General features: G+C 68.1%; 54 protein-coding genes and 1 riboswitch. Of the genes, 34 read left to right on the forward strand and 20 right to left on the reverse strand.

What is annotated here, in order from left to right:
* Window positions 1-144 precede the first annotated feature (144 nt).
* Genes UK23_RS03710 through UK23_RS03720 form a run of 3 tightly spaced genes read left to right on the forward strand, consistent with a single transcriptional unit; the run spans window position 145 to window position 3,034 of the window.
* Window positions 145-1,233 (forward strand): LolA family protein, encoded by a 1,089-nt coding sequence (locus UK23_RS03710; RefSeq protein WP_045309920.1) that lies wholly within the window; start codon window positions 145-147, stop codon window positions 1,231-1,233.
* Window positions 1,230-2,234: an ABC transporter ATP-binding protein gene (locus UK23_RS03715; RefSeq protein WP_045309921.1), complete on the forward strand. Its 1,005-nt coding sequence runs from the start codon at window positions 1,230-1,232 to the stop codon at window positions 2,232-2,234. The genes UK23_RS03710 and UK23_RS03715 overlap by 4 nt, the downstream gene beginning before the upstream one ends.
* Complete coding sequence (locus UK23_RS03720) at window positions 2,231-3,034, forward strand: ABC transporter permease (protein WP_045309922.1); 804 nt, start codon at window positions 2,231-2,233, stop codon at window positions 3,032-3,034. Before UK23_RS03715 ends, UK23_RS03720 begins: the two co-directional genes overlap by 4 nt.
* Here the strand turns inward: UK23_RS03720 and UK23_RS03725 are convergent.
* The 5 genes from UK23_RS03725 to UK23_RS03745 form a co-directional block, all read right to left on the reverse strand.
* The gene (locus tag UK23_RS03725) at window positions 3,018-3,488 is read right to left on the reverse strand and encodes an HIT family protein (RefSeq protein WP_045309923.1); all 471 of its coding nucleotides are present in this window, start codon (window positions 3,486-3,488) and stop codon (window positions 3,018-3,020) included. The two genes, UK23_RS03720 and UK23_RS03725, sit on opposite strands and share 17 nt — an antisense overlap.
* On the reverse strand, window positions 3,485-4,243 hold the full coding sequence (locus UK23_RS03730; RefSeq protein WP_045309924.1) for an SDR family oxidoreductase: 759 nt from the start codon (window positions 4,241-4,243) through the stop codon (window positions 3,485-3,487). Before UK23_RS03730 ends, UK23_RS03725 begins: the two co-directional genes overlap by 4 nt.
* A gap of 11 nt (window positions 4,244-4,254) precedes the next feature.
* Window positions 4,255-5,208 carry an ABC transporter ATP-binding protein gene (locus UK23_RS03735; RefSeq protein ID WP_045309925.1) on the reverse strand — a complete coding sequence of 318 codons (954 nt, stop codon included), beginning with the start codon at window positions 5,206-5,208 and terminating at the stop codon, window positions 4,255-4,257.
* The gene (locus tag UK23_RS03740) at window positions 5,208-6,761 is read right to left on the reverse strand and encodes an ABC transporter permease (protein ID WP_045310011.1); all 1,554 of its coding nucleotides are present in this window, start codon (window positions 6,759-6,761) and stop codon (window positions 5,208-5,210) included. The genes UK23_RS03735 and UK23_RS03740 overlap by 1 nt, the downstream gene beginning before the upstream one ends.
* 29 nt (window positions 6,762-6,790) lie before the next feature.
* Window positions 6,791-7,780 (reverse strand): thiamine ABC transporter substrate-binding protein, encoded by a 990-nt coding sequence (locus UK23_RS03745; protein ID WP_045309926.1) that lies wholly within the window; start codon window positions 7,778-7,780, stop codon window positions 6,791-6,793.
* Window positions 7,768-7,882: riboswitch (TPP riboswitch) on the reverse strand. Its footprint overlaps the gene before it by 13 nt.
* A 32-nt stretch (window positions 7,883-7,914) precedes the next feature.
* Here UK23_RS03745 and UK23_RS03750 point away from each other — a divergent pair.
* Together UK23_RS03750 and UK23_RS03755 are read left to right on the forward strand one after the other, a co-directional pair.
* Complete coding sequence (locus UK23_RS03750; RefSeq protein ID WP_045309927.1) at window positions 7,915-8,208, forward strand: 4a-hydroxytetrahydrobiopterin dehydratase; 294 nt, start codon at window positions 7,915-7,917, stop codon at window positions 8,206-8,208.
* Between the two features lie 53 nt (window positions 8,209-8,261).
* Window positions 8,262-9,251 carry a glycoside hydrolase family 88 protein gene (locus UK23_RS03755; RefSeq protein ID WP_045309928.1) on the forward strand — a complete coding sequence of 330 codons (990 nt, stop codon included), beginning with the start codon at window positions 8,262-8,264 and terminating at the stop codon, window positions 9,249-9,251.
* Here UK23_RS03755 and UK23_RS03760 read toward each other — a convergent pair.
* The 4 genes from UK23_RS03760 to UK23_RS03770 all read right to left on the reverse strand — a co-directional run bounded on the left by UK23_RS03760 (window position 9,168) and on the right by UK23_RS03770 (window position 15,434).
* Window positions 9,168-10,382, reverse strand: a complete 1,215-nt coding sequence (locus UK23_RS03760; RefSeq protein WP_045309929.1) for a mannosyltransferase — start codon at window positions 10,380-10,382, stop codon at window positions 9,168-9,170. The two genes, UK23_RS03755 and UK23_RS03760, sit on opposite strands and share 84 nt — an antisense overlap.
* A gap of 278 nt (window positions 10,383-10,660) precedes the next feature.
* Window positions 10,661-10,816 carry a DUF6131 family protein gene (locus UK23_RS52495; RefSeq protein WP_086662791.1) on the reverse strand — a complete coding sequence of 52 codons (156 nt, stop codon included), beginning with the start codon at window positions 10,814-10,816 and terminating at the stop codon, window positions 10,661-10,663.
* Window positions 10,817-10,848: 32 nt separating this feature from the next.
* Window positions 10,849-13,971 carry an AfsR/SARP family transcriptional regulator gene (locus UK23_RS48210; protein ID WP_196777595.1) on the reverse strand — a complete coding sequence of 1,041 codons (3,123 nt, stop codon included), beginning with the start codon at window positions 13,969-13,971 and terminating at the stop codon, window positions 10,849-10,851.
* Window positions 13,968-15,434 carry an AfsR/SARP family transcriptional regulator gene (locus tag UK23_RS03770; protein ID WP_052684330.1) on the reverse strand — a complete coding sequence of 489 codons (1,467 nt, stop codon included), beginning with the start codon at window positions 15,432-15,434 and terminating at the stop codon, window positions 13,968-13,970. Before UK23_RS03770 ends, UK23_RS48210 begins: the two co-directional genes overlap by 4 nt.
* Window positions 15,435-15,517: 83 nt before the next feature.
* Here UK23_RS03770 and UK23_RS49965 point away from each other — a divergent pair, with 83 nt between their 5' ends.
* The gene (locus tag UK23_RS49965) at window positions 15,518-15,874 is read left to right on the forward strand and encodes an SAM-dependent methyltransferase (protein ID WP_231114362.1); all 357 of its coding nucleotides are present in this window, start codon (window positions 15,518-15,520) and stop codon (window positions 15,872-15,874) included.
* Window positions 15,875-16,224: 350 nt separating this feature from the next.
* Here UK23_RS49965 and ychF read toward each other — a convergent pair whose 3' ends face one another.
* A complete protein-coding gene (gene ychF / locus UK23_RS03785) occupies window positions 16,225-17,304 on the reverse strand; it encodes a redox-regulated ATPase YchF (protein WP_045309930.1) in 1,080 nt (359 codons plus the stop codon).
* Between the two features lie 80 nt (window positions 17,305-17,384).
* Between ychF and UK23_RS03790 the strand changes: the two genes are divergently transcribed.
* Together UK23_RS03790 and UK23_RS03795 are read left to right on the forward strand one after the other, a co-directional pair.
* Window positions 17,385-18,671: a bifunctional transcriptional activator/DNA repair enzyme AdaA gene (locus UK23_RS03790; protein WP_045309931.1), complete on the forward strand. Its 1,287-nt coding sequence runs from the start codon at window positions 17,385-17,387 to the stop codon at window positions 18,669-18,671.
* Window positions 18,668-19,168, forward strand: a complete 501-nt coding sequence (locus UK23_RS03795; protein ID WP_045309932.1) for a methylated-DNA--[protein]-cysteine S-methyltransferase — start codon at window positions 18,668-18,670, stop codon at window positions 19,166-19,168. The genes UK23_RS03790 and UK23_RS03795 overlap by 4 nt, the downstream gene beginning before the upstream one ends.
* 148 nt (window positions 19,169-19,316) lie before the next feature.
* Here UK23_RS03795 and UK23_RS03800 read toward each other — a convergent pair whose 3' ends face one another.
* From UK23_RS03800 to UK23_RS03810, 3 genes are read right to left on the reverse strand one after another with little or no spacing between them, the layout of a single operon-like run.
* On the reverse strand, window positions 19,317-19,808 hold the full coding sequence (locus tag UK23_RS03800; RefSeq protein ID WP_045309933.1) for a hypothetical protein: 492 nt from the start codon (window positions 19,806-19,808) through the stop codon (window positions 19,317-19,319).
* A gap of 9 nt (window positions 19,809-19,817) precedes the next feature.
* Window positions 19,818-22,694: an AAA family ATPase gene (locus UK23_RS03805; RefSeq protein ID WP_045309934.1), complete on the reverse strand. Its 2,877-nt coding sequence runs from the start codon at window positions 22,692-22,694 to the stop codon at window positions 19,818-19,820.
* Complete coding sequence (locus tag UK23_RS03810; RefSeq protein ID WP_045309935.1) at window positions 22,691-23,830, reverse strand: exonuclease SbcCD subunit D; 1,140 nt, start codon at window positions 23,828-23,830, stop codon at window positions 22,691-22,693. Before UK23_RS03810 ends, UK23_RS03805 begins: the two co-directional genes overlap by 4 nt.
* Window positions 23,831-23,929: 99 nt before the next feature.
* Here UK23_RS03810 and UK23_RS03815 point away from each other — a divergent pair, with 99 nt between their 5' ends.
* From UK23_RS03815 to UK23_RS48215, 4 genes are all read left to right on the forward strand, one after another.
* Window positions 23,930-24,841: a DNA recombination protein RmuC gene (locus UK23_RS03815; protein WP_045309936.1), complete on the forward strand. Its 912-nt coding sequence runs from the start codon at window positions 23,930-23,932 to the stop codon at window positions 24,839-24,841.
* Window positions 24,842-24,930: 89 nt separating this feature from the next.
* Window positions 24,931-25,644 (forward strand): DUF6542 domain-containing protein, encoded by a 714-nt coding sequence (locus UK23_RS03820; RefSeq protein ID WP_045309937.1) that lies wholly within the window; start codon window positions 24,931-24,933, stop codon window positions 25,642-25,644.
* 81 nt (window positions 25,645-25,725) lie between these two features.
* The gene (locus UK23_RS03825; RefSeq protein WP_082114385.1) at window positions 25,726-29,031 is read left to right on the forward strand and encodes a hypothetical protein; all 3,306 of its coding nucleotides are present in this window, start codon (window positions 25,726-25,728) and stop codon (window positions 29,029-29,031) included.
* Window positions 29,032-29,122: 91 nt separating this feature from the next.
* Window positions 29,123-32,533 carry a helix-turn-helix domain-containing protein gene (locus tag UK23_RS48215; RefSeq protein ID WP_196777596.1) on the forward strand — a complete coding sequence of 1,137 codons (3,411 nt, stop codon included), beginning with the start codon at window positions 29,123-29,125 and terminating at the stop codon, window positions 32,531-32,533.
* Here the strand turns inward: UK23_RS48215 and UK23_RS03835 are convergent.
* Window positions 32,530-33,474, reverse strand: coding sequence for a 4-hydroxy-3-methylbut-2-enyl diphosphate reductase (locus UK23_RS03835; protein ID WP_045309939.1), 945 nt, complete (start codon window positions 33,472-33,474; stop codon window positions 32,530-32,532). The genes UK23_RS48215 and UK23_RS03835 overlap by 4 nt on opposite strands.
* A gap of 62 nt (window positions 33,475-33,536) precedes the next feature.
* Between UK23_RS03835 and UK23_RS03840 the strand changes: the two genes are divergently transcribed.
* The 8 genes from UK23_RS03840 to UK23_RS03875 all read left to right on the forward strand — a co-directional run bounded on the left by UK23_RS03840 (window position 33,537) and on the right by UK23_RS03875 (window position 39,000).
* Complete coding sequence (locus UK23_RS03840; protein WP_045309940.1) at window positions 33,537-34,028, forward strand: lipid droplet-associated protein; 492 nt, start codon at window positions 33,537-33,539, stop codon at window positions 34,026-34,028.
* Window positions 34,025-35,263 carry an exodeoxyribonuclease VII large subunit gene (gene xseA / locus UK23_RS03845; RefSeq protein WP_082114387.1) on the forward strand — a complete coding sequence of 413 codons (1,239 nt, stop codon included), beginning with the start codon at window positions 34,025-34,027 and terminating at the stop codon, window positions 35,261-35,263. The genes UK23_RS03840 and xseA overlap by 4 nt, the downstream gene beginning before the upstream one ends.
* Window positions 35,253-35,597 (forward strand): hypothetical protein, encoded by a 345-nt coding sequence (locus UK23_RS03850; protein ID WP_045309942.1) that lies wholly within the window; start codon window positions 35,253-35,255, stop codon window positions 35,595-35,597. The genes xseA and UK23_RS03850 overlap by 11 nt, the downstream gene beginning before the upstream one ends.
* On the forward strand, window positions 35,594-35,809 hold the full coding sequence (locus UK23_RS03855; protein WP_045309943.1) for an exodeoxyribonuclease VII small subunit: 216 nt from the start codon (window positions 35,594-35,596) through the stop codon (window positions 35,807-35,809). The genes UK23_RS03850 and UK23_RS03855 overlap by 4 nt, the downstream gene beginning before the upstream one ends.
* A 67-nt stretch (window positions 35,810-35,876) precedes the next feature.
* Window positions 35,877-36,917 (forward strand): class II fructose-bisphosphatase, encoded by a 1,041-nt coding sequence (gene glpX, locus UK23_RS03860; RefSeq protein ID WP_045309944.1) that lies wholly within the window; start codon window positions 35,877-35,879, stop codon window positions 36,915-36,917.
* A 131-nt stretch (window positions 36,918-37,048) separates the two neighbouring features.
* Window positions 37,049-37,819 carry a S1 family peptidase gene (locus tag UK23_RS03865; RefSeq protein WP_045309945.1) on the forward strand — a complete coding sequence of 257 codons (771 nt, stop codon included), beginning with the start codon at window positions 37,049-37,051 and terminating at the stop codon, window positions 37,817-37,819.
* Window positions 37,820-38,169: 350 nt separating this feature from the next.
* The gene (locus UK23_RS53570) at window positions 38,170-38,526 is read left to right on the forward strand and encodes a L,D-transpeptidase (protein ID WP_052684332.1); all 357 of its coding nucleotides are present in this window, start codon (window positions 38,170-38,172) and stop codon (window positions 38,524-38,526) included.
* Window positions 38,527-38,589: 63 nt separating this feature from the next.
* Window positions 38,590-39,000 (forward strand): L,D-transpeptidase, encoded by a 411-nt coding sequence (locus UK23_RS03875; RefSeq protein WP_045309946.1) that lies wholly within the window; start codon window positions 38,590-38,592, stop codon window positions 38,998-39,000.
* 65 nt (window positions 39,001-39,065) lie between these two features.
* On the opposite strand, the gene UK23_RS03880 is transcribed toward UK23_RS03875, so the two are convergent.
* Complete coding sequence (locus UK23_RS03880) at window positions 39,066-40,001, reverse strand: Glu/Leu/Phe/Val dehydrogenase dimerization domain-containing protein (protein WP_063778037.1); 936 nt, start codon at window positions 39,999-40,001, stop codon at window positions 39,066-39,068.
* Window positions 40,002-40,111: 110 nt separating this feature from the next.
* Here UK23_RS03880 and UK23_RS03885 point away from each other — a divergent pair, with 110 nt between their 5' ends.
* The gene (locus tag UK23_RS03885; protein WP_045309947.1) at window positions 40,112-40,570 is read left to right on the forward strand and encodes an Lrp/AsnC family transcriptional regulator; all 459 of its coding nucleotides are present in this window, start codon (window positions 40,112-40,114) and stop codon (window positions 40,568-40,570) included.
* 118 nt (window positions 40,571-40,688) lie between these two features.
* Here the strand turns inward: UK23_RS03885 and UK23_RS03890 are convergent, their stop codons facing one another.
* The gene (locus tag UK23_RS03890; RefSeq protein ID WP_045309948.1) at window positions 40,689-41,657 is read right to left on the reverse strand and encodes an NAD(P)/FAD-dependent oxidoreductase; all 969 of its coding nucleotides are present in this window, start codon (window positions 41,655-41,657) and stop codon (window positions 40,689-40,691) included.
* A 62-nt stretch (window positions 41,658-41,719) separates the two neighbouring features.
* On the opposite strand from UK23_RS03890, the gene UK23_RS03895 reads away from it, so the two are divergent.
* The 4 genes from UK23_RS03895 to UK23_RS51240 all read left to right on the forward strand — a co-directional run bounded on the left by UK23_RS03895 (window position 41,720) and on the right by UK23_RS51240 (window position 45,131).
* Window positions 41,720-43,114, forward strand: coding sequence for a class II fumarate hydratase (locus tag UK23_RS03895; RefSeq protein ID WP_045309949.1), 1,395 nt, complete (start codon window positions 41,720-41,722; stop codon window positions 43,112-43,114).
* Window positions 43,115-43,915: 801 nt separating this feature from the next.
* On the forward strand, window positions 43,916-44,281 hold the full coding sequence (locus UK23_RS03900) for a hypothetical protein (protein WP_156212722.1): 366 nt from the start codon (window positions 43,916-43,918) through the stop codon (window positions 44,279-44,281).
* Window positions 44,269-44,685, forward strand: coding sequence for a hypothetical protein (locus tag UK23_RS51235; protein WP_156212724.1), 417 nt, complete (start codon window positions 44,269-44,271; stop codon window positions 44,683-44,685). Before UK23_RS03900 ends, UK23_RS51235 begins: the two co-directional genes overlap by 13 nt.
* Window positions 44,682-45,131: a hypothetical protein gene (locus tag UK23_RS51240; protein WP_156212726.1), complete on the forward strand. Its 450-nt coding sequence runs from the start codon at window positions 44,682-44,684 to the stop codon at window positions 45,129-45,131. The genes UK23_RS51235 and UK23_RS51240 overlap by 4 nt, the downstream gene beginning before the upstream one ends.
* A gap of 112 nt (window positions 45,132-45,243) precedes the next feature.
* Here UK23_RS51240 and UK23_RS49970 read toward each other — a convergent pair whose 3' ends face one another.
* A complete protein-coding gene (locus tag UK23_RS49970; RefSeq protein WP_082114397.1) occupies window positions 45,244-45,678 on the reverse strand; it encodes an NUDIX hydrolase in 435 nt (144 codons plus the stop codon).
* Window positions 45,679-45,750: 72 nt separating this feature from the next.
* Here UK23_RS49970 and UK23_RS03905 point away from each other — a divergent pair, with 72 nt between their 5' ends.
* The 7 genes from UK23_RS03905 (at window position 45,751) to UK23_RS03935 (ending at window position 52,411) form a co-directional block, all read left to right on the forward strand.
* Window positions 45,751-46,530: a GntR family transcriptional regulator gene (locus UK23_RS03905; RefSeq protein ID WP_045310018.1), complete on the forward strand. Its 780-nt coding sequence runs from the start codon at window positions 45,751-45,753 to the stop codon at window positions 46,528-46,530.
* Window positions 46,531-46,664: 134 nt separating this feature from the next.
* A complete protein-coding gene (locus tag UK23_RS03910; protein ID WP_045310019.1) occupies window positions 46,665-47,087 on the forward strand; it encodes a hypothetical protein in 423 nt (140 codons plus the stop codon).
* 14 nt (window positions 47,088-47,101) lie between these two features.
* A complete protein-coding gene (locus UK23_RS03915; RefSeq protein WP_156212728.1) occupies window positions 47,102-47,398 on the forward strand; it encodes a hypothetical protein in 297 nt (98 codons plus the stop codon).
* Window positions 47,399-47,858: 460 nt separating this feature from the next.
* On the forward strand, window positions 47,859-49,331 hold the full coding sequence (locus UK23_RS03920) for an FtsK/SpoIIIE domain-containing protein (protein WP_045309952.1): 1,473 nt from the start codon (window positions 47,859-47,861) through the stop codon (window positions 49,329-49,331).
* The gene (locus tag UK23_RS03925; protein WP_082114389.1) at window positions 49,328-50,974 is read left to right on the forward strand and encodes a replication initiator; all 1,647 of its coding nucleotides are present in this window, start codon (window positions 49,328-49,330) and stop codon (window positions 50,972-50,974) included. The genes UK23_RS03920 and UK23_RS03925 overlap by 4 nt, the downstream gene beginning before the upstream one ends.
* A 15-nt stretch (window positions 50,975-50,989) precedes the next feature.
* Complete coding sequence (locus UK23_RS03930; RefSeq protein WP_045309954.1) at window positions 50,990-51,172, forward strand: helix-turn-helix domain-containing protein; 183 nt, start codon at window positions 50,990-50,992, stop codon at window positions 51,170-51,172.
* A 12-nt stretch (window positions 51,173-51,184) separates the two neighbouring features.
* Entirely contained in the window at window positions 51,185-52,411 is a 1,227-nt protein-coding gene (locus UK23_RS03935; protein WP_045309955.1) for a tyrosine-type recombinase/integrase, read from the forward strand.
* A 28-nt stretch (window positions 52,412-52,439) separates the two neighbouring features.
* On the opposite strand, the gene trhA is transcribed toward UK23_RS03935, so the two are convergent.
* Window positions 52,440-53,111, reverse strand: a complete 672-nt coding sequence (trhA, locus tag UK23_RS03940; protein WP_045309956.1) for a PAQR family membrane homeostasis protein TrhA — start codon at window positions 53,109-53,111, stop codon at window positions 52,440-52,442.
* Between the two features lie 77 nt (window positions 53,112-53,188).
* On the opposite strand from trhA, the gene UK23_RS03945 reads away from it, so the two are divergent.
* Entirely contained in the window at window positions 53,189-53,968 is a 780-nt protein-coding gene (locus UK23_RS03945) for an isoprenyl transferase (RefSeq protein ID WP_045309957.1), read from the forward strand.
* A 52-nt stretch (window positions 53,969-54,020) separates the two neighbouring features.
* On the opposite strand, the gene UK23_RS03950 is transcribed toward UK23_RS03945, so the two are convergent.
* Together UK23_RS03950 and UK23_RS03955 are read right to left on the reverse strand one after the other, a co-directional pair.
* Entirely contained in the window at window positions 54,021-54,290 is a 270-nt protein-coding gene (locus tag UK23_RS03950; protein ID WP_045309958.1) for a hypothetical protein, read from the reverse strand.
* A gap of 87 nt (window positions 54,291-54,377) precedes the next feature.
* The gene (locus tag UK23_RS03955; protein ID WP_156212730.1) at window positions 54,378-54,641 is read right to left on the reverse strand and encodes a hypothetical protein; all 264 of its coding nucleotides are present in this window, start codon (window positions 54,639-54,641) and stop codon (window positions 54,378-54,380) included.
* Between the two features lie 228 nt (window positions 54,642-54,869).
* Between UK23_RS03955 and UK23_RS03960 the strand changes: the two genes are divergently transcribed.
* Window positions 54,870-56,120, forward strand: a complete 1,251-nt coding sequence (locus UK23_RS03960; RefSeq protein ID WP_045309960.1) for a hypothetical protein — start codon at window positions 54,870-54,872, stop codon at window positions 56,118-56,120.
* Window positions 56,121-56,350: the final 230 nt, after the last annotated feature.

A 56,350-nucleotide genomic window follows, 5' to 3' on the forward strand; every position in this document is an offset into this window, starting at 1 on the left:
ACCCGCCCAACGCAAGCCGACCACCCACCCAGGCCGCGGTTCGCACGCAACACCAGCACAAAACCGCAGCTAGACGTAGTCTCAGCACCATCTCAGCAACCCCACCCCAAGCTATAACCACAAGCCCTTGGAGGAGGGGACCAAATGATCAACCGAAAGGTGACCCTGGCCGCATCAGCAGCCGTAGTGGTCACCGGCGCAGCAGGCCTCAGCCTGCTGGCCATGCCAGCAGGCGCAGGCCAGCCACCATCTCTACCGACGGTCTCAGCGGAGTCCCTGGTGGAGCAGGTCCTAACCGCGAAGCCGGGAGCGTTCGGCGGCACGGTGGAAGTCGACAACAAGCTGGGCCTCCCAGCGATCTCCGAAATCCCGCAGCTGGCCGACGGCAAGCACAGCGCGAGGATCTGGACGGACGGAAACGGCAAGCTCCGGCTGGCCCTCCCGAACGGCCAGTCCGAGCAGACGATCGTCGACGACGGCACCACCACGTGGTCCTGGAACTCGCAGGACAACGAGGTCACGAAGTCCGAGCACAAGGCGGACCTGGCGCCCGACAAGCAGGACAAGCAGGACACCAAGGAGCAGAAGGCGATCGACCCGGCCACCGCGGCCAAGGAGATCGTCACCCTGACCAAGGAGTTCAGCGACATCAGCGTCGACGGCACCGCACGGGTGGCCAACCGCGCGGCGTACGAGCTGGTCCTGACCCCGAAGCCGAGCGAGAAGACCCTGATCCGCGAGGTCAGGATCGCGGTCGACTCGGAACTGAAGATGCCGCTCCGGGTCGCGGTGCTGACCAACGGCGCCTCCGAACCGGCGGGCACGGTCGGCTTCAAGGACATCAACGTGGGCCCGCAGGACCCGAAGCTGTTCGAGTTCACCCCGCCGTCCAACGCCAAGGTCACCACGCCGGAGGCGAAGGAGGCCGAAGGCCGCGACAAGATGCCGGAGATGGGCATCGAGCAGGCTCTGCAGGGCAAGGACCCGCAGATCTTCGGCACGGGCTGGGACACGGTGGTCGGTGCCAGGATCCCCGCTGAGGCCATGGGTCAGGTCCCGGCCGAGGCTCAGGGCCTGGTCGACCGCTTCACCAAGAAGGTCAGTGGCAGCTGGGGCAGCGGCAAGCTGTTCAACACCAAGGTCGCCACGGTCCTGATCGCGGACGACGGCCGTGTGGTCGCGGGTGCCGTTCCGGAGCAGGTTCTGTTCGACACGATCGGACAGGTGAAGTGACCACCTCGACCAGCGCGCCGGTGACGGCACCCGAGCAACACGCCGTCGCCGCGCGGACCAGGGGTCTGCGCAAGGAGTACGGGAGCACGGTCGCCGTCGACCGCGTCGACCTGGAGCTGCCGGAGGGGGCCGTGCTCGGCATGCTCGGCCCCAACGGGTCGGGCAAGACGACCACGATCCGGATGCTGCTCGGGTTGGTGCGGCCCACGCAGGGGGAGATCGAGCTGCTCGGGAAACCCCTGCCGGACGGGGCCGAGCAGGCGCTGCCGCACGTGGGCGCGCTGGTCGAGGGCCCGGGGTTCCACCCGTTCCTGAGTGGCCGGGAGAACCTCATCCGCTGTGCCGCGTTCGAGCCGCTCCTCGACAAGCGTGACATCAAGCAGGCTGTCGAGGACGCGGTCGAACGCGTCGGGCTCGCCCAGGCGGCCCACCGCAGGTACCGGGGGTACTCGCTCGGCATGAAGCAACGTCTCGGCCTGGCCGCGGCGTTGCTCGTGCCGCGCAAGCTGGTCGTGCTCGACGAACCGACCAACGGCCTGGACCCGGCCGGCACCAGGGAGATCCGCAAGATCATCGCCGAGCTCCACGCAGCGGGCAGCACCGTCCTCGTGTCCAGCCACCTGCTCAGCGAGGTCGAGGCGACCTGCACGCACGTCGCGGTGCTGCACCGCGGAACCGTTGTGGCGCAAGGCGAACTGACCGAGCTGCTGCAGGCGGGCGGTTCGGCGCTCCAGGTCATCACCCCGGACGTCGAGACGGCGCTCGGCGCACTGCGCAGCGCCAAGATCTCCGCGCGGCCGCTCGGAGAGGGCCTGCGGGTCGAGCTCGCCGGGACGTCCGCGCCCCAGGTGATCGAGACGCTGGTCAAGGCAGGCGTCGGGGTCTACGAGGCGACGCGGTGGAAGACCGGCCTGGAGGAGTTGTTCGCGCGGCTCACCGAGGCCGAGGAGGCCGAGCGCGGGATGTCCGCTGTGGACACGCTGGACGGGGGACCGCGATGATCACGCGTCAGTTCGGTTCCGAGGTGCGGTGGATGCTGCGCCGGCCGCGGACCCTCATCGGGCTGTTCGGGCTCGTCCTCGTGCCGATCATCATCAGCTTCGGCATCTGGACCGCGGGCGACGGCGACAGCGGAGGACCCGGTCTCGCCGGGATCCTCAAGGGCAACGGCCTGGTCGTGCCGATCTTCACGCTGTTCCTGTCGATCAACCTGCTGCTGCCGCTGGTGGCATCCATCTGGGCGGCGGACGGGCTCGCCGGCGAGGCGCAGCACGGCACGTTGCGCGGGCTGCTGGTCGCACCCGTCTCACGTGTGCGGCTGCTGTTCGTGAAGCTGTTCGGGCTCACCGCGATGTCGCTGTTCGCCGTCACGCTGATGGCGGTCGTGGGCATCATCGCGGGCACGGCGTTCCTCGGCACCGACGGCATGATGACGCTGTCCGGCACGACTTTGAGCACCGGACAAGGCCTGATCCGCATCGCGTTGTTCATCGTGCTGATCACGTTCCAGATGGTGTCGATCGGCGCGGTCGCCCTCGCCGTCAGCTCGACCACCGAGCACCCGCTGGTGGTCCAGGCCGCGACGATGACGACGATCATCGTGTTCCAGGTGCTGGGGCAGTTCCAGTCGCTCGACTGGCTGCACCCGTTCCTGATCACGACGGGGTTCCCCGGCCTGATCGACGTGATGCGAGACCCGATCCCGACCAGCCAGATCTGGGACAGCACGCTGCTCGCGGGCTGCTACCTGCTGATCGGCACGGGCCTCGCCGCGATGCGCCTGATCACGAAGGACAGCTGAGCGCCGCACGAAGCTTCTCGGCGTAGACACGACGTTGCTCGCCGGTGGCGAACCCCGGTAGCGGCTTCGACCCGTAGAGGTTGTCGCCCTGGTACCGCGGAATGACGTGGACGTGGAAGTGCCACACGTCCTGGCCACCGGCGGGCTCGTTGTGCTGACGAGTGGAGATGCCGTCGCAGCCGTACGCGGCACGCATGGCAACGGCGATTTCGCGGACGGCGTCGTGCACCGCGTGGCCGTACTCGGCCGGCAGGTCGTAGATGTTCTCGTGGTGCGCGTTGGGGATCACGATGACGTGGCCGCTGTTGTCGGCCCACCACCCCGATGCCACGAGAGCCGTGGCCCTCTCGGTGCGGAGCACGATGTCGTCCTGGCTGTCAATCTCCGTCTCCCCGCCGGCCAGCAGGAAGCAGAACGGGCACTCGTACCCGTCCGGTTCGTGGGACGTCGTCATCGAAAACCGCCCTCGCTGTTGATCACCTGTCCGGTGATCCACTCAGCGTCGTCGGTGCAGAGCCAGGAGACCAGCCGGGCGGCATCGTCCGGCTGGCCCCAGCGGCCGAGCGGCATCCGCTCCCGCACCCACTCCAGCGTCTGCTCGTTCGCGTAACCGGTCTCGGTCGGGCCGGGGTTCACGGCGTTGATCGTGATCCCCCGCCTGATCAGGTGGTGCGACAGCGTCGGCATGATCCCGACCAGCGCGCCCTTCGACGCCGCGTAGGCGACCTCGTTCGGCATCGGCCCGAGGTTCTGCCCGGACGTCATGAACACCACCCGTCCGCCAGGAGCACCGTCGTGCTGGCGGGCAAACGCTTGCGTCAGCAGGATCGACGACCGCGTGTTCACCGCGTAGTGCCTGTCCAGCATGGCCGCGTCCAGTTCACCCAGCGGACCGTCCGATCCGCTGAGCGCGTGGTTGCACACCAGGACGTCCACGCGCCCGTACGCCTCGACCGCCGCCGCGACCAGCTGCTCCGGCGCATCCGGTTCAGTCAGGTCGAGGCCCAGGTGTTCGACGCGGCCGTCGATGCCGGCGATCACCTCGCCGATCGAGTCGGCGCCCCACGGCTGTGCCTCGTCGTGCGCCACGTGGTGCTGCACGAACAGGTCAGCGCCCAGCGCCGCCAGCCGGGACGCGGTCGCGTAGCCGATGCCCTGCCGCCTGCTCACTCCGGTGACGAGCGCGACTCGTCCTGATAGATGTCCCATAGGACTTCCAGCTAACCGATGCGAGCGACGCCGTCCAAGTCAATTTCGAGCCGCACGTGGTCGCCGATCTCACTCATCGGCCCGACCGCCTCGTACTCCTCGCCGTCGATCTCCACGAGCAGCCGCACGTGATCACGCCGGTGCACGCGCTCCAGCACAGTGCCTTCCAACGGACCTGCGCCATCCACCCGCAACGCCGTGGCCCGCAGCCCAACTCGTCCGACCGGCAAGCCCACGAACGAGCCGGGCACGAACTTGTTGCAGCCCAAGAACTTCGCGGTTTCCACGTCGACCGGCGACGACCACACCTCTGCCGGCGGCCCGACCTGCACGATCCGGCCGCGCGACATGATCGCCACCCGGTCGGCCAGCGTGAAGGCCTCGTCGTGGTCGTGCGTCACGACCAGCGCGGTGGTCTGCGCCTCCCGCAGCAACCGCGCCAGGTCGACGGCCAGCTGCTCGCGCAACGCCCTGTCCAGCGCCGACAACGGCTCGTCCAGCAGCAGCAACCGCGGCGACGGGGCCAACGCCCGCGCCAGCGCCACCCGTTGCTGCTCGCCACCGGACAGCTGCGTCACGCGCCGGTCCGCGTACCCCTCCAGGCCGACGAGCTCCAGCAGCGACAGCACCTTCTTGTCCCGCTCCTCGCGGTCCACCCGGTGCATCCGCAACCCGAAAGCCACGTTCCCGGCGACCGACCGGTGCGGGAACAGCTGGCCGTCCTGAAAAACCAGCCCGAACCCGCGCCGATGCACCGGAACCCCGGCCAGATCCGAGGAATCCCACCGCACAAAGCCGGAAGACGGCTTCTCCAGTCCGGCGATCGTGCGCAGCAGCGTCGACTTCCCGCACCCGGACGGCCCGAGCAGAGCCACGACTTCGCCGTCACCAACGGACAACGACACGTCCGACACCGCGGCCGTCTGTCCATATCGGACGGTGATCGACTCAAGTTCCAGCGCCATCAGAACTCCCCGCTGCTCGGCACGCGCAACCGCTCGATCAGCAGCACGCACCCGACCGTGACGACCATCAGCAGCGCGCACGACGCATAGGCCATCTGGCTGTTCAACTCCCCCGGCCGCGACATCAGCCGCGCGATCACCACCGGCAACGTCGGCGCGTCCGGCCGCGCCAGGAAGCTCGTCGCCCCGAACTCCCCCAGCGCCACCACGTAGCCGAACCCGGCGGCGGCCGCCAGCGACCGTCCGACCAGCGGCAGGTCCACCTCACGCCACACCCGCAACGGCGAGGCGCCCAACGTCGCCGCCGCCTGTCGCAGCCGTTCGTCCACTGCCCGCAACACCGGCAACACCATCCGCACGATCAACGGCGTCACCACCAACGCCTGCGCCAACGGCACCAGCAGCGGCGAAGTCCGGAAATCCCCGGGCAACGCGTCCATCGTCACCAGGTACCCGAAGCCGACCGTCACCGCGGACACGCCCAGCGGCAGCATCAACGCGGTGTCCAGCACCTCGGCGATCCGTCCCCCGGAACGTCGCAGCCCGACCAGCACCACGGCCGAGAACACCCCGACCACCAACGCCACCAGCGTCGCGTCGAACGCCGTCCGCACCGAGTTCAGCGCCGCGTCGAACCCCGTCACCGCCAGCGTTCCGCGATCTCCACGGGTGGCCAGTGCCGCGTACCCGGCGAAGCTCCAACCGTCCCGTGTGGACAGCGAACGGGTGATCAGCCCGACGACCGGCGTCAGCAACGCCACCACCACGGCGAGAGCGGCGAACACCACGTACCACTCACCACCGGAAGGCCGTCGCGCCAGCTCTTCCCTGCCGCGCAACGACAACGCGGTCTCGCGCCGCCGCCGGGCCAGCGCTCCCAGCACCAGCACGGCCAGCACCGCCGCGAACTGCAGCAACGACAACGCAGCCGCCCCGGACAGGTCGAAAAGCTCGACGGTCCGCAGGTAGATCTCGGTCTCCAGCGTCCGGTACCGAGACCCACCGAGCACCAGCACGACACCAAAGCTCGTGGCACAGAACAGGAACACGACTGCAGCCGCAGATCCGATCGCAGGCGCCAACGCAGGCAGCACCACAGAAAGGAACGCTCGCGGCCGAGAAGCCCCTAGAGCACGGGCAGCGTCCTCGGCCCGGCGATCCGTGTGCGCCCACAGCCCGCCGACGGTCCGCGCGACCACGGCCACGTTGAAGAACGCGTTCGCGAGCACGATCGACAGCACCCCGCCGTCCGGCCAGAACGTCCGGAACGCGAGGCCCACCACCACGGTCGGCAGCACGAACGGCACCATCACGGCCGCGCGCACCACGCCGAGTCCGCGGAGTCGGCACCGCGCCAGCACGAACGCCACCGGCAGCCCGGCGAGCACCGCCACCACGGTCGACGCGGCGGCCTGACCGAGCGTGAACCCGACGAGCTCCCAGGTCTCACCGTCGAACAGAGCGGTGAGCACACCGCCCTCGCGCAACCCCAACGACAGGATCGCCAGCACCGGCCACGCGAAGAACAGACCGAGGAAGGCCAGCGGCAGCAGAGCCGCCACCGACCACCCCGTGCGCGAACTCAGCCCTGCACGAGCTTGCGCCACTGCTCGACCCACGCCTCGCGGTTGTCCTTCACCTTGTCCGCGGGCAGCGACTGCGGCGAAGCCGGCAGCGGCGCGTCCTTGGCCCACGACTCCGGCAGCGCGACGCCCTCACGCGACGGGTACACGTACATCTGCTCGGCCACCTGAGCCTGGAACTTCTCGCCCAGCAGGAAGTCGAGCACCTTCTGCGCGTCCGCGGCGTTCTTGGCCTTCGACAGCACACCCGCGTACTCGACCTGGCGGTAGCAGGTCGACAGCACGGCCTTCGTCTTCCCGCCCTCGGCCGACGGCGAGGACGCGTAGGACACCACGATCGGCCGATCGGCCTTGAAGTCCTGGTTGTAGGCCTCTTCCCAGCCGCTCACGACCTTGACGCCGTTGGCCTTGAGCTTGGTCCAGTACTCCTGCCAGCCGTTCTCGCCGAACTTCGCGATCGTGCCCAGCAGGAACGCGAGACCGGGCGAGGACGTGGCCGGGTTCTCCACGACCAGCTTGTCCTTGAACTTCGGGTCGGTCAGGTCCTCGTACGAGGCCGGCTCGACCCCGCCGAGCTTGGCCGGGTCGATGTTCAGGCACACATCGCCGACGTCGACCGCGTGCAGCCGGTTCGACGTGTCGGCCTGGTAGCGCTGCGCTCCCTTGGTGGCCTCCGGTGAGGCGTACTCGGCGAACACGCCCTCCGCCAGCGCCCGCGAGGCGAACGTCGAGTCGACGCCGAACGCGACGTCGCCGATCGGGTTCGCCTTGGTGAGCACCAGCTTGTTCGTGAGCTCGCCGGCGTCACCCGAGGCGATCTGCTTCACGGTGATCCCGGTGGCCTTCTGGAACTCGTCCAGCAACCCGTCCTTCACCACGAACGAGTCGTGCGTCACCAAAGTGACCTCGTGCGTTTGCGGCGCGGTCGAAGTTCCGGCCGAACAACCGGTCAACGCGACCGCGGCGAGAACAGCCCAAATCCTTCTCATCACATCTCCCTACGCCGGTATGACCCGGATCAGGTGGACGGTCGAGGGCTTGCGAGCCCTCCTCTCAGCCCGGCGCTTCACCGGACTCCCGTGGCAAACGCGCAGCTTACGTGACGTGGTGGGACGATCAGGACATGGCCGAGCTGTTGAGCGACGATCAGTTGAACGACGTGCTGCCCAAACTGCCCGACTGGACCGCCCAGGACGCGGCGCTGGTCAGGACCGTGGAGCTGGCGAGCTTCCCGCAGGCGATCATGGTCGTGAACCGGGTGGCGGAGATCGCGGAGAACGACAACCACCACCCGGACATCGACATCCGCTACAAGACCCTCACATTTCGCCTGAGCACCCACTACAAGGGAGGAATCACCGCGCTCGACGTATCTCTCGCCGAGGAAATCGACGGAGTCCTGGACGCGCTGACCTGATTCGGTAAAGATGTGCGCTGCCGCCGCCAGCGGATATGAGAGGGAACACCCTCATGCGGTTGCGCACATCTTTGTTCGTCATGGCGGTTGCCGGCAGCCTCCTGATCGCGCCCGCGGCTGCCCAAGCCGTGCCCTGCGCCCTGACGGACACGATGATCAAGGCCAGCTTCGCCTGGCTCGAGAAGGGCTCCGACCTCAAGGCGAACAACTGGTCGAACGCGAACTTCCACGTCGGCAACCTCGCCCAGGTGCGGACAACGGGCATCAGCAACCACAAGACGTGGCCGTGGGTGCAGGCGAACAAGTACCTGCTGCCACTCGACCCGGCGAACCCGTACGCGCCGGACGCCCAGTCCAGCGGTGAGGCCTACCTCGACGTCTCGTACTTCCACCCGGAGCCCGCGGTGCTCCAGCCGTTGCGCGACAACCTGTACGCCCAGGCGAAGACCGGGAAGTACGACTACTGGAAGTCACCGGACGCCCTGAACATGGCCCTGCCGTCGTTCACCCGCATCGCCGTGGCCGACCTGAACCAGGACCTGCTCGACTACTCGTACAAGTCCTACCGGTCGCTCAAGCACCGAACGTTCAACGAGGCCACCGGCCTGTGGAGCCTGAACGTGCAGACCAACGGCTGGGCCGTGCAGGGTCTGGCCAAGGCGATCCTGGCGCTGCCGAAGGACAACCCGTACCGCGCCGACTACGCCAAGACGCTGCGCAAGTCCGCCCAGACGCTGCGGTACCTGCAGCGCCACGACGGCTTCTGGGGCGCCACCGGCAAGGACTCGGCGGCCACCGCGATGATCACCTACGCGTTCGCGGCCGGCATCAACGCGGGCGTGCTCGACAAGGACACCTACCTGCCGTACGTGCAGAAGGGCTGGACGGCGCTGCAGACCGCGCTGGACGCCGACGGCATGCTCGGCTGGGTCGCGGCCCGCAACTCCTGGAAGCCCGCCTCAGCCGGCGACCGCGCTGGGTTCGCTGTGGGCAGCTTCCTCATCGCCGGGCAGCAGCTCGTCCCTCTTACGCCGGGTTGCTAGCCCGATCGCGACCAGCGTGAGCATCCCGGCCGCCGGGTAGCCCCAGCCGAGCAGCGCGTAGTACCAGGGACGCGGGAAGTCCCAGATGTTCGGCTGGGCGTTCAGCAGGAACGAGACGAGATAACCGCCGGTCAGCACCACCCACAGGCCGGCGGTGATCTTGCACAGGAGGTGTCCGCCCTCGTAGATCAGCCAGAGGAGGGCGGGCACCATCCACACCCAGTGGTGGCTCCACGAGATCGGCGAGACCAGCAGGCCGAGCATCTGCACGCTGATGATCAGCGCCAGCACGTCCTTCGTCCTGCTGACCGCGAACCACGTCAGCGCGGCCGCGACGAGCACCGCGACGAGGTAGATCGGCCCGGTCTTGACGTCGTAACCGACGGTGCGGCTCAGCGCCCCGCGCATCGACTGGTTGATCGCGCTGCCGACCGGTCCGACCCGGCTCGCGTCACCGAGCAGCTCGAACCAGAACTTGTTCGACTGGGACGGCGAGAGCGCCCAGCCGATGCCGTACACCGCCGCGAAGGCGACGAACGACCAGACCGCGGCCATCCACCTCTTCGTGACGAGGAAGTACAAACCGGAGATCGCGGGCGTCAGCTTGATGCCAGCGGTGAAACCCACACCGGCACCGCTGACCCAGTTGCGCGCGCTCGCGAGCGTGCCGATCAGGATCGCGCACAGCACCAGGTTGATCTGGCCGTAGTTGAGCGTGGTGCGCACCGGCTCGATCCACAGGACCAGCGCGGTCCAGAACATCACGCGGCGCGGGTCGTCGAGCTTCAGCAGCTTCAGCGTCGTGCGCACGATGTAGTAGAGGCAGCCCAGGCAGATCAGCTGCCAGATCCACCGCGACGCCTCCCACGGCACCCAGCTCATCGGCGTGAAGATCGCGGCCGCGAACGGCGGGTAGGTGAAGGGCAGCGGGAACACGTCCGCGTACTGCTCGAGGCGCCATTCGTACAGGTCGCCCTTCCACAGGTGCGGCGATCCGTTGCGGTACACCAACAAGTCGATCATGGTCATCTTGACCTGGAACTGCACCAGGACCAGGTGGCCGATGACCGACAACGCGAGCAACCACGGTGCTACGGAGAGCACACGCGCTTCCACAGCACGGAGTTTCACCCCGAAAACGTTACCTGAGGCAACTTTCGGGGGTACCCCGGCGTCACTAGGACGGGAGAGACCGCAAGAGGGAGTTTTGTTGGTCATGTCTGTTGATCTTGTAGTTGCCGCTGTCGCCGCTCTGGCCATGCTGGGGGTCGCGTTCGGAGTGTTCGCTGTTGCCGCTCGCACCAAGGGCAACCTCTGAACCTGTTGTACCGCAAGCGAATGGGTGAGTCTCCTTTGTGGAGACTCACCCATTCATCTATCTATCCGAGGGGAGCAAGACGCCTTCGGCGTCAGAAGTAGTGCGCACGACCGCCGACCGGCTTGCCCACTGCGCCGAGGACGGCGAGGATGGCGCCGATCACCAGAAGCACCACTCCGATGGTCGTCAGAATGCTGATACCGGCCAGCCATCCGACGACGAGCAGGATCAGACCGAGAACGATCATGACACCTCCAGGTGGGGAATTACTTCTACCGGCTACCCCACAGAGGTCGGTACAAACCTCACACCGCAGTCCCGATATGCATTTTCTGCCAATGTTTCCGCTTCCACGGCACCCTTCTCGTCACCGGTCGCGCGGCGTACTTGTGCGAGTGCTTGCAGTGACTGCGCCTCCAGGTGCCGCTGGTGATACCGGGCGTGCGTGGCGACGGCGTCCTCAGCACACCGCAGGGCTTCCTTCGTCTCGCCCAACGCGAGGTGCAGCAACGCACGTTCCCTGAGCTCGTCTCCTGTTGTCAGGGCGTAGTCGCTGGTGAGGCGTGCCCGTACTTCGCCCAGGTGGTGTGCTGCGGCCTCGTGATCGCCGAGCTTGCGGTACACCCGTGCAGCCAAGCAGTCCGCGCTGATCTGTTGGTGGACCGTGGTCTCGTGGTCGGTACGTCTGGTCAGCAACTGCACGACGGCCACCGCGTCCTCCAATGCACCGCAGTCGTCGAACAAGGCCGCCAGCGCGTTCCAGGCTTCGAACTCCTCCTCGAAGCTGACCCTCAGCCGCACCTCCTCCAGGATGTCGAGCATGAGGTCGAAAGCCTCGTCGACCTGGCCCAGCGCCAGCATCGCCCGCACCGCGATGCTGACGCCGATGGTGATCCGCCGCGGGCTGCCCAGCTCTTCCTGCAGCGCGAGGTACGCATCCTTGTGCGCGACCACCTCCGGCAACCGGCCGAGTTCCATGTAGACGCTGTTCAGGGAGGAGTGGATGTGGCCGCGGACGGCGGGCGAGCCGCTGAGCTCCATCGCCCTGAGCAGCGACTGCTCGGCCGCGGGGAGGTCCGGCAGGTTGAACGAGATGGTGGCGATGTTGATCCAGGCCAACGCCTGCCCCTCGGTCGAACCGATCTGCTCGTGGATCGCGAGCGCCTGCCGCTGGTGTTCGAGGGAGGCCGCCATCTCACCCGCGGTGCGGGTCACCGCACCCAGAACGTTGTGCGCGGATGCCTGCATCCGCAGGTTGCCCGTCCGGATGCCCAGGTCGAGCGAGGACAGCGCGAGCTGCTTCGTACGCGCGAAGTCTCCCTGGCAGAAGTTGTAGAACGCGGTCGCGAGGTTCGAGTCGGCGATCAGCTCGTCCTCGCCGGACTCACGGGCCACCCGGTCGCGGATGTCACACAACGCCGACCAGCTGGTGTCGTCGCGGACCTCGTAGCAGAAGGCGCTGAGCACGGCGCCGATCTCGGCAGCGGGCCTGTGGTCACCCCGTTCGGTCGCGGTCACCATCGCCGAGACCAGGTTCTGGTATTCGGAATTCAGCCACGCGAACGCCTCGTCCGGTGTCTTCAGCACCACGTCGGGCAGCTGGACCGTGGTGGTGCTGAGAGGGAACCGCCGCTGATCCGCGAACAGCAGCTCGGCCGCGTCGTCGGTCATGCGCCGGTAGAAGTCGTACAGCCGCCCCATGGCCTCGCCGATCTCGTGGCTGTCGCACCGTTCCCGCGCGTACACCCGCAGCAGGTCGTGCAGGACGAAGCGGTTGCCGCGCTGCTCGACGAGGTGAACACCGACGAGGTGGTTGAGCAGGCGGCGGGCGTTGGGCAGACCGGCGATCACCGCGGCGTCGTTGGCGGTGAAGTCGGCGCCGGGCAACACCCCGAGCCTGCGCAGCACCAACCGCGCGTCCTCGGGCAGCGAGGAGTAGCTCTCGTCGAAAACGACGCTGACCGCAGCCGCGGGATCACCGGGCACCGCCAGTTCGCCGAGCCTGTCGTCGTCCAGTTGCACGACTTTGTCCGCAATGGTCATCGCGGCCTGCGCACGCAGGTCCGCGGCGGCGATGCGCAGAGCCAGCGGCAGGCCTCCGCACAGGCGCACCAGCGCCGCGGCAGCGTTCGTCTCCGCCCGCACGCGCTCCTCGCCGAGCACCAGTTCCAGCAGCCGCGTCCCGCCGTCGTCGCTCAACGTCGGCAGCCGCAGGAGGTCGGCGTCGTGCAGTGCCAGCCCTCGCAGGTCACCACGGCTGGTTACGATCGCCAGCGCTCCGGCGGACGTGGGCAGCAGGGGCCGCACCTGCTCGGCATTCGCCGCGTTGTCGAGCACGAGCAACACCTTCTTGTCCGCGACCAGCGAGCGGTACAACGCCACCTGCTCGTCAGGGTTGACCGGCGCGGAGTCGACGCCCAGTCCTTTGAGGACCAGAGTCAGGGCTTCCTGCGCCGCCATCGCCCGGAGCGGATCCTGGCCTCGCAGGTTCACGAAGATCTGTCCGTCCTCGAAGCGGCGGGCGATCCGGTGCGCCCAGTGCACGGCGAGAGACGTCTTGCCCACCCCGCCGGTACCCGTGATGACCAGCACCCGCGCCTTGCTCGCGGCCAGTCGCCGCACGTCGCTCTCGCGTCCGGCGAACGTGGCGAGGTCCGGCGGCAGCTGCCGTGGCAAGGGCGCCTTGTCCTTCGCCTGCGCGACCTCTCCGCGCAGGATCTGTTCGTGCAGCTCACGCAGCGCGGGTGCCGGATCGATGCCCAGCTCGTCCGCCAACATCTCGCTGACCTGCCGATACGCCTCGAGGGCGCCCGCCTGCTGGCCGGACCTGTACAACGCCAGCATCAGCTGTGCCCAGAAGCGGTCGCGCAACGGGTGTCTGCGGGTGAGCTCCTGCAGTTCCGGGACCAGCTCCGCCGACCGCCCGGTCGTGAGGTCGGCCTCGATCCGCTTCTCCAACGCGACGAGGCGCTCTTCCATCAGCAGCGGCACCTCGTCGCGGTGCAGCGACTCCGAGGCCACGTTGCCCAGCACCGGCCCGCGCCACAGTGCCAGCGCGGCGTCGAACTCCTGCCTCTCGACCAGCGAGCGGAACCTCGCGAGGTCGAGCTGCTCGTGTCCGATCTGGACCAGGTACCCACCGGGTTCGGTGCGCACGCAGTTCGCCTCGCCAAGAGCCTGCCGGACCCGCAGGACCACCGTCTGCAACGTCTTGTGTGCGCGGTCCAGATCCGGCGGCTCGCCCTCCCAGACCCGCTCCACCAACTCGTCCACCGACACGAACTGGTTGGCGCGCAACAACAACGTGGCGAGCAGCACCCTTCCGCGCCCCGCGGGCAACGGGATCGGCTCGCCGTCGACCAGGACCTCCAGCGGGCCCAGCACGCGGTATTCAACGGTCACGCCGGCGGCTCCGAAAGTGTGGACAGCAGTGATTCGGCCTCCTCGAGGTCTACCCGAGCCCGATGATCCTCGCCTGCCGCGCGGATCCCCGAGCCGTCGAGCTGGTCCGCGAGCACGCCGAGCGAGTCGTGCTCGGTCGCGCGGGCGGCGACGATGGTGAGCGCGAGCGGCAAGCCCCCGCACTGCGCGACGAGCCTGGTCACCGCTTCGGGCTCGGCGGCGAGACGCTCCTGGCCGAGCTGGTCGCCGAGCAGCGCCAACGCCTGCTCGGCGGTCAGCACGTCGAGCTGGACGGGGTGCGCGCCTTCCCGTGCCACCAGGCCGCTGAGCCGGTTGCGGCTGGTGATGAGCACGAGGTTGGCAGGGCCCCCTGGCAGCAGTGGGCGGACCTGGGCGACGTCGTGGGCGTTGTCGAGCAGGAGCAGCACGCGGCGTTCGGCGAGCACTGACCGGTACCGCGCGAACAACGCGTCGTCGCCGGTCGGGAGCTCGGCCGGATCGACGCCGAGCGCGACGAGGAAGTCCCGTGCGGCGATGCGCGGCGCGACTGGTTCGGCGCTGGTGCCGAAGCCGCCGAGATCCACGAAGAGCTGGCCGTCGGGGAACCGGTCGGCGATCCGGTGGGCCCAGTGCACCGCCAGCGCGGTCTTGCCGACGCCGCCGATGCCGTTGAACGCGGTGATCTGCCCGGTGGAGAGCCTGGCCAACTCGGCGTCCCTGCCGACGAGGTGCGGGATGTCCGGCGGGAGCTGCCTGGGCACGTCCGGCCGCTCGCTGAGCACCTCCAGGTGCGCCTGCCGCAGCCGATGACCGGGGTCGACGCCCAGCTCGTCGGTGAGGCGCTCGCTGATCTCCCGGTACGCGGCGAGCGCCTCGGCCCGCTGGTCCGACCGGTGCAGGGCGAGCATCAGCTGCGCCCAGAACGTCTCGCGCAACGGGTACCGCTTGACCAGCGACCACAGCTCCGGCACCAGGACGTCGGTGGCGAGCGACAGGTCCTGGTCGATCCGCTGCTCCAGCGCGACGACCTGCTCCTCGACCAACCGCGGCACGTCGTCGCGGTGCAGCCACGCCGACTCGACGTTGCCCAGCGCCGGGCCGCGCCAGAGTTCCAGTGCCGCACGGTGTTCGCCCCGTGCGGTGAGGGCGCGGAAGCGGGTGAGGTCGAGCTGCTCCGGCGTCACCTCGGCCGTGTAACCGCGCGACGTCGTGCGGATGCAGTTGGCCTCGCCCAACGACTGCCGCAGCCGCACCACGACCATCTGCAACGTCTTGTGCACGCGGTCGACAGCGGGCGGCCTGCCTTCCCAGAGCCGGTCGACCAACTCGTCGACGGGCACGAACTCGTTGGCCCGCAACAGGAGCATGGCCAGCAGAACTCGTCCGCGACCACCCGTAACCGCGACCGGCTCGCCGTCGAGGAGCACCTCCAACGGCCCGAGCACCCGGTACTCGACGATCACGGCGGGGAGTCTAGGCGCGACGACGTGAGACGCGTGGTCGACTGAGGACCCTATTGCTGCCAGCCTTCTTCACCGTGCAGGCAGTGAGCAGAACAGCTCTGTGGGTCGCCTCGATGCGCGCGACCGAGGCCGCGCGCCCGGACCGGCTGCACGACGACCCGCTGGCTGCTGCGGTGGTGGCGTCCGCGCAGCCGATCCCGCCGGCCCCACCGGGCGCGGCCGAGTTCATGGCGATCCGCACCCGCTTCTACGACGACTTCCTCGCCGCCGCACCGGATCAGGTCGTGGTGCTCGCCGCGGGCCTGGACGCCCGCGCGTTCCGCCTGCCCTGGCCGTCCGGCGCGCGCGTGTTCGAGCTGGACCTGCCGGCCTGTCCGCGCCCGGCAGCCGGTTCGCCTTCGACCACATGGACACCTCGGCGGACCACCGCGCCTCGGTGACCGACACGTTGGGGCGGATCCGCAGCATGGGAGCGGAGTTCGTGGCCACCGTCGCCGACCGGCGGGCTGGCTGACCGCGCAGGGCTGGAGCATGTCGGTGAACCGCGTCCCGGCGCTCGCGGTGGGGTACGGGCGGCCGCTGCCGGACTTCGCGGATCCGGAGGCGGCGAACGCGACCGCCCTGTGCACGGCGACGCTGGCTTGACCACGCGTCAGACGCGGTGTCCGTGCAGCTTCGAGATCAACCTGGATCTCGACGAGCTCGAACGCGGTCCCAGCCGGCGCTGGCAGCGGCTCCAAATGCCGTGAGGGGCCCCTCCGTTGCGGACAGGCCCCTCGCTCATGGCTGATCAGACGTTGAAGCGGAACTCCACCACGTCGCCGTCGGCCATCACGTAGTCCTTGCCCTCCATGCGGACCTTGCCCGCCGCCTTCGCGTCAGCCTTCGACCCCGCCGACACCAGATCGGCGAACGACACGACCTCGGCCTTGATGAAGCCCTTCTCGAAGTCCGTGTGGATCACACCGGCCGCCTGCGGAGCCGTCGCACCCTGCGGAATCGTCCACGCCCGCGCTTCCTTCGGACCCGCCGTCAGGTAGGTCTGCAGGCCGAGGGTGTGGAACCCGGCACGGGCCAGGGAGTGCAGGCCCGGCTCGTGCTGGCCGATCGACTCCAGCAACTCCAGCGCCGACTCCTCGTCCAGCTCGAGCAGCTCCGACTCCACCTTCGCGTCCAGGAACACCGCGTCGGCCGGAGCGACCAGCTCGCGCAGCTCCTTCTGACGGGCCTCGTCGCCCAGCACGCCCTCGTCGGCGTTGAAGACGTAGAGGAACGGCTTCGTCGTCAGCAGGGACAGCTCGCGGATCAACGCGTTGTCCACTTCGGACTGCGCGGAGAACAGCGTGCGGCCCGAGTCCAGGATGTCCTTGGCCTTGTTCGCCGCTTCCAGAGCGGGGCGGCGGTCCTTCTGCATCCGCGCCTCCTTCTCCAGACGCGGGATGGCCTTCTCCAGGGTCTGGAGATCGGCGAGGATCAGCTCGGTGTTGATCGTCTCCATGTCGGAGGCCGGGTCCACGCGGCCGTCGACGTGCACCACGTCCGGGTCGTCGAAGACCCGGATGACCTGGCAGATCGCATTGGCCTCGCGGATGTTCGCGAGGAACTTGTTGCCGAGGCCCTCGCCCTCCGACGCGCCCTTGACGATGCCCGCGATGTCGACGAACGACACCACCGCGGGCACCTCGCGCTCGGAGCCGAAGATCTCGGCGAGCTTGGTGAGGCGCGCGTCCGGCAACGGCACGACGCCCACGTTCGGCTCGATGGTCGCGAACGGGTAGTTCGCGGCGAGCACATCGTTGCGCGTCAGCGCGTTGAACAGGGTGGACTTGCCGACGTTGGGCAGGCCGACGATACCGAGGGTCAAACTCACGAGCGACGAGTCTACGGCAGACGACGGTCGTGTCCGATTCCCGCGAGCCATTGCTCGTTCCCGCTGGCAGGATCGATGCCATGGTCATTGACGAAGAGCACGCGTACCGGGCCGTCTCCGCACGTGACGCCCGTTTCGACGGCTGCTTCATCCACGCGGTCCGCACGACCGGCATCTACTGCCGGCCGTCGTGCCCCGCGGTGACCCCGAAGCGCCGCAACAGCCAGTTCTTCCTGACGGCCGCGGCCGCGCAGTCGGCGGGCTTCCGAGCCTGCCGCCGTTGCCTGCCGGACGCCGTCCCCGGCTCCCCCGAGTGGAACCTGCGCGCCGACCTCGCCGCCCGCGCGATGCGGCTGATCAGCGACGGGGCGGTCGAACGCGACGGCGTCTCCGGCCTCGCGAACAAGCTCGGCTACTCGGAACGCCACCTCACCCGCGTCCTGACCGCCGAACTGGGCGCCGGACCGCTGGCACTGGCCCGAGCGCACCGAGCCCACGCCGCCCGCCTGCTCATCGAGACGACCGAGCTGTCGTTCGCCGACATCGCGTTCGCGGCGGGGTTCGCCTCCGTCCGCCAGTTCAACGACACCATCCGCATGGTCTTCGCCTCGACGCCGTCCGACATGCGCGGCCGCGGCAAGGCCCCGGTCGGCACCCCGGGCCGGATCGTCCTGCGCCTGCCGTACCGACCGCCGTTCGACGCCGCCGGTCTGCTGGCCTACTTCCGCTTGAACGCGTTGCCAGGCGTCGAAGAGGTGACCGCGGACTCCTACGGGCGAACGTTGTCACTGCCCCACGGCGAGGCGACGGTCCGTCTGACGTTCCCGACGGACCACGTCCTGTGCTCGCTACGCCTGGCCGACATGCGCGACCTGGGCGCGGCCGTGTCACGGGTCCGCCGTCTGCTGGACCTGGACGCCGACCCGGTCGCCGTCGACACGTTCCTCGGCGCCGACCCGGTCATCGGCCCGCTGGTCCGGGAAACTCCCGGCATCCGGGTGCCGGGCAGCGTGGACGGCACCGAGACGTTGCTGCGGCTGGTCGCGCCTTACGCCGGCGTACCGCTGCAGGTCCCGGACGGCACCCTGACCCACCTCTACTCCGCCGGGGACCACCCGGTCACCGAGGCGGTCGCGAGCGGCAGACTCGTCGTGGACGTGGGCCGCTCGATCGAAGACCTGACCGAAGAACTGGCATCCCTGGTCGGCAACGAGGTCGCCGACGAGGTGGCCATGCGAGTCCTGGGCGCACCAGACGTGCTGGTGCTCCCCGAGGGTTCGCGGCACCTGGCTTCCCACGGTCCCGAGTGGCGGCCGTGGCGCTCCTACGCCGGAGCACACCTGACGAGAAAGGCAGCAACATCATGAGCGTCGCACACACGTCCACCGTGGACACCCCGGCGGGGCCGTTCACCGCGATCGTCGCGTCGGACGGAGCGGTGCTGGCCAGCGGCTGGACCGCCGACATCGCCCTGCTGACGCCCCAGATCCACGCCTCCCTGATGCCGTCGGAGATCACGCGGACGAACGACCTCGGCGACGTCACGAAGGCCGTCATCGCCTACCACGAGGGCGACCTGGCCTCCATCGACACGGTGGAGGTCCGGCAGAAGTCCGGCCCGTTCCTGCAGCACGCGTGGGACGTCCTGCGCACCGTCCGCGCCGGCGAACCCGTCACGTACAGCGAGTACGCGGAACTGTCCGGCCGCCCGGCCGCCATCCGCGCCGCGGCCTCGGCCTGTGCGCGGAACTCCGTGGCGCTCTTCGTGCCATGTCACCGGGTGATCCGCATCGGCGGCAACCTCGGCGGCTTCCGCTGGGGCCTGGACGTCAAGCGCTGGCTGCTCGCCCACGAAGAGGCGTGAATCAGACCTTCAAGGTCATCGGCTCACCCTGGAAGAGAACCATCTCGAGGCGGACGTGCGTGAATCGCCAGCCGTCCTCGGTCCGGCGGGCGGTACCGATGATCGACGTTGACGCCGGCAGGACACCCGTGTCCAAAACCCGGGTGCCTCACACCAGATTGATCTTCGGGGCGCCGGCCGCGGTCACCAGCTCGGTCGCACATCGCGGGCACGAGGTGGTGACCGGGCCCGAGCCGGACCGGAGGAAACCCTCGATGCCGAGCCAGTCGCCGGCCCCGGTGTCCCGGCAGGTGTGGCAGCCGACGCGGTAGTTGAGCTGAACCCACGGCTCGGCGGACAGCTCCGAAGCCTGGACGGCGGGCTCCGTCAGGTCGTTGAACGGCGCCCACCAGAACGAGATCCGGCACCGCAGCCCGCGCTCGGCACCGTGGTCGGTGGTGTCGAACCCGCTGACGCGGATCGGGGCGGGGTGCTCGTTGCCGGCACAGAGCCCGTACGGCTTGCCGTGCTGCAGCTGCATCACGCGGCCGACGCGCAGGCACACGAGGCAGTCGTGGGTGTAGTCCAGCCGGTTCGACCACACGAAGTGGGCGGCCGGGGTGACCGTGACGCGGGCGGTGACTTCCACGTGGGACAGCACGGACCGAGGCTAACCCAGCGAGACCTCCAGCGTGGATCCGGTGCGCGCCTTGCGGACCCGCAGCCGGGTCGGAATCCGCTGCCGCAGTTCCTCCACATGCGACACAAGTCCGACGACCCGGCCACCGGCCCGCAACTCGTCCAGCGTGTTCATCACGATGTCCAGCGTGTCGGAGTCGAGCGTGCCGAACCCCTCGTCCACGAACAGCGTGTCCAGCAACGCACCGCCGGTTTCGTTGGCCACCACATCGGCCAGACCCAGCGCGAGCGACAGCGAAGCCAGGAACGACTCGCCACCGGACAAGGTCTTGGCGGGCCGGGACCGCCCCGAGTAGTCGTCCAGCACGTCGAGGCTCAGACCGCCGCGCGTGCCTCGGGCGCCTGCGGAGTCGGAGTGCACGAAGCTGTAGCGGCCCTGGCTCATCCGGTGCAGCCGAGCAGAAGCAGCAACGGCGACTTCCTCCAACCGAGCCGCCAGCACGTAGGAGCGCAGCGTCATCTTCTTGGAGTTCTGGCCACGGCCGTTGATCACGTCGGTCAGCGCGTCCAGCTCGGCGTAGGAATTCTCCAAGGGCTCCAACGACTTCCGCTCGGCCCGCAACCGCGCGGCCAGCTCGCTGACCCGATCGAACGCCGCGCGGGCGCGAGCCAGGCGCGTCGCGGCTTCGGAAGCGGCGGCGCGAGCGGAAGAAGCCGCGGCGGTCACCTCGTTCAGGTCGACCCCGGAGGCAGGATCCACCTCGGCCAGCTCTTCGAGGGTGGCCATGGCGGTGGCTCGCGCGCGCTCCCAGGCGGCGATTCGCTCGTCCAGGGCTTGGAGTTTGGCGGCCGGCCGGGCGGCCGCCAGTGCCGTGTCGACGTCCGGGAAGCCTGCTTCCAGAGCCGAAGCGGCAACGGAGGCCTGTTGTTCTTCGACTCGGGCGAGGGCAGCGTCGCGGGCGGCTCGGCGGTCAGCCAGTTCCACCAGCGCCTTGGCCAGGCGCAGGAGGTGATCGCGGCGGCTCAGGACGTCCTCGTGTTCGCCGCGTGCTTTGTCGAGGCGGGCACCGCGTTCTTCGACGACGGTGACGAGCGAGGCGTGTTCGGTGCGCAAACCCACCAGCTCTTGTTCGACCGTCGCCTTCTCGGTGCCCAGGTCCCGGGCTTTGGCTTCCAGGCCGACGAACTCGGTCTGGCGCTGCGAGCGGGTGCGGGCCAGTTCCAGCGCCGCGCGGTACTCGGACAGGGCTACCGCCGGCTCCTCGGAACCCAGGGCTTCCCAGCAGGCCTGGATGCGGAGCTCGGCGGCGTGCGCGGCTCGCTCGGCCTCGTTGCGACGGTCGAAGGCCGTCTGTTCGTCGGCTGCCGCGTCTTCCTCGTCGGCCGCGTCCACGCCGCCCAGCATCGGTTGCGCGGGCGCGGGGTGCGACGGAGAACCGCACACCGCGCAGGGCTTGCCGCGCTTCAAAGCCGCGGCCAACTCGATGGCCATGTTCTCCAGGCGCTGGTGGCGGACCTGCTGGAGGACGTCCTTGGCCTTCTGGTGGACGTCGATCGCCTGGTGGAGCTCCTTCTTGGTGTGTTCCAGGGCAACTCCTGCCCCTGGCAGCGCTTCGGCGGCGTCCGCGCGTGCCTTCAGGCCCTCCAACCGAGCTGAGGCCTCCACGGCGGCGTCCAGCTGGGCCCGGCACTGAGCCAGGCGCTCCGGGAGCACCTCCAGTTCCGCGTTCAGGGCGAGCAGGCGGCGTTCTACCTGGTACGAGGAGGTTTTCAGCACCGACAGCCTGCGCACGTCGGCCTGCTGGCGTTCGGCTTCGGCGGCCAGTTCGGCCAGACCGCCGGCTTCTTCGCGGAAGCGCTCGGCGTCCTCCCGCAACGAGGAACCCTCATAACCCAAGCGGGCCAGCGCTTCCGCGGCGGCGGACTCGTCTCGGACCGCGAACTTGTACGACTCCTGCAGCTTCGCGATCTCGTTGAAGGCCGGGACGACCGGGATCGCACGGCGGGCAGCGTCGCGTTCGGCGAACCAGGAGGCCGAGTCTGCGGCGTCGACGCGGGTCAGCATGTCGCGGGCCTCGCGGACGCGGCGGATCTGGTCGGCCTGCACACGGGCCTGGGCCAGCAGGGCGTCCGCGCCGTCGGCCACACCTGCCGTCTCCTCCGAGGCGGCGGAGGCCTCGCGGACGGCCGAGGACAACCGCTCCAGCACCGATTCCAGCCAGCCCGGCTCGAACGACGGTTCCTCGCCAGCCGCCTCCGCCACGCGGTGCATCAGCTCGGCAGCGCCCTGGCGGCGTTCCTCCAGCACCCGGCCGGCCACAACTCGCTTGTCCCGGAACCACTTCTCGACGTCGAGGAACCGCTCGGTGCCGAAGAGCTTCTCCAGCAACACCTCCCGCTCGGCCGTGTCCGAGCGCAGGAACTTCGCGAACTCGCCCTGCGGCAGCAGAACCACCTGGAAGAACTGCTCGTACGACATGCCCAGCATGTCCTCGACGGCGCGGGCCACGTCGTCGATGCGGGTGATCCCCTCGCCGTCCCAGCCTTCGAGCCAGGTCAGCGAGCACTTCGCGGGCTGCGTGGTGAAGCCGCCGCCGCGTTTCTTCGGCCTGTCGAACTCCGGCGAGCGCACGATCCGGAACCGCCGCGACTGCACGGTCAGCTCCAGCGACACCTCCGTCGGCACCTCGGGATCGGCGTACTCGCAGCGGAGCTTCTTCACGTCGCCACGAGCGCCCGGCACCCGGCCGAACAGAGCAAAAGCCACCGCGTCCAGCAACGTCGTCTTGCCCGCGCCCGTGTCACCGTGCAGCAGGAACAACCCGTCGGCACCCAAGGAGTCGAAGTCGACGACCTCGGGCCTCGGATAAGGGCCGAACGCGGTCAGCTCCAGCCGGTGCAGCCTCATTGCTCCTGCTCCCTCGCGACAACGGAGAAAGCCTCGCGCAGCAACGACATCTCGGCAGCAGAAGGCTCGGACCCGCGCACGTCGGACACGAAGCAGCACGCTACTTCCTCGTCCGTGCGGCCGCGCACCCGTTCCGCGTACGTCATGTTGTGCTGCAGCCCCTGCTCCGGCCGCCACTCCACGTGCACGGCGTGCTCGAAGCGGGTTTGCAGCTGCCGCAACGCATCCATCGGCCGCACCTGGTCGGTCAGCACGACCGACAGGAAGTGGTCCTCCAGCGGCTTGTGCGCCGGATCCTCCAGCACCTCGGCCAGCGTCCCGGTCACCGTCGCGAGCTGACGCGGAACCGGCAGCTCACGCCGTTCGACGCCGACCAGACCACCCGCGTCCAGCTCCACCAGCCACACCGACTTCCGGTGCCGCGCCTCGGAGAACGAGTACGCCAGCGGACTGCCCGAATAACGCAGGTTCTCGGCCAGGGTCTGCGGACCGTGCAGATGACCGAGAGCCACGTAGTCGACACCCGAGAACACCTGCATCGACACGTCCTGCACGCCACCCACCGCGATGGTGCGCTCGGACTCCGACGGCGCCCCACCTGTCACGAAGGCGTGCGCCAGCACCACCGACCGCGCCTCACGCGAGGCCAAGTCGGCGCGAATACGGCGCATCGCCTCGCCGAGCACCGGCGCGTGGCCCTTGTCCGCGATTCCCAGCACGTGCCGCGCCGGCTCGGGCTCCAGGAACGGAATCCCGTACACCGCAACGGGCCCGTGCTCGTCCGCCAGCTCGACCGGCTTGTCCAGCAACGAGATCTGCGTGCGCAGGAACAGCCCGCCAGCCGCGGCGAACTCCCCGAACACCCCGATCCGCGCCGCCGAGTCGTGGTTGCCCGGGGTGATCACGATCTGCGCCCCGGCCGCGCGGATCCGCATCAGCACCCGCGCGCACAACGACACCGCGTCGGCGGACGGCACCGCGCGGTCGTAGAGGTCGCCGGAGATGACCACGACGTCGACCTTCTCGGAAGACACCAGGTCAGCGAGGCCGCTCAGCACCGACTCCTGCTCCACGAGCAGGTCGCGGCCGTGGAAAGTGCGCCCCACGTGCCAGTCGGAGGTGTGCAGGATCCGCATGGCACCAACCGTAGAGACGGGGTCCGACAAAACTCCGGGAGGGTTCCCGGCGTGTCACCCGATCGAGTTCAACATCTCTGAGGGAGCATCATCGGTGCCGTGACCGCAGTGATCATCACCGCCTCGCTCGTCCTGGCGCTCGTCTGCGCCGGGGCGCTGGTGTTCGTCTACCGCCTCTACCAGGACAGCGTCCGGCGCACCGACGAGGCACTCCACGCCATCGGCGTCGAACGCGCGCGCTACGACTCCCAGCAGCAAGCTCTGCAGCGGTACGAGGTGGCGTTCTCGAGCGTCAGCGGTCGTGGTGAGCTCGGCGAACAGGTCCTCGTCGAAACCGCGCGCGCACTCGGCCTGAGGGAAAACCTCCACTACACGCTCCAGACGGACGTCGCGGGCGGTGGCGCGGTGCGGCCGGACATGGTGCTGAGCGTCGGCGGCGGCCGCATGGTCCCGGTCGACTCGAAGATGTCCATGGCGACGTGGGCAGAAGCGGTCGAGACGGACGATCCACAGGAACGTCAGGACGCGCTGCGGGTGCACGTCCGCAACATCCGCTCCCGAGCCGCCGAACTCGCCGGCAAGGGCTACCAGCGCTGGGCCGACGCGATCTACGGCACGATCATGTTCGTCCCCAACGACGGCGCGGTCGTCGCGGCCCTGGACACGGACCCCGAGCTCCTCAGGTGGCTCCTCGACCGCCGGGTCTTCCTGTGCGGCCCGACCGGGTTCGCCGTGATCGCGTCGAGTGCGATGTTCGCGGTCACCGAACGAGCCCTCGCCGACGACGTCGAGCAGGTCAGGCTGCAGGCGGGCCGTGCGAACCGGGCCGCCGACACCGCCATCGACGCCGTCAACCTCTCCACCACGCACCTGCAGCGATTCCTGAGTGCGCGCCGCCGCGAGCTCGACGCCCTCGAGGGATTCCGGGCGAGCGTGGAGCCGCTGACCGAGGCCTCCGCCACCCCTACGCCGCTGCCTCTCGTCCGAAGGGCGGACGAACAGTCCGCGTAAAACGCACGGAGTGTGCCCACAGGTTGCTTCTGGGTGAGAAAGCAGCGGACTGACGAACACCTAATGGCCGAACGGCTACCGTGTGCGGCGTGAGTGAGCTGCGCGACCGTTCGGCTGCCTTCGATGACGACGTCGAGGACTACGACGCCGTTCCGTGGAACTACCGGGCCATCTTCGGGTCGTTCAAGGGCATCCCCTGGTGGGCTGCGATCCTGTCCGCCCTGGTCCCAGCGTTCATCGGCGCGTTCATCGACATCAACTCGAGCAAGACCGTCGGCTGGACGTTCAACGCCGTGTTCTTCATCGGCGCACTGGCCGCGATCCTGCTCGTGCAGCGCCGCAGCCTGTTCGCGCCGATGGTGCAGCCGCCGCTGATCCTGGCCGCCACCGTGCCGACGCTGGTGCTGCTCACCGGCGGCGTCTCGAAGGGCGGCCTGTCCGCCATGGCACTCGGCCTGGGCAAGCCGCTCATCGACAGCTTCCCGGTCATGGCCATCACCACCGCGGTCACCGTCGTGCTCGGCATCGTGCGCATGGCCATCCAGAAAGACCCGAACCGGCCGTCCAAGGACGAGGTCCGCGAGGCCAAGGCCGAGGTGAAGTCCCGCAGCAAGCCGGCTCCCCGCAAGCCCGCGCGCGAGGAGTCCGAGGAGGAGCGCCCGCGCCGCCCGCGGCCCGAGGGTGCCCCGGCCCGTCGTCCACGTCCTGAGGGCGCACCCGCACGCCGTCCGCGCCCGGAAGGTGCTCGCGCGGAACGCCCGGCCGGTCAGCGCCGCCCGAGGCCCCCGCGCGACGACCGCTAGGACGTTGTCCGCGGCCACTCCCCGAACCGCGAACAACCAGGTCGGAACAACCAGCAGGGAAAACGGCAGCACTCTGCCAGCATGAGCTCGATGCCTAGGGGAGAACGTCCACTGGACGAGGGCGACAGCCCGCTGTTGCGGTTCGCCGGAGATCTGCGCCGCCTTCGCGCCGAGGCGGGCGGCCCGCCGTACCGGGAGCTCGCCCGCAAAGCGCACTTCTCGGTCACCACGCTGTCCGAAGCCGCGGCCGGGCGGAAGCTGCCCGGCTTGGACGTCACGCTGGCGTACGTCCGGGCGTGCGGCGGCGACGAGAACACGTGGTCCCAACGCTGGCACGAGGTCGACGAGAGCCTGTTCCAGTCCAGGGTCAGCCCGTCGCCGTACGTGGGCCTGAGCGCGTTCACGAGAGAAGACGCCGACCGGTTCTTCGGCCGCGAGAAGCTCACCATCGCGCTCAGGGAACGCCTGGAGACGCAGAACTTCCTCGCGGTCTTCGGTGCATCCGGTGAGGGCAAGTCGTCGCTGCTCAAGGCCGGTCTCGCCCAGCACTTCGGCAACCCGATCAGCTGCACACCCGGCACCGACCCGGACGCCTCCATCGCCGACGCGCTGGGCAAGAACCCCGACCTGCTCATCGTCGACCAGTTCGAGGAGCTCTTCACCCTGTGCGAGGACCCGGTCCAGCGCCAGGCGTTCCTCGACCTGCTCCTCAACGCCCCGTGCAAGACCACGATCGCGATCAGGTCCGACTTCTACCCGCACTGCTCGCAGCACCCGGACCTGGCCGAAGCGCTCACCGACGCCCAGGTCCTGATCGGCACGATGACGCCGGACGAGCTGCGCCGCGCGATCACCCAGCCCGCCGCCACCGTGAACTGCACGGTCGAGGGCGCCCTGCTCACCACCCTGATCGCCGAGGCGACGGGCCGCAGCGGCGTGCTCCCGCTGGTCAGCCACGCCCTGCTGGAGACCTGGCACCGCAAGCGCGGCAACATCCTCACCCTCGGCGCGTACAAAGCCGCCGGTGGCATCGACGGAGCACTCGCCCAGAGCGCCGAGACCGCCTACGCCGAGCTGACCGAGGACCAGCAGCCGCGAGCCCGCCAGCTGCTCCTCAGGCTCGCCGCGGACGGCACGAAACGCCCGGTCCCGCGCAGCGAGGTGATCGGCGACGAGGTCCTCGACGTGCTCGCCAACGCCCGCCTGGTCACGGTCGGCGAGAACACCGTCGAGGTCACCCACGAGGCGCTCTTCCGAGCCTGGCCACGCCTCGCCGCCTGGCTCGACGAGGACCGCGAAGGCCTGAAGACCCACCGCAGGCTCACCGAGGCCGCCCGCCTGTGGGAGGAGCTGGACCGCGACTCGGGCGCGCTCTACCGGACCGTGAGGCTCACGGAGGCCACCGACTGGGCCGCCCGCACCGAACCCGCTCTCACCAAGACCGAGGACGCGTTCCTGACCGCGTCGAAGAACCTCTCTCGCCGGCGCACACGGCGTCTGCGCTGGGCCGCGGCGGGCCTGATCGCCCTCGTCCTCGCCACGACCGCGAGTGCCGTCACCGCCTCCCAGCAACGTGCCGAGGTCGAACGCCTCGGCCGCATCACTCAGTCGCAGCAGCTCGCCGCGCTCTCCGCCGCCCTGATGGCGAGCAACCCGGACGAGGCCGCCCGCAAGGCGTTGACCGCGTACCAGACCTCCCCGACCCAGGAAGCCCGCAGTCAGGTCCTCAGCACCGCGTTCAACCGTCAGCGCGAGATCAACGTCAACGGCTACAGCGTGGTGGCCGGCAACGGCCTCATCGGACTCGCGACCGAACACGGCGCGCAGCTCTACGACAGCACCACCCTCGCGCACATCGCCGACCTCCCCACGAACGGCTCGGTGTACGGGCTCCACTTCGCCGGGGACGGTCACATCGCCGTCGCCGACCCGACCGGCAAGGTCACGCTCAGATCCGGTCCCAGGGGCGAACCGGAGGTGCTGCGCGAGTCAGGCGACCAAACGGCGCTCGCCTTCACCGACGACAGCCGCGAGTTGATCGTCGGCGGCCAGATCTGGGACCTGGCCACCCGCAGGATCCGCGCGGAACTGCCGATCGGCACCGTGCCGCGCAGCGTCGACGTCCTCGGCGACACGCTCGCGGTCTACGGCCACGACTCGGTGACCCTGTGGAGCATCAGCAAGGCTCAGCAGACCGGGGGTTTCACGATCAACGGCCGGATCAGCGACCTCGAGCTGCTGCCCGGCGACCAGGCGGTCGTCGGCACCATGGACGGCCCGGTGCAGCTGTGGAGCACCACCACCGGCAAGCAGATCAGGGAGCTGACCTCGTCCAGGTCCCCGGTCAACCTGGAGACCAGCGACGACCGCACGATCCTCGCCGTGATGAGCCTCGGCGAGGACGAGATCCGGCTGTGGGACCTGGTCCACGACACCGCCCTGCCCTCGCTGCGGATGGACCGCCTCAAGCACGACGCGGCCTTCACTCCGGACGGCCGTCTGGTCGTGCTCACCGACACCAGCCTGCGCGTGTGGTCGCGAGGCAGCGTGCCGATGGCCTCGGGTCACGCCATGCGGGCACTCGCCGTGGACCCCGACGGGACCGTCCTCACGTTCGACGACGGAGGTTTCATCGAACGCCGGGACGCCGGGACGGGGCCGATCAGCCGCGTCGCGACGGGCGTGACCAACCGTTCCGCTGCCGCGTTCAGCAAGGACGGGAAGCTGCTCGCCACCAGCGGCAACGGCGAGAAGCTCGCCGTCAGGAACGTCGCCGACGGCAAAGTGGTCCGCTCCCTCGACACATCCGGCAGTGGGACGCCGGCAGTGCTGACGCGCGCCTGGCCGGTTCAGCCCGAACCGTCGTCCGTGCAGGTCAGCAGCGTCTTCGGCGGCGAGCCCACCGCGATCGCCTTCGGCCGCTCCGACCACGACCTCGTCATCGGCTCGGAGGACGGCGTGGTCGCCATCCGGGACACCGGCACCTGGAACACCACGGGCCTCGGCAGGGTGCACGACGGCGCGGTGCGCACGTTCGCCCTGTCACCGGACAAGCGCACGCTCGCGACCGGCGGCGACGACGGGCTCATCACGCTGTGGGACACCACGACGTGGAAGAAGACCGGCGAACTCCGTGGACACACGAGCGGCGTGACAGCGCTGGAGTTCAGCCCCGACTCCACCCGGCTCGCGAGTGGCGGCAAGGACAAGAACGTCGTCGTCTGGGATCTCCACCAGAACAACGTCTGGGCGACCCTCACCGGGCACACACAGGGCGTCACGCACGTCGCGTGGATGCCCGACGGTCGTGCGGTGGTGTCTGCCGGGGCGGACGCGGTGATCAAGTGGCCGCTCGACGTGGAAACCGCGTTGCGAGCACTCGCTTGATCCGTTGTTCGTGGTCGGGCCCGCGAACGTCGTACAACGGATCTCGGACAACAACCCTCTGACCAGCACGCACTCTGCCAGCATGAGTGCGATGCCTAGAGGGGAACGTCCGCTGGACGACGGTGACAGTCCGCTGTTGCAGTTCGCCGCGGACCTACGACGACTGCGGACCAACGCGGGACTGCCGAGCTATCGGGAGCTGTCCCGGCGCGCGCACTTCTCCGCGAGCACGCTGTCCGAGGCGGCGGGCGGGCGGAAGCTGCCGGGTCTCGACGCGACGCTCGCGTACGTCCGCGGGTGCCACGGCGACGAGAGCGCGTGGGAGCAACGCTGGCACGACCTGGCCGTGGCCATGGCGCAGAGCAGGGAGACGAACAACGGCCCATCGCCGTACGTGGGCCTGAACCCGTTCACGAGAGAGGACGCGGACAGGTTCTTCGGCCGGGAAGCGCTGACCCACACGTTGCTCGACCGCCTCGAACGCCAGCGGTTCCTCGCGGTGTTCGGGGCGTCCGGCGAGGGCAAGTCGTCGTTGCTGCGGGCGGGTATCGCGGCGAAGTTCGAACGTTCGGTGGTCTGCACGCCCGGCCACGACCCGGACGCGGCGATCGCCGAGGCGCTCGACCGGAACCCCGATCTGCTCGTCGTCGACCAGTTCGAGGAGCTCTTCACGCTGTGCGACGACGAGGTGCAACGGGCTGCGTTCCTCGACGCACTGCTCTCCGCCGACTGCCGCCGCGTCATCGCGATCCGGTCCGACTTCTACCCTCATTGCGCGCAGTACCCGAAGCTCGCCGACGCACTCACGGACGCACAGGTGCTCCTCGGCACGATGACGCCCGACGAGCTGCGGCGGGCCATCACGCAGCCCGCCGCCACCGTTGGCTGCACGGTCGAAACGGCCCTGTTGACCACCCTCGTCGCAGAGGCGGCGGGACGCAGCGGCGTGCTCCCCCTCGTGTCGCACGCGCTGCTCGAAACGTGGCATCGCAGGCGCGGCAACACGGTGACCCTGGCCGGCTACCAGGCCGCGGGCGGGATCCAGGGCGCGCTCGCCCAGAGCGCCGAAGCCGCGTACGCCTCCTTCGACGAAGACGAGCAACGCCTCGCCAAGCAGCTCCTGCTCCGGCTCAGCGCCGACGGCACCAAACGCCCGATCCCGCGCCAGGACGTCGTCGGTGAAGAAGTCCTCGACGTCCTCGCCGAGACCAGGTTGATCACCGTCGACGAGCACACCGTCGAGGTGACGCACGAGGCGCTGTTCCGGGCCTGGCCGCGGCTGCGGTCGTGGCTGGACGAGGACCACGAGGGCCTCCGGACACACCGCAGGCTCACCGATGCGGCCCGCACGTGGCACGAGCTGGGCCGCGACGACGACTCGCTCTACCGGACGGGAAGGCTCGCCGAGACGACCGAGTGGATCACCAGAGCCACTCCGGAGCTGACCGCCACCGAACGCGAGTTCATCGGCGCTTCGAAGGCGCGCGAACGCCGTCGTTCCCGCCGCCAGCGCCTGGTCGCCGCGGGGCTGACGGCACTGCTGGTCGCCACCACGGCGACCGCGGTGGTCGCCGTGCAGCAACGCCGTGAGGTCGATCGGCTGGGGCTCGTGCGGCAGTCACAGCAGCTCGCCGAGGCCTCGGAGGCACTCGTGGGCACCGACCCCGGACTCGCCGCGCAGAAGGCGTCCGAGGCGTACCGGACCTACCCGACCGCCGAGGCACGCGGCCGGGTGCTCAGCGCGGCCGCCGCAGCGTCCTACGGCCGTGAGATCAGCCTGGACGGCGCGGGCATAGGACGCACCATGCAGCACAACGGCGCGTGGAGCTACACGATCGTCCGCGGCGAAGTCGTCACGGTAGGCGGCAACGGCATCGACACCTATGACGCCGAGAGCTTCCGTCACGTCAGGTCGGTCCCAGGCGACGGGTCCAGCTACATCTTCGGCTGGGCCATCACCGACGACGGCCGGATGGCGGTGTCCGAGGGCAATGGACGGATCACCCTGCGGGCCAGTCCGGACGCCCGGCCGGAGCCGTTCATCACGACGCCGCAACCGGTCGGCGTCCACTTCACCGACGACGGCCGGTCACTGCTCGTCGGCGGAACGGTCTACGACCTCGCCACCAAGCAGAAGCGGTACGAGCTGCCAGTCGGAGCGATCACCGGTCCGTTCACGATCGAGGACGAGAAGACTCTCGCGCTCGCCTCCGGCAGTTCGGTCGCAGTGTGGGACCTGGCGACCCGGCAGCAGACCGGCGGCTTCACGCTGGGCTCCGGCAACGTCTACCGGATCACGTTGCTGCCCGGCGGCAGGTACGCCGCCGTCGGCACGGACGAAGGTCTGGTGCAGGTGCGCGACATCGCGTCCGGCGCCGTCGTCGCGACGCCACCGAGTCATGCCGGCGGGGTCACCTCGCTCACGCTGAGCCCCGACAAGACCGTTCTCGTCACGGCTGGTGTGGACGGCAAGGTGAACATGTGGGACGTGGCTCGCGGCACCAGGCTCGCCACGCTCACGGTCGGCGAGCCCGTGCGCGGCGCGAGCTACATCGCGGACGGTTCGCTCACCATCCTCACCGACCGCTCGTTGAGGTTCTGGCCGCCCGCCAACATGCCCAAGACGTCCGGACTGGTGGTGCGCGCGCTCGCGGTCGATGCCGACGGCTCGGTGCTCACGGTCGATGACGCTGGTGTGATCGAACGCCGTGACAGCGCCTTGCGTACCGTGCATCGGCAGGAGACCGGAATCGCGAAAGGCGCGATGAGCCGTTTCAGCCGGGACGGCAAGCAGCTCGCGACGAGCGCACCGCTCTCGGTGCTGGACGTGGCGACGGGCAAGCCGGTCGCGAACCTGCCCGCGCTCGGGTTCCGCAGCGAGGCGCGCCCACCGGTGGCTCTGGAGTTCAACGGCCGCTCCCTGCTCGCGATCGGCGGGGAGGTGCCGGACGGTGTGTGGCCGGTCGCCGGCGCCGCCCAGCCCACGCTGATCGGCGGGCTGGCCTGGGGACAACGCACGTCGGCCGCCCTCGGCCGGTCCGACCAGGAGATCGTGATCGGCCGCGAGGACGGCGGCATCAGCGTGCGCGACACCAGGACGTGGGACGAGAAGGCGTTGCAGAGCCCGCACAAGAGTCCGGTCAGGGCATTGGCGGTCTCACCGGACCGCAAGCTGCTCGCGACCGGTGACGACAGCGGTGTGATCGCGCTCTGGGACACCTCGACGTGGCAGCTGACCGGCGAACTGCACGGTCACACCCAGGCGGTGGCATCGCTGGAGTTCAGCCCCGACTCGTCCCGTCTCGCGAGCGGCGGCCGGGATCGGGACGTCATCGTGTGGGAGGTGAGCGGCCGGTCGCTGTGGGCGAAGCTGCGCGGTCACACCCAGGCCGTCACACACCTGGCGTGGCGGCCGGACGGTTCGACGCTGGTGTCCGCGGGCAGCGACGCCGTGACCGTGTGGGGCCTGGACGTGAACCAGGCCCTCGACACGATTCGTTAGCGAACCAGGTCCTTGCGGAGCTCACGCGGCAACGAGAAGGTGATCCGCTCGTTCGCCGTGGTGATCTCCTCGACCTCGCCGTAGCCGTGCGACTCGAGGAACTTCAGCAGTTCCATCACCAGCAGGTCCGGCACCGACGCGCCCGACGTGACGCCGACGGTCTCGACGCCCTCGAGCCACGCCAGGTCGACCTCCTTGGCGTAGTCGATCAGGTACGAGGCCTTGGCGCCGTGCTGCAGCGCGACCTCGACCAGCCGGACCGAGTTCGAGGAGTTCTTCGAGCCCACGACGAGCACCAGGTCGCACGACGGCGCCATCGTCTTCACCGCGGTCTGGCGGTTCGAGGTGGCGTAGCAGATGTCGTCGGACGGCGGGTCCTGCAGCTCCGGGAAGCGGTCCTTGAGCTGCCGGACCCGCACCATGGTCTCGTCGACCGACAGCGTGGTCTGGGACAGCCAGATGACCTTGTTCGGGTCGCGGACCTCGACCTTGGCGGCGTCCTCCGCGGTGTCCACGAGCTTCACGTGGTCGGGCGCCTCACCGGCGGTGCCCTCGACCTCTTCGTGGCCCTCGTGGCCGATCAGGAGGATGTCGTAGTCCTCCTTGGCGAACCGCACGGCTTCCTTGTGCACCTTCGTCACCAACGGGCACGTGGCGTCGATGGTGCGCAACGAGCGTTGCGCCGCCTCCTCGTGGACAGCCGGCGACACGCCGTGCGCTGAGAACACCACGAGAGCGCCCTCAGGAACCTCGTCCGTCTCGTTGACGAAGATGGCACCGCGGTCGGACAGCGTCTCCACGACGTACTTGTTGTGGACGATCTCCTTGCGCACGTAGACGGGCGCACCGTACTTCTCGAGGGCGAGCTCGACCGTCTCCACGGCACGATCAACGCCCGCGCAGTAACCACGCGGCTTCGCCAACAGGACTCGCTTGGGCATGCCTCCAGGGTACCCAGGGCGTTCCGTCGCATTCTCAGCGCTGTTGCGGCAGGCTAGTGCGCATGAAGCCACTGCCATTGGGTGTCCGCGTCGCCGCTGGACTCGCGGTGACCGCCCTCGAACAGGCGCGCAGGCTGCCGCAGCAGCTCGCCGGACTCCCCCTCACGGTGGTCAGCGAGGCGATGCAGTTGTCCATGCGCGTGCAGCAGCATGTGACCGAACTCGCCATCAAAGGTGACGACGTCCTGTCTGGACTGAGGCCCGCGGAGGAGGAGCCGGAGTGGGCGACGTTCGACGAGGACGGCGACAACGACACCGCGGTCGTCGAGGAGTCGGCTGACGACCCGTGGGAGGAAGAGGAACGGGCGATCGCCGAGGTGCCCGAGTTCCTGCCCATGTACGACGAGCTGTCGATCGCCCAGTTGCGGGCCCGTCTGCGCAATCTCGACGTCGAACAGCTCGAGGAGCTGCTGAGCTACGAGAAGGCGCACGAGGCCAGGCCTGAGTTCGTGGGCATGCTCAACCGCAGGATCGCGACGGTCAAGTCTCAGTGACTGAAGGAAAATCCACGCCGGAGAACCCCTGGCCGGTGCGGACGGTCGCCCGCAAGCTGCTCGACTGGATCAACCGGCTCGGCGAGCTCTGGGTCGAGGGCCAGGTCACGCAGCTGAACGCGCGCAGCTCCACGGCGTTCCTGACGCTGCGCGACCCGAGCGTCGACATGTCGATGTCGATCACCGCCAACGCCTCGCTGGTGCGCGAGCTGCAGCTCACCGAGGGCAGCCGGGTGATCGTCCACGGGAAGATCAGCTTCTACCCGAACCGGGGCACGCTGTCGTTGCGCGCGGACGAGATCCGCGCGGTCGGCATCGGTGAGCTGCTCGCGCGCATCGAGCGACTGCGCAAGCTGCTGCACGCCGAGGGCCTGTTCGACCCGCGCCGCAAGCGCCGCCCGCCGTTCCTGCCGCAGAAGATCGGTCTGATCACCGGTCGTGCCTCCGCGGCGGAACGAGACGTGCTCACGAACGCGCGGAACCGTTGGCCCGCAGCGCATTTCCGCGTCATCAACGTCGCCGTGCAGGGGCCGATGGCGGTCACCCAGGTGATGACCGCGCTGTCCACTCTGGACCGCGACCCGGAGTGCGATGTGATCATCATCGCGCGCGGTGGCGGCAGCGTGGAGGACCTGCTGCCGTTCTCCGACGAGGCGCTGTGCCGGGCGGTGTCCCAGTGCCGCACTCCGGTGCTGTCCGCGATCGGGCACGAACCGGACACCCCGCTCGTCGACCACGTCGCGGACCTGCGTTGTTCGACGCCGACCGACGCAGGCAAACGGGTGGTTCCGGATGTCGCTGAAGAGAGTGAACGCGTCCGCCAGATGCGCGACCGCGGCCGGCGCGCGCTGCACGGCTGGGTCGACCGCGAACGCAAACTGCTCGACGCTCTGCGCTCCCGACCAGTACTTTCGGATCCGTACGGTCCTCTGGAGCGCCGTGCCGAAGAGGTGAAACGCCTTCGCGACCAGAGCCGCAGGGCCGTCACGCAACGTCTCGATCGGGAGGACGTCCACCTCTCCGGGACGAAAGCCCGCTTGACGACCCTCGGACCAGCCGCCACGCTGGCCCGCGGATACGCCGTTGTGCAACTCGTCACACCCGACGGGCCCGACGGCGTGTTGCGTTCTGTGACGGACGCGCCGAGCGGAACACAGCTGCGGGTACGCGTCGTTGACGGAGCAGTGGGAGCAGTGGTCACCAGTGCGGAAGGGGGAGGTACCGATGATGCGTGATGCCGTGTTCCTGCCCCTGACCATGGAGGCGGCCGGCAATTGCACCTCGGGACTGCGGCACAAGGCGGAGGCGGCGAACCGCGCCGCGGCGGACTGCTGGACGGCACTGGTGGGCGACTGCGACACCACGAGCCGCCGCACGCTGATCCTCACGCTGCACGATCTGAGCGAGGCCACCGCGGGAACGGTCCAGTACCGGCGCGTCGCGGAGGCCGAGGCGCTCATCGACGAGGCGGTGCGAGAGGGTGACGGCGAAGAGTTCGCGGAGGCGCTCGTCGGGTACGACCTGGCCGTCGCGACCGTGTTGAGCCGTCTGAGGAGCCAGTCCGCGTGAGTTCGGAAACACTCGGTTACGAAGCCGCCCGTGACGAGCTGGTCGAGGTGGTCCGCAAGCTGGAGGCCGGTGGCCTGTCGCTGGAGGACTCACTCGCCCTGTGGGAACGCGGTGAGGTGCTCGCCAAGACTTGTGAGCAGCATCTCGCCGGTGCGCGCGAGCGAATCGATGCAGCTCTCGCTGTGGTCGAGGAGGACGTTTCCGAGGCGTGATCCCGTGCAAGGATTCAGAATGCCGATCACAAACCCGGCACGCTGAGTAGTCGCATGGAGGCGCGCAATGGTGAACACCCCCGCGGAACGACGTCGCGAAGCCCCCGACCGGAACCTGGCATTGGAGCTCGTGCGCGTCACCGAGGCAGCGGCCATGGCCGCCGGCCGGTGGGTGGGACGTGGCGACAAGAACGGCGGTGACGGCGCCGCGGTCGACGCGATGCGCAAGCTGATCCACACCGTCTCGATGCGCGGTGTCGTCGTGATCGGCGAGGGCGAGAAGGACGAAGCGCCCATGCTGTTCAACGGCGAGGAGGTCGGCAACGGCGAGGGTCCTGACTGCGACGTCGCGGTCGACCCGATCGACGGCACCACGCTGATGGCCAAGGGCATGCCGAACGCGCTGGCCGTGCTGGCCGTGGCCGAGCGCGGGGCGATGTTCGACCCGTCCGCCGTGTTCTACATGGAGAAGCTCGCCGTGGGCCCGGAGGCGGCCGACGTCATCGACATCACCGCGCCGATCGCGGAGAACATCCGCCGCGTCGCGAAGGCCAAGCACAGCGACGTCTCCGACGTGAACGTGTGCATCCTGGACCGGCCGCGGCACGAGTCGATCGTGCAGGAGGTGCGTCGCGCCGGTGCCCGCATCCACTTCATCTCCGACGGCGACGTGGCGGGTGCGATCGCGGCCGCGCGTCCGACGTCGGGCGTGGACATGCTCATCGGCATCGGTGGCACGCCGGAGGGCATCATCGCGGCGGCTGCGCTGAAGTGCGTCGGTGGCGCGATCCAGGGCCGGTTGTGGCCCAAGGACGACGAGGAGCGCGAGAAGGCGATCGGCGCGGGCCACGACCTGTCGCGCGTGCTCACGACGAACGATCTCGTGTCGGGCGACAACGTCTTCTTCTGCGCCACGGGCGTGACCGATGGTGACCTTTTGCGCGGTGTGCACTATCGGGCAGGTGGCTGCACCACGCAGTCCATCGTCATGCGGTCCAAGTCCGGCACCGTGCGCATGATCGACGGCTTCCACAGCCTGCACAAGCTGCGCGAATACGCGTCGGTGGACTTCGACCTGCCTGAGGACGTGCAGCAGCCGCTGCCCTGATTGTCCCTTTTTCCTGTGAACTGTGAACACTCGGTAACCAGACGAGTGACCCTAGTGACGATGTGACCTTCGTCCATAGTTTCCGACCTGACCCCGGCAACCCTGCGCCGGGTTCAGGAAGGGATTCAACGATGAGGGCACGTTCGTTGTTCTCCGCAGTCGCCGTGGCCGCGGGCGCTCTGCTCGCCTCGGCCACCATGGCCACTGCGGCTCCGGCCCCCACTGCCGACGGCGACATGGGCACGATGATCGTCGGTGGGACCAACGCGTCTCAGGTCTACCCGTTCATGGTGTCCCTGCAGAGCACCTCCGGCAGCCACTTCTGCGGCGCCTCGCTGGTCAAGGCCAACTGGGTCGTGACGGCGAAGCACTGCGTCCAGGGCTCGTCCGCGGCGTCGATCCGCACCCGGATCGGCACCACGAACCGCACCAGCGGCGGCACCACCACCGGTGCCTCGCGGATCATCACGCACCCGTCGGCCGACCTGGCCCTGGTGCAGCTCAACACCTCGGTCAGCCAGGCCCCGATCGCCATCTCGACGGCGTCCGGCCCGGTCGGCACCGCGACCCGCATCATCGGCTGGGGCCAGACCTGCCCGGTCCGCGGTGCCTGTGGTGCTCCGGTGACCCTGCAGGAGCTCAACACGTCGATCGTCGCGGACAGCCGTTGCTCCGGCATCGCCGCCGCGTCGGAGATCTGCACGAACAACACCGGTGGCAACAAGGGCGCCTGCTACGGCGACTCGGGTGGCCCGCAGGTGAAGTCCGTGTCCGGCCGCTGGGAGCTCATCGGCGCGACCAGCCGCTCCGGTGGCGGCGCGAACTGCGCCCAGGCTCCGTCGATCTACGTGGACGTCGCGTACTACCGCTCGTGGGTCAGCTCGAACGTGGGCGGCCTGTAGCAGTTCCGCGGTAAACGCATTCCGAGGGCCCGTCTCCCAACTGTTACAGGAGGCGGGCCCTCCGCCTTGCAACCTGAGTGATCCTCCGGCCGTCTACTTCGGCAAGGGATGAATCACTGAGGGGGTGCGCGATGCGGATGCTGCTCGTGGCGGTCGCGTTGATGTCGGTGGCAGGGTGCGCGCAGGGGGCCGTGCACGCGGAAACGCCTACAGCGCCACCACCTTCGTCATCTTCTGCTCCGTCTTCCGCTCCTTCTTCCGGGGTTCCTTCTTCCGGGGTTCCTTCTTCGTCAGCCGCAGCGTCTTCCTCTGAGACGCCTCCTCCGCCGCCGCCGCCTCCCGCTCCGGTCGTGAAGCCGACGCCGTGCGACATCAGCGACGGCGCGTGCATCCAGCTCTCCACGAACCAGTCGTGGATCCTGCGCGGCGACAAGATCGCGTACGGCCCGGTGCAGATCACCAGTGGCCGCAAGGGCTACGAGACACCGCTCGGCCGCTTTCCCGTGCTGCGCAAGGTGAAGGACGAGTGGAGCCGCCCGTACAACGCGCCCATGCCGTGGTCGACGTACTTCACGGACAGCGGCATCGCGTTCCACGAGGGTTCGCTGACCGTCCCGTCGCACGGCTGCATCCACCTGGACCCGCAGGCCGCCCAGTACTACTTCACCAACCTCTCGATCGGCGAGACGGTTCAGGTCGTCCCCTGATGCATAAGAGGATGATTCAGATCACCCGCTAGTGGTTACTCCACTACCGAGGGGTGATGTGAGATGCGAGTTCTCATCGCGACGGTGCTCCTGATCCTCGGTTTCGCTGTACCCGCACAGGCTGCGGGCGGTTGCACCGTCTACAACGGAGCGTGTCTGGAGAAGGGCGCGAACCGCGCCTGGCTGGTCTTCAACGGCGCCGTGAGCTACGGCCCTGTTCCAGTCAGCCACGGCAAGCCGGGCTACGAGACCCCGGTGGGCACGTTCTCGGTGCTGCGCAAGGTGAAGAACGACTGGAGTGTCCCCTACAACGGCCCGATGCCGAACGCGGTGTACTTCACCACGACCGGCATCGCGTTCCACCAGGGTGACATCGCAGTCCAGTCGCACGGCTGCGTCCGGCTCCCGGCCGACGCGTCGCTGGTGTTCTTCGACAACCTGGCCATCGGCGAGAAGGTCCAGGTTCTGCCATAACGGATTGCTGCCCACCGGCCTCGCCGGTGGGCAGCCTCCGTAAGTCCACATCGGACACCGGCTTGCTACCGGACGAGGAGTTTCCGCACCGTCTCCGCGATGCCGTCCACCCTCTTCAGCGCGGTCTCGTGGTCGGCACCGTCGTCCTCCCTGGCCAGCGTGTAGATCACCCCGCCGGCACTGGCGACGTGGTCGGGCACCCACACGATGCCGCGTTCCGCCAGCAGACCGGCGACAGCATCGTCGGTGAGCTGGTTGTTCGCGGGCCCCACGATCAGCCTGACGTCGAGGTGTTCGACCGTCCTCGGACTCAGCACACCTCCCACAGCCGCGGGCACGAGCACGTCGGCCTCGACCCGGTACGCCTGATCCGCAGGCACCCAGCCGAACTCGTCCGTCCGCCTGCTCTCGTCCACATCGGACACGATCACCTCCGCGCCGTCCAGCGACCGCGCGACGATCTCCCCCACCGAGCCGAACCCGCTGATCACCACCTTCCTGCCGACCAGGTCGTCCGTCCCGAAAACGTGCTGTGCAGCCGCTTTCAACGCCGCCAGCACCCCGCGCGCCGTGGGCCCGCTCGACGAGCCCGTGCCGCCGTGCTCCTCCGGCAGGCAGTAGACGTGCGGCGTCAGCTCGCTGAGCACCAGCATGTCGGCGGGCCCGGTGCCGACGTCCGGCCCTGCCTTGTAGGCACCGCCGAACTCGTTGATCAGGTCAGCGTGGTCGAGCAGCACCAGCCGGCGCAGCTCCGGGGTGAGCGGGCGGTCGGCCACGATCACGCTCTTGGCCCCGCCGTGCGGAATTCCCGCCGCCTCGCACTTGAGCGTCATGGCTTTCGACAGCCGCAGCACGTCGGTGACCGCGTTGGTGATCTGCTCGTAGGCCTTCATCCGGCAACCCCCGACCGCCACCCCCGCGTCGGTCGAGTGCACGGCGACCATCGTGGTCATCCCCGACCGCGGCCCGGTGCGGACGACGAGCCGTTCGTGTTCCCACATCTGCGTTCCTCCCCGAACTTCCACCATGTTCTGGCTTCGAAGTTAGGGTGAGGACCAGGGTTGGAGCGCATGTGCCGAACGTTGTTCGGCCGCGAGGGTCGAGGGACGACATGGACGAACTTGATTCGGCGATCGTGCGGGAACTGCAGCGCGATGCCCGGCAGTCGAACCGCGACATCGCCCGCAAGGTGGGCGTGGCACCGTCGACGTGCCTGGAGCGCACCCGGCTGCTGCGCGAGCGCGGCGTGATCCGCGGCTACCACGCCGACATCGCACCGGCCGCACTGAACCGCGGTGTGCAGGCGTTGGTGTCGGTGCAGGTCCGTCCGCTGAGCCGGATGGTGATCGACGCCTTCAAGGCCTTCGCCGCCGGCCTTCCCGAGGTGACGGCGGTGTTCGTGATGGCGGGCAGCGACGACTTCGTGATCCACGTGGGCGCGCAGGACAACGAGCACCTGCACGCGTTCCTGGTGGACAGGCTGAGTCAGCGCAAGGAGATCGTCGGCTTCCGCACGTCGATCATCTTCCAGCACCTGGCGAAGCACGACCCGGAGCCATTGCCGGACTAGCAGCGTGCTCGTCCAGCCGGACCGCCCGCGTCGGCCTGGGCGAACACCCCACCAGCAGCAGGCAGGCCGCGAGCACGGCCACAAGTCTCCCCGTGCTCGCGGATCCTGCCGGCCTGTTTCAACTCGCGTCGCTGGAATGCCCGGGAAAGAGGTGGGCGGACGGGTTGAGCATGACCGCGATGTTGTTGACAGCCGTCGCCGCCTCCCCGAACCCGGTGGCGATGAGCTTGACCTTGCCGGGGTACTGCGCGACGTCGCCCGCCGCGTAGACCCGGTCGAGCTTGGTCTGCATCGTGGTGTCGACGACGACCGCGCGGTGGTCGAGCTCCAGGCCCCACGACTCGATCGGTCCGAGGTCGGCCGTGAACCCGAGCGCCGCGACAACCGTCTGCGCGGGCAGCGTCTTCACGTCCTCGCCCTTGACCTTGACGTCCACTTCGGACAGAGGCTCCCCGCGCAGTGCCAGCACCTCGGCGTCGGTGATGATCTCGACGCCGAGCTCCCGCACCTGCCGCACGGTGGCGGCGTGCGCGCGGAAGTTGGCCCTGCGGTGCACGATCGTGACGCTGGCCGCGATCGGGTGCAGTGCCAGCGCCCAGTCGAACGCCGAGTCGCCACCGCCCACGATCACGACGTGCTGCCCGGCGTGCTCGGCCAGCACCGGCACGAAGTGCACCATGCCGCGACCCAGCCAACCGTCACCGGCGGGCAGCGGGCGCGGGTTGAACTCGCCCATGCCCGCCGTGATCAGCACGGCCTTGGTGTTGATCGTCGAGCCGTCCGCGAGGCCGATCGCCAGACCGTCCTCAATGGACTCGAGCGTGCGCGCCTGGCTGCCGAGCAGGTAGGTCGGCTTGAACTGCCCTGCCTGCTCCACCAGACCGTTGACGAGGTCGCGCCCGCGCACCGCGGGGAACCCGGCCACGTCGTAAATCATCTTCTCCGGATACATCGCTGTGACCTGGCCGCCAGGTTCTGGCAGCGCGTCGACCACGGCGACGTTCATTTCCCGGAAGCCTGCGTAGTAAGCGGCGAACAACCCCGTGGGACCAGCGCCCACGATGAGGAGGTCGACGTCACGCTCCATGAGAGGGCCCTTCTGCCAGTGGTGGGTGGCAGTGCTGTGATCGACGATAGAGACTCGGAGGTATGTCTGAACAGGAGTACCGCGTCGAGCACGACACGATGGGTGAGGTCCGGGTACCGGTCGACGCATTGTGGCGCGCCCAAACCCAACGCGCGGTCGAGAACTTCCCGATTTCCGGTCGAGGCCTGGAACGCGCCCAGATCAGGGCCCTGGGCCTGCTCAAGGCAGCAGCCGCCCGCGCCAACGCCCGCCTAGGCGTGTTGGACGACGACGTGGCCTCAGCGATCGCCTCCGCAGCCGACGACGTGGCCGCCGGCAAGTGGGACGACCAGTTCCCGGTCGACGTCTTCCAGACAGGTTCGGGCACGTCCTCGAACATGAACGCCAACGAGGTCATCGCCACCCTCGCGACGCACCACCTGGACCGCGACGTCCACCCGAACGACCACGTCAACGCCTCGCAGTCGTCCAACGACACCTTCCCGACCACCCTCCGAGTGGCCGCCACCGAAGCCGTCGTGCAGGACGTGATCCCGGCCTTCGAGCACCTCGCGTCCGTCCTGGAGTCGCGCGCCTCCGAGTGGTCTGACCTGGTCAAGTCCGGCCGCACCCACCTCATGGACGCCGTGCCGATCACCCTGGGCCAGGAAGCCGGCGCCTGGGCCTCCCAGGTCCGCTACTCCGTCGAACGCCTTCAGTCGTCCGTCCCCCGCCTGGCCGAACTCCCCATCGGCGGCACCGCGGTCGGCTCGGGCCTGAACGCCCCCGCTTCGTTCGGCGCCCTGGTCGCGGCCGAACTGGCGTCCGCGACCGGTCTCCCCTTGGTCGAGGCCCGCGACCACTTCGAGGCCCAGGCCACCCAGGACGGCGTCGTCGAGATCTCAGGCCAGCTGCGAGCCTCGGCAGTGGCGTTGTTCAAAATCGCCAACGACCTCCGCTGGCTCGGCTCCGGCCCCCGCACGGGCCTGGGCGAACTCGCTCTCCCCGACCTGCAGCCCGGTTCGTCGATCATGCCGGGCAAGGTCAACCCGGTGATCTCCGAAGCCACGATGATGGTCGTGGCCCAGGTGATCGGCAACGACGCCGCCGTCGCGTTCGCCGGCTCCCAGGGCAACTTCCAGCTGAACGTGATGCTGCCGGTCATCGCCCGCAACGTCCTGGAGTCCTCGCGTTTGCTGGCCGCCGTGGCTCGACTCTTGGCGGACAAGGTCCTCTCTGGTGCTGAAGCCCAGGCCGCGCAGATGCGCGAGTACGCGGAGTCCTCGCCGTCGATCGTGACGCCGTTGAACCGCTACCTGGGTTACGAGGAGGCGGCGTCGATCGCCAAGCAGTCGCTGAAGGAGCGCAAGACGATCCGCGAGGTGGTGCTGGAACGCGGCCACGTGCCGGCGAAGCTGTCGGAGGAACAGCTCGACGCGGCCCTGGACGTGCTGCACATGGCCCGAGGCGGCCGCTGAACGCTTGATTCCGGTGCCGGGCGACCCGGCACCGGGTCAGGAGTACATCGCGAGCCAGACGGCGATGTTGTGATCGCTGGCGTTTGCCGTAGGCGTGGATGTCGGCTCGCATGGCCGTTGAGCTGCGGTTTTCTTGCTCGATAGTTCTCACTGGTTTTCGACGCTTTGGGACGTCTCACGGCCTGTAGACGGCCTGGGAGTTGATCAACCACTACCGGGGCATCATCCCGACACTGAGCCGATCTCGCGGACAGTGGTGCTGGGTCAAGACACGCTTTCCCGTCTTGACGCGGTGCCGCTGGCCGTGGCTGATCATGGCGTGTCGGGGTGGTGCCCTTCGTGCTGTCCTGGGGTCGTCGCTCGGTGGCAAGGCGGCGTAGCCGTCGCGGCAGTCGATCGCCGTGCCCGGCTCGATCAGCTGGCCGCCTTCGCGATCGTCCCGGCTGGCGTCTGCTGGTAGCCCTTGGGTCTGATTCCGCCGTCGGTGGTGCGCTGCCGCGCCATCCGTGGGCCGTGCCGCCGTGGCCGGCGGGCGGAGCGAAGCGGGAGCCCGACGTGCCCGGATGGATGCGGGCCACGCTGGTAGGCGACTGGCCCGCTGCGCGCCGCCGACGGCGGCGCCTTGATCCAATAAAGCACAGTTCAGCAGCAACCCTCCGCAGCTCGCTCCGAAGATGTGCAGTGCTGAACAGCGGCACCACGCCTCCCAGCGCACCGTGTGACGAAAAGCTCTCGAAGCCGTCGCGTTAACCTTTGACGATGCGCCGCCCCGGTGAGCCCCCTCCGCCTAGATCAGTTGTGATGCGAGAGGGCAAGCTCAAGGCTACGGAGCGAGTACTCGACGAAGCTGAGGACGAACGAACTGAACGGGAGGATGACGGAACCTGGGACGGTGAGTTCCACCTGAGCGTGTTTGCCTCGACTCTTGAGCCTGGTGAGGAGCTTGACGCCGCAGTGGCCAGACTCTTCGGACCGCACCGCAGGGTCAAGTTCTACCGTGTAGCCACCGTGGAGGACCTTCAAGCAGCCGGATTCCAGCTTGCCGCGTCGCCTCCCGAGCCGTACCACTACGATGTACTTCTCGGAACAGAGTTGACCCCAGCGGTCGTTGAGAGGTTCGAGCGGTGCTTCGGTGACGCGAGGAGGAACCCAGCATGGACCCGCTGATCGCCGTACTCGGACAAGTAAGCGCTGCCGCCGTAGGCGCAGGCCTGGGCTCAATCCGGCATTTGGCATTCAAAGTAAGGCCGTTGCCGCGTGTCCGCGCAAACTTTAACGCTCTTACACAAGACGGACTTATCCGCGTGCGGGTCGCCGATTTCTCAGTACTACCTCAACAAGGCGCACGAGTGCTGGTCTTCGAGCCCGACGACGAGGTCGAAGGATTTGCGCGCGTGTCACACATAAATGCGAATACAGGTCTGGCCTACCTCGATGTCGCCTGGGATACTCTAAAGGATACAGAAGTGGTGGAAGTGGTCGACACTTGCCCTGCGCCTGAGCATCAAGGCTCGGTCGTACGCAACTCTCAGCCTTACGGAATCGTGACCACGAGCACGGTAACCGTATGATCGCGTACATTGAGCTTGCGCGTGCAGCAAATGTTGCCACCTCAGGAGAGCTTAACCTCCTAGGCGCGGGCTGGGACACCATTGGCCCTGCGCCTTTGCCAGCTTTTTCTGTCATCGCGACAATAAATGACTCTGATCAATCAGACGCTCGATCCTTTGACATCTGGCTACGCCTCGTTGATTCAGAAGGTCAGATCGTTTCCGCAGGAGACGAGAACAGTCGACTTATCGAGTACAGAACTAGCGTGCAAACCTCAAATCGAGAGAACCGTCCGCCGGGAATAAGCGGTGGCGCACGCATCATGATCGACCTGCAGAACGGCCTACCGCTCACACCTGGCCTTTACCGATGGATCCTAACCGCAGAAGGGTCCGAGTGGTCACGCGCCTTCTTCGTGCGGGAAAAGGAGGGCGAGTACGCCCCAATCGGGCGGAATATCGAGTGAACTACTAACAAGTCCGTTCGCAATCGAGGCCCATGCTGCCAGGGTTCACGCCAGCCAATAGTGCACTTAATCTATAACTGTTGAGGCATGCCAACGACAGGCAAAAGATCAACTAACGCCCGTCACCAATAAGGCCGATGCCATCATGGGCCCGAACTTTGACTGCGGGCTCAAATGCGTCTGAAACTCGCACTGCGTAAGCAGGAGCCATTGCCTCGCGGACTTCGTCGAGCGACATCCATCGAACCTCTGCCGCTTCTTCAGTAGCGCGACTGGGTTCGTCGAGCGGCCTACAAAGAAACACCAGCGCGACAATCCCTCGCTTCATGTTCTTGTAGACGCCCGCAAGACGTTCGACCTGGACCGAAATTCCGGTTTCTTCCAAGACCTCTCGACGCGCGCCCTCCTCGAAGGTCTCAGACATTTCAAGCACGCCACCTGGCGGTTCCCAGTGGCCGTTGTCACGGCGGCGAATGACAAGAACCTTGCCCTCGTCGTTGACGACGATTCCGGCAACACTCACGGAATGGCGGGGCGTCTCAGTCATTGCCTGCACTTTCCCTCAGCAGACGAGTATGAGAAACTGAACTCGTCTAGTCGTCTGTAGGAGTAGGTGACCATGCTCGATCTAGGAACTATAGACAGGTCCAACGATCGGCCGCCGTACCGCCAGATCGCGGACATCCTTCGCGCGCACATCGATCACGGACGCCTGGCTCCTGGCGAGCAGCTGCCCTCCGAAGCCACGCTGATCGACCACTTCGGGGTAGCCCGGATGACGGTCCGCGAAGCGATCAAGGAGCTGAGAACCGAAGGCCTCGTCGTCGCCCAGCACGGCAAGGGCGTCTTCGTGCGCTCCGCTCCCCCGGTGCGCCGACTCGCCTCCGACCGGTTCGCAAGGAGACACCGCAAGGAAGGCAAGTCCGCGTTCATCGCCGAAGCCGAAGCATCCGGCCACGTGCCGGGCGTCGACCAGATCCGCGTGACGAACGAGGCCGCCTCGCCAGAGGTCGCCGAACGGCTCCGCCTCAAGCCGCGGGAACGTGTCATCGTCCGGTCGCGGCGCTACCTGGCCGACGGCCGGCCAGTGGAGACGGCAACCTCGTACATCCCCGAGGCCATCGCCAAGGGCACGCCGATCGCAGAGGTCAACACAGGCCCTGGCGGCATCTATGGCCGTATCGAGGACGCGGGACACGAGCTGGCGCGCTTCACGGAAGAGGTGTCCGCTCGGATGCCGACGCCTGACGAACGCAAGGCGTTGGAGATCGGCGCAGGAATCCCGGTCATGACCCTGGTACGCACGGCTTACGACACGAACGGCGTCCCGGTGGAGGTGTGCGACACGGTGAAGATCGCGCACTCCTTCGTCCTGGAGTACGACGTCCCGGCCCAGTAGACAGCGCTTGCAAAAGCGAACAATCGAGAGGACTGATTGAACTCCTCTAGACGACTAGCTAACCTGAACTCGTCTAGACGACTAGGCAAGCTAAGGGCCCGGCACAACGGGCAACGACTGAAGAGGTGCACAACATGGCTATCCCCGCTGGTCACAGGTTTCCGATCACCTTCGACGAGCTGTTCCCACAGGGCTTCTACGTCATCTCGGTGGAGCGGGCGAACGACTGGGCCGACGGAAAGACCAAGCCCGCTGTCTGCAAGCTGACGGGTCGTCCGGTGTGGACGGTGCAGGGCACGGACCCGTCCGCGAAGGGCAAGAACACCGGACAGGTCGTGAAGATCGCGGCCGACTACCAGCCGGTTCCGCCGGAGACGATGCCGGGCACGCCGTTCCGCCCGGCGGTGTTCACCGGGCTGAAGGTCACGCCGTACGTGCGTGACGGCTGGGTCAACTACACGATCTGGGCCGACGAGATGCACTCGGCGTTGCCCGCGAACCGTGGCGGAGCAAAGCAGTCGGCCAAGCCTGCGGGCACTGACGCGGCTGCGGCCTGAGCGGAGGAGACCTGATGTTGAACGCTACTGCTGCGCCTGGGCCTCAGTCGGCCGCAGACATGGTCATGATCACCGAGGACATTCCCGCCCTGGTGATGTTCCTCGACCCCGGCAACATGGCGATCCAGTTGCCCAACACCCCCGAGGGTCCGGGCGTGATGGCTCGGCTCGCCCGTGAGATCGAGAACAGCGCGCGGAAGCTCGCCGAGATGCTGGAGCTCAAGCACGGCTTGGTGGCTGGCAAGCACCACCTGACTGATCCGTCCTGGTTCAGCGACTCCGGCGCGGGCTCGGACGAAGCCCGCATGTAGAGCGGCGCGGGACGGGTGGACTCGGCTGCTACCCCGTCGGCCCGTCCCGCGCCTTCCCCAACAACCACAAGGGCTGTGGTGCCCGCGAGGCTACGCCTGGCGGAGTTGAGAGAACGCTTCGAGAGGAACAACTGAACAGCAGGACCACGGTTGGCGTGGTCGCGGGGAGACAGTCCAAGTCTTGGCGGGCTCGACTGTCTCCCTGCGACTTCACGCTGACTCGATCAGCCATGCATTCGTTGGGACACAAGGAGATTCGGGTCATGCAGAGGGTATCGCCACACACATGTGGCGCGTCAAGCGGGACCGGTCGTCCGTCCGGATGGAAGCTGCCGAACGGTCGGCGTTGCCAGGTGTGCCACCGGTTCGGGATCTACGCACCCGGACAGATCAAGTGCTGTGGCTGCCTCGGCTGGTTGCCGCTCATCTTCGTCATCGTCGTGAACGGTGGTGAGGCGTGATGTCCGGGAACCGCTGGGTTGATCCCGCTCCGTTCGAGGGCGTCCGACCACGTCTGCCGTGGTGGTTCTTCCTGCCCCGGTGGGTCAAGGTCGTGTCACTGCCCATCGCGTTGGTAGTCGTGCTCGTCTGGCTGGCGGTGCGCCTGGCGGTCCTCGCCGTGCGCTACCCGGTCGCGGTGATCTGCGGCGTCACCGTCCACCTGATCTACGTCCACTGCGGGCCCTGGGCACTCGTCATCGTCGTGCTGAGCGCAACGGCCGGGTTGGTGATCTGGGCAGGGCTTCATCGGCCGTCGTTCGTACGGCATGGATGGCACCGAGTGCTGACGGAGTGGCGTCGGGCAACGGTCTACGTCCCGCAGTGGCGCACCGTGACGCGGCTCGCCGTACTCACGAAAGACAGCAGGGGCAAGGAGTTCCGGCCAAAGCTGCGTCAGGTGCGCTCGGAGGGCTGGCGGGATCGTGTGCGGGTCAAGATGGTTCCCGCGCAGTCTCCAGAGCAGTGGGAGGCGCGGCGGGACAACCTGGCGCACTCCTTCAACGCCAAGTCGTGCCGTGTCCGCGTGTTGAAGCCTCGGGTGCTCGAACTCGATTTCATCCACTCTGACCCGCTGGCTCGCGCGGTGCCGGTGCCTGCGCTGTCCGATGACGCGGCGACGGTGAACCTCAAGCGGGTCATGGTCGGCAGGACGGAGACCGGTCGGCCGTGGCTGCTGCGCCTGCTCGGCTCTCAGCTCCTTGTCGTCGGTGTGCCTGGTGCGGGCAAGGGCTCGGTGCTCTGGTCGATCGTCTGGCAACTCGCCCCGGCCATCCGCGCGGGACTCGTGCGCCTCGTCGGCATCGATCCCAAGGGTGGCATGGAACTCGGGCAGTGCCCGGACGCCTTCGCCAAGGTCGTCTACGACAACGGCCCTGACGCGGTCGAACTGCTGGAAGAGATCGCCGCAGAGGTCAAGGAACGGGCCTCGCGCTACCGGGGCATTCGACGGCTCTGGGCGCGCTCGACCGGTGAGCCGTTCACGGTGCTGATCGTGGACGAACTGGCCGACGTGATCGCCTACCAGACGGACAAGAACCTGCGGGACCGCGCGACTCGTGCAGTGCAGACGATCACCTCGCAGGGACGCGCTCCGGGTTTCGCGGTCGTCGCGGTCGTCCAGGACCCGCGCAAGGAGATCGTCGGCTTCCGGCACCTGTTCACCACCCGCGTGGCTCTGCGGCTGGATGAGCCGGTGCAGGTGGACATGGTCCTGGGTGACGGCGTTCGCCAGCGAGGTGCGGCGGCTCACGAGATCAGCGAGAACACGCCTGGCGTGGCCTGGATCAAGCAGGACGGCCACAGGGAACCGGAACGCGCTCGGGCCTTCCACGTCAGGGACGCGGACCTGGTCGAGCTGGCCCTGTTCCTCGGCGACGCGACGGTGCACGAGTTCACCGGACGCCCGGACGGTCCAGAAGGGATGGCGGCATGACCGGCGTTGTTCCCGCTGTGCCCCTTGATGTTGCGGGCATGACCTCGGCGGAGCGGGCGCGTCTGCCGCTCACGCTGGACGTGATCAAGGCTGCCGCTGAGCAGCACGGCGTGTGCACCCGGCCAGTGATGCGTGAGGTCGTCGACCTCGACACCGGAGAGGTGCGCATCGTCGCGGTGCGGTGCAACTCCACCCAAGCCAGCAAGTGCCCGGCGTGCGCGGATCGCAACCGCCGCTCTCGCATGGCGCAGTGCCGCGAGGGATGGCACCTCGATCGCGAGCCCATCGCCGAGCGCGAGACACCTACGCCTGATCAGGTCGCGCTCGTCACGTACCGGTCGGACCTGACGGCGGAGTACCGCAAGGCTGAGGTTGAAGGTGCGGTCGACCAGGTCGACGACCTCCGGGAAGCCATCAGTGAGGCGGACGCTGACCTGCGCAGGGAGGGAGTCCGCGGGAACCTTCCCGCCGTCGAACGGCCGGCCAGAACAGCCCCGAGTCGGTCGACTCGTCGGCGTCAGGACGCGCCCAACCTCCCTCGGCGCAAGGTGGACAAGCGCACGGTCGGCAGAGAGTTCGCGGGCAAGTACCGGCCGTCGACGTTCATCACGCTCACGCTCGACACCTACGGCAAGGTGCGCGACGACGGCACACCGGTCGACCCGAGTACGTACGACTACCGCCGTGCTGCGAGAGACGCCGTGCACTTCGCGTCGCTGGTGGACCGGTGGTGGCAGAACCTCCGGCGGGTCGTGGGCTTCGACGCGCAGTACTTCGGCACGGTCGAGCCGCAGAAGCGCATCACGCCACACGCGCACTTCGCCGTCCGGGGCTCGATCCCGCACCAGGTCGTCCGGGACGTCACGGCGGCCACCTACCTCCAGGTGTGGTGGCCCAGCCACGACGAGATCAAGTACAGCGGCAAGCGGCTGCCCGTGTGGGACATGCGCACCAAGGGCTTCGTAGACCCAGACACGAGCCTCCCCCTGACCTCGTGGGTCGACGCGGTGGCGAATCTCGACGTCCCGGCGCACGTGGCTGAGTTCGGCGCTCAGGTGCACTCCAAAGGCATTCTTGGTGGCACTGAGGAAGCCGGGCGGCACATCGGATACCTGACCAAGTACCTCGTGAAGTCGATCTCCGAGGTCGTGGAGATCGACGGCTCGGCTCGGGTCTCCGACCACGCGGACCGCCTGGCCGCCGAGCTGGCTGTGACGCCGTGTTCGGACCGGTGCGCGGTGTGGCTCATCTACGGCGTGCAGCCCAAGGGCACGAACTCCCGGATGACTCCAGGGCGCTGCCGTTCCAAGGCACACCGCCGGGAAACCCTCGGCCTGCCCGGCCGACGTGTGCTCGTGTCTCGGCGTTGGTCGGGGAAGACCCTCGCCGAACACAAGTCCGACCGGACCGTGTTCGTAAAGGAAGCGCTGGCTGCGGCGGGCATCGTCAAGGAAGAGACCAACCGGACGCGGCTGATGTGGTCGCCCGTCCGCGCCGGTGATCCGCACGTTCCCGGCCGCGCCGAACTGCTCATGCAGATGATCGCGCAACGCCTGAAGTGGAGAGCCGAGTACGACCAGGCGCTCGCCGCCCAGCCTCGGCCCTCGCCAGATCTTTCAGCAACTCCAGCAATAGCCGCCTGATCCGGGGGGATCTGCATGTCGGACGTCGAACCGTTGTGGGGTGTGGAAGAGGTCTCGGCCTTCCTGAGGGTGCCGATCAAGACGCTCTACCAGTGGAAATGGCGGAGCTACGGCCCGCCTGTGCGCAAGGTCGGCAAGCACCTGCGCTATGTGCCCGCACAGGTACGCCTGTGGGTTGAAGAAGATCAAGCAGCGTAGGGGAGAACAGCGATGGGACACGTGCAGGATCGTTGGTGGAAAGAGGTGAAGGACCCGGAGACCAAGCAGGTCACGCGGGTCAAGACCGACCTGTACGGCAAGGGACTGCGGTACAAGGTGCGCTACTTCGATCCCCAGGGGAACGAAAAGAGCAAGAGCTTCCCGGACCGGCAGAAGAAGGCGGCGGAGAACTTCCTGCTTGAGGTCGAGTCGGACAAGCTCGAAGGCAAGTACGTCGACCCAAAAGCCGGTGAGGTCAAGTTCGAGGTCTACGTCGAGAGCTGGTTCGGCGGGCAGTCACAGGACGCTGCAACACAGGAGAACCTGCGCTACCAGGTGAACAAGCGCCTGGTGCCGTTCTTCGGCAAGAGCAGCCTCAAGGCCATCGACATTCCGATGGTTCGCAGCTGGATCAGCGGCATGACCGAGGACGAGCTCTCGCTCACCTATCAGCAACCGCTGTTCGACCGGCTCTCCTCGATCCTCAACGCTGCGGTGGAGGAAAGGAAGCTGCACGCCAACGTCTGCAAGGCACGGAGCGTGCAGCGTCCTTCACCACCGGAACGCCGGGTCAAGCCTTGGCCGGAGAAGCGGTTGCACTCGGTCCGCCTGGCGCTGCCCACCCGGTACAAGCCTGCGGCTGTGCTCGGAGCCGGGGCGGGAATGCGGCAGGGCGAGATCTTCGGCTTCTCCCCCGACGACATCGACCGGGAGGCACGGGAGCTCCACATCGTCCGGCAGGTGCGGATCGTGAAGAACACGCTCGTGTTCGCTCTGCCCAAGAGCAAGAAGGAACGCAGCGTCCCGGCCGGTGACGGCGTCCTGGACGAGCTGGACGACTACATGGAGGAGTTCCCGCCGATCGCCGTCACGCTGCCCTGGGAGAAGCCTGGAGGGCGTCCCGTGACCGTCCGGCTGCTCATGACGACCCCGGACAAGAACGCCTGCCGACGCCAGAAGTTCAACATGGGCGTGTGGCGTCCGGCATTCGCGCGGGCTGGCCTCACCTACGTGACGCAGGACGACGGGATGCACGCGCTCAGGCATCTCTACGCGTCCGTCCAACTGGAGAACGGCGTCTCCATCAAGGCCCTGAGCGTCAACCTCGGACACAGCGACCCTGGGTTCACGCTGCGGGTCTACACCCACCTGATGCCTTCCAGCGGCGACAAGAGCAGGAAGGCCGCCAACGCGCTCTTCAAGCCGAAGAGGCGGGCTGACGGCCTGGAGACGGCCTAGAGAGATCGACTAGCCAGAAAACACCAGGTCAGGAGTACATCGCGAGCCAGATGGCGATGTAGTGGCAGATCGCCGCCACCACGGTCGCCGCGTGGAAGAACTCGTGATACCCGAACACCGAAGGCCACGGATTGGGCCACCGAGTCGCGTAGAAGACCGCCCCAACGGTGTAGAGCGCCCCGCCCACCAACAGCAACACCAGCGCGGCAACCCCGGCGTGGTGCAACAGTTCGGGCAGCACGAACACCGCGACCCAGCCGAGAGCGATGTAGATCGGCACCCCGAGCCACCGCGGTGCATGCGGCCAGGCGAGCTTCAGCGTCACGCCCAGAACCGCGCCGATCCACACCACGGTCAGCACGACGCGCCCGGTAGAAGCGTCCATCGCCAGAAGCGCGAACGGCGTGTAGGTGCCGGCGATGAACACGAAGATCATCGAGTGGTCGAGGCGCTTCATCCACGTGCGCACTCGGTCGGACTTCCACGTCACGCGGTGATACAGCGCGGAGACGCCGAACAAGCCCAGGACCGTCAGGCCGTAGACCGAGGTGGCCAGAGCGGCGCGTGCGGACACTGTGGACGCGGCGAGGGCGATCAGTGTCGCGCCTGTCGCCACCGAGGCTATGAAGGACCAGAGGTGCAGCCAACCACGAAGGCGCGGCCGCAGTCCGGGCTGTGGAGGAATGGTCGCAGTGGTCACGAGAACTCAGGTTACGCGACCGTAGGTTTCGGACCGCGGCTCTGTGGCCAAGCTTGCACGGCGTACGCTGTTCGGACGTGGCACTCCGCACCCGTGTGAAAGACGTCGCTATCCACTTCTACGAGTGGATTCTCCGGCGCGAGCTGAGCGGGACACAGGTGCCCAAGCACGTCGGCGTCGTCCTCGACGGCAACCGGCGGTGGGCGCGCGAGGCCGGGTTCACGGACGTCGCGCACGGGCATCGGGCCGGCGCGCGCAAGATTCTCGAGCTGCTCGAGTGGTGCGGTGACTCCGGTGTCGAGGTCGTCACGCTCTGGATGCTGAGCACCGACAACCTCAACCGGCCCACCGAAGAGCTGGCCCCGTTGCTCGACATCATCGCCGACATCACCGACGAGCTCGCCGAGGACGGCAAGCCGTGGAAGGTGCGGCACGTCGGCGCGATCGACATGCTGCCCCAGGAGCACGCCGAGCGGCTCACCACGGCGGCGAACAAGACCAAGGACCGCAAGGGCATTCAGGTCAACGTCGCGGTGGCGTACGGCGGCCGGCAGGAGATCGCGGACGCCGTGCGGAAGCTCCTGCAGTCGCACGCCGAGCGCGGCGGCACCATCGAGGAGCTGGCCGAGGTCCTGGACGTCGACCACATCGCCGAGCACCTCTACACGTCCGGGCAGCCGGATCCGGACCTGATCATCCGCACGTCCGGTGAGCAGCGGCTCTCCGGGTTCATGCTGTGGCAGTCGGCGCACTCGGAGTTCTGGTTCTGCGAGGCCTACTGGCCCGGTTTCCGGCGCACCGACTTCCTGCGGGCCATGCGCGAGTACGCCAAACGGCACCGCAGGTACGGCAACTGACGAAAGAGGGGCGCTCACCGCGATCGGTGGGCGCCCCTCTTCGAAGACGAGATCAGTCCTCGTCGTCGCCCCACTCGACACCGTCTTCGATGCCGCCGGCCGCACAGGTCTCGGTGATGGAGGGCGAGTTCACCGGAACCGCTCCACCGAACACACCGACGTTGTTGCCGCACACGCCGCCAACCAGGTTCAGGTTGTTCGCGTTGCCGACGATCAGCAGCGGCGCGTTCTCCCACTCGTGGCCCTGAACGGCCATTGCCGGGGAACCGACAGCCAGGAACGCAGCAGCCACACCGAGGGCGGCGCCAGCCTTCTTCAGCACGATTTTCTCCTCATGAAGGTTTTAACGGGTGAAACAACTCTGGGGGCGCCATGAATGACGCCCCCAGAGGCAGAACTAAAAGGGAGATCAGCCCTCGTCGACGATGCCGCCGGCGGCGCAGGTCTCGGTGATCGACGGCGAGTTGATCGGCACGGCACCACCGAAGACGCCGACGTTGTTGCCGCAGGCACCGATCGTGCCGTTGAGGTTGTTGCCGTTCAGGGCAACCAGCAGCGGGCCGTTCTTCCAGTGGTGTCCACCGTGGCCGTGGCCCTCGCCCGCCATGGCGGCCGGGGCGAACGCAAGGGACAGCGCAGCTGCGGCGGCAACCGCGGCACAAACCTTCTTCACGTCAATCTCCTTCATGTCGGGTTATCCCCGTCATTTCCGGAGTCTTCGGGGATCTCCGGAGGGTGGGGTCTCCGGGCGGAGACGCTATCGGTGAAGATCTCGATTGGCGGCCCCCATGACCCCATTGTGTGACGCCATGATCAACAATATTCCCCGATCAGGTGGCCTTCCATTCACGATTCGGTCGCGAGTAAGCCCCTGTGGTAGAGGCCGTACGCTCTTCGACTCATGGACGCTGACGAGCTGGTGCGCGGATATCTGGTTCTCGGGCTGCGGCTCGGGCGCCTGGTGTCCGGGTTCGTGGACTCGTACACCGGCGACCCCGCGCTGAGTCGCGCCGTCGACAACGAGCCGCGGCTCGACCCGAAGGCACTCGCGGGCCACGCCAGGCAGCTCCAAAAAGAACTCCCCGGCGCAGACCTCACGGACCAGCGCAAACAGTTCCTCCAAGCACATCTCCGTGCGCTCGAGTGCACCGCGCGCAAACTCGCCGGCGAGCGCATCACGTTCGTCGACGAGGTCGAGCAGTACTTCCAGGTCCGCATCCGGCCAGGCGACGAGGACGCGTACTCGCAGGCCCACCGCAATCTCGACGCACTGCTGCCCGGCTCAGGCTCGCTCGCCGAACGCCTCACCGCCTACCGCACTGCCGACGAGGTGCCCGCACGCAGGCTCCAGGGGGCCGTGCAGGCCATCTCCAGCGCCCTGAGGGACCGCGTGCGCCGCAAGTACGCGCTGCCCGAGCAGGAGATCGTGGAGTACCAGGTCGTCACCAACAAGCCGTGGAGCGGCTTCAACTACTACCTCGGCGGCTACCGCAGCCGGGTCGCGATCAACGCCGACCTCGGCCACCGCATGTCGAACCTGCCGCATCTGGTCGCGCACGAGTCCTATCCGGGTCACCACACCGAGCACTGCCGCAAGGACGCGGGCCTGGTCGCCAAACGAGGCCACGCCGAGCAGTCGATCTTCCTGATCAACACGCCGCAGTGCCTGATGGCCGAGGGCATGGCGGACCTCGGCCTGCACGCGGCGGTCGGACCCGGCTGGGGCGTGTGGACGGAGCAGATCTTCCGCGACCTCGGGTTGCGAATGGACGGCGAACTGTCCGAAAAGGTGGAATCGGCGGCATCGGGCCTGCTCACGGTGCGGCAGGACGCGGCTCTGCTGCTACACGATCGGGGTGCGGATCAGGATGACGTGGTTGCGCATCTGCGCAGGTGGCTGCTAGTCCCCGACCGTCGGGCGCGGCAGATGGTTCGTTTTCTGGCGGATCCGTTGTGGCGCGCGTACACGACCACGTACGTCGAAGGAGTGCGCCTGGTGAGGGCGTGGCTGGACGTCCGGGTGCCCGGCGAGTCGCTCGACTTCCGCTATCTGAGACTTCTCGACGAGCCCCTGACCCCGAAATCACTCGAATCCCAGGTGCGGGACGGTCTGTCCTGGCTAGCGCACAACACCCAGGAAAACAGCATCTGACCAGGTGAAACACGGCTACGGTCACGTTTCGGGTTGTTTTCGGGCAGATGACAAATCGGGATTCACCTGTGTGGCTTCATGCAGACGGGGTACTTCCGCAGGTAACTTCAAAAGCGGCGGGACGCGACCACTGCGGACCGCGCAGGGAGGTCCTGATCGTGGCTGACAACGTCGCGAGGGGGCCGGCACCCGGCCCTCGTGGTCGACCCGCCTGAGAAGGCGAGACGATC

It is taken from the genome of Lentzea aerocolonigenes (assembly GCF_000955955.1).
Taxonomy (GTDB): Bacteria; Actinomycetota; Actinomycetes; order Mycobacteriales; family Pseudonocardiaceae; genus Lentzea; species Lentzea aerocolonigenes_A.

Excerpts from the sequence above, each read along its gene's own strand:
- UK23_RS03865 (WP_045309945.1), top strand. The coding sequence starts at position 37,049 with ATGAGGGCACGTTCGTTGTTCTCCGCAGTCGCCGTGGCCGCGGGCGCT.
- UK23_RS03960 (WP_045309960.1), top strand. The coding sequence starts at position 54,870 with ATGGACGCTGACGAGCTGGTGCGCGGATATCTGGTTCTCGGGCTGCGG.
- UK23_RS51240 (WP_156212726.1), top strand. The coding sequence starts at position 44,682 with ATGATCGCGTACATTGAGCTTGCGCGTGCAGCAAATGTTGCCACCTCA.
- UK23_RS49970 (WP_082114397.1), bottom strand. The coding sequence starts at position 45,678 with ATGACTGAGACGCCCCGCCATTCCGTGAGTGTTGCCGGAATCGTCGTC.
- UK23_RS03825 (WP_082114385.1), top strand. The coding sequence starts at position 25,726 with ATGAGCTCGATGCCTAGGGGAGAACGTCCACTGGACGAGGGCGACAGC.
- UK23_RS03915 (WP_156212728.1), top strand. The coding sequence starts at position 47,102 with ATGTTGAACGCTACTGCTGCGCCTGGGCCTCAGTCGGCCGCAGACATG.
- UK23_RS03720 (WP_045309922.1), top strand. The coding sequence starts at position 2,231 with ATGATCACGCGTCAGTTCGGTTCCGAGGTGCGGTGGATGCTGCGCCGG.
- UK23_RS03835 (WP_045309939.1), bottom strand. The coding sequence starts at position 33,474 with ATGCCCAAGCGAGTCCTGTTGGCGAAGCCGCGTGGTTACTGCGCGGGC.
- UK23_RS03710 (WP_045309920.1), top strand. The coding sequence starts at position 145 with ATGATCAACCGAAAGGTGACCCTGGCCGCATCAGCAGCCGTAGTGGTC.
- UK23_RS48215 (WP_196777596.1), top strand. The coding sequence starts at position 29,123 with ATGCCTAGAGGGGAACGTCCGCTGGACGACGGTGACAGTCCGCTGTTG.
- UK23_RS03920 (WP_045309952.1), top strand. The coding sequence starts at position 47,859 with ATGTCCGGGAACCGCTGGGTTGATCCCGCTCCGTTCGAGGGCGTCCGA.
- UK23_RS03880 (WP_063778037.1), bottom strand. The coding sequence starts at position 40,001 with ATGTGGGAACACGAACGGCTCGTCGTCCGCACCGGGCCGCGGTCGGGG.
- UK23_RS03750 (WP_045309927.1), top strand. The coding sequence starts at position 7,915 with ATGGCCGAGCTGTTGAGCGACGATCAGTTGAACGACGTGCTGCCCAAA.
- UK23_RS03895 (WP_045309949.1), top strand. The coding sequence starts at position 41,720 with ATGTCTGAACAGGAGTACCGCGTCGAGCACGACACGATGGGTGAGGTC.
- UK23_RS51235 (WP_156212724.1), top strand. The coding sequence starts at position 44,269 with ATGGACCCGCTGATCGCCGTACTCGGACAAGTAAGCGCTGCCGCCGTA.
- UK23_RS03755 (WP_045309928.1), top strand. The coding sequence starts at position 8,262 with ATGCGGTTGCGCACATCTTTGTTCGTCATGGCGGTTGCCGGCAGCCTC.
- UK23_RS03905 (WP_045310018.1), top strand. The coding sequence starts at position 45,751 with ATGCTCGATCTAGGAACTATAGACAGGTCCAACGATCGGCCGCCGTAC.
- UK23_RS03810 (WP_045309935.1), bottom strand. The coding sequence starts at position 23,830 with ATGCGGATCCTGCACACCTCCGACTGGCACGTGGGGCGCACTTTCCAC.
- UK23_RS03730 (WP_045309924.1), bottom strand. The coding sequence starts at position 4,243 with ATGGGACATCTATCAGGACGAGTCGCGCTCGTCACCGGAGTGAGCAGG.
- UK23_RS03725 (WP_045309923.1), bottom strand. The coding sequence starts at position 3,488 with ATGACGACGTCCCACGAACCGGACGGGTACGAGTGCCCGTTCTGCTTC.
- UK23_RS03735 (WP_045309925.1), bottom strand. The coding sequence starts at position 5,208 with ATGGCGCTGGAACTTGAGTCGATCACCGTCCGATATGGACAGACGGCC.
- UK23_RS03875 (WP_045309946.1), top strand. The coding sequence starts at position 38,590 with ATGCGAGTTCTCATCGCGACGGTGCTCCTGATCCTCGGTTTCGCTGTA.
- UK23_RS03850 (WP_045309942.1), top strand. The coding sequence starts at position 35,253 with ATGATGCGTGATGCCGTGTTCCTGCCCCTGACCATGGAGGCGGCCGGC.
- UK23_RS03935 (WP_045309955.1), top strand. The coding sequence starts at position 51,185 with ATGGGACACGTGCAGGATCGTTGGTGGAAAGAGGTGAAGGACCCGGAG.
- glpX (WP_045309944.1), top strand. The coding sequence starts at position 35,877 with ATGGTGAACACCCCCGCGGAACGACGTCGCGAAGCCCCCGACCGGAAC.
- UK23_RS52495 (WP_086662791.1), bottom strand. The coding sequence starts at position 10,816 with ATGATCGTTCTCGGTCTGATCCTGCTCGTCGTCGGATGGCTGGCCGGT.
- UK23_RS03910 (WP_045310019.1), top strand. The coding sequence starts at position 46,665 with ATGGCTATCCCCGCTGGTCACAGGTTTCCGATCACCTTCGACGAGCTG.
- UK23_RS03805 (WP_045309934.1), bottom strand. The coding sequence starts at position 22,694 with ATGAGGCTGCACCGGCTGGAGCTGACCGCGTTCGGCCCTTATCCGAGG.
- UK23_RS03900 (WP_156212722.1), top strand. The coding sequence starts at position 43,916 with ATGCGAGAGGGCAAGCTCAAGGCTACGGAGCGAGTACTCGACGAAGCT.
- UK23_RS03890 (WP_045309948.1), bottom strand. The coding sequence starts at position 41,657 with ATGGAGCGTGACGTCGACCTCCTCATCGTGGGCGCTGGTCCCACGGGG.
- UK23_RS03840 (WP_045309940.1), top strand. The coding sequence starts at position 33,537 with ATGAAGCCACTGCCATTGGGTGTCCGCGTCGCCGCTGGACTCGCGGTG.
- UK23_RS03930 (WP_045309954.1), top strand. The coding sequence starts at position 50,990 with ATGTCGGACGTCGAACCGTTGTGGGGTGTGGAAGAGGTCTCGGCCTTC.
- UK23_RS03790 (WP_045309931.1), top strand. The coding sequence starts at position 17,385 with ATGGTCATTGACGAAGAGCACGCGTACCGGGCCGTCTCCGCACGTGAC.
- UK23_RS03925 (WP_082114389.1), top strand. The coding sequence starts at position 49,328 with ATGACCGGCGTTGTTCCCGCTGTGCCCCTTGATGTTGCGGGCATGACC.
- UK23_RS03885 (WP_045309947.1), top strand. The coding sequence starts at position 40,112 with ATGGACGAACTTGATTCGGCGATCGTGCGGGAACTGCAGCGCGATGCC.
- UK23_RS03795 (WP_045309932.1), top strand. The coding sequence starts at position 18,668 with ATGAGCGTCGCACACACGTCCACCGTGGACACCCCGGCGGGGCCGTTC.
- UK23_RS03745 (WP_045309926.1), bottom strand. The coding sequence starts at position 7,780 with ATGAGAAGGATTTGGGCTGTTCTCGCCGCGGTCGCGTTGACCGGTTGT.